The organism is Sphingobium sp. DN12 (genome assembly GCF_051058005.1).
Classification (GTDB): Bacteria; Pseudomonadota; Alphaproteobacteria; order Sphingomonadales; family Sphingomonadaceae; genus Sphingobium; species Sphingobium yanoikuyae.
This window is the reverse complement of sequence record NZ_CP173717.1, coordinates 1,583,895-1,641,565: the sequence shown is the minus strand read 5'-3', so window position 1 is coordinate 1,641,565 and position 57,671 is coordinate 1,583,895. Positions and strand designations below refer to the sequence as shown.

Below are 57,671 nucleotides of genomic sequence, written 5' to 3'. Positions count from 1 at the left end.
GCGACCACCAGCCCACGAACAGCGCCAAAGACAGGCGCGTGCCCAGCCAGTCGGTCACCCGGCCGGCCATCAGATAGGCGAAGGTATAGGCAATCAGGAAAGCCTGGACGACGCGCGCATAGGCGATGTCATCCATATGCAGGTCTTGCTGCACCGTCGTCGCCAGGATCGAGAGCGCCTGCCGGTCGAGATAGTTGATCACGGTCGAGGCGAACAGCATCGCCAGGATCGCCCATCTGATCTTGCGGGCCTTCCCCTCGATCATGCGGCCGCCGCCTCCATGCGCGCGACGATCGCCGACAGGCCGGCGAGTGCGGTGCCGTCACCCGCCGCCTTGTCGGTAACGATCCCCAGACGCTCGCAGACCCGGCCGTAAAGATCGACCAGCAGTTCCGCGCCGACCAGCACGATGCTGTCCACCGCCATACCCCGCGCACGATGGGCGGCGACCGCGTCGCGTATTTCCGCACCGATCATCAATCCGGACAGGAAGAAAGGCGCGGCGTCGCTGGTCAGTTCGCCCATCAGGATGCGACTGCGCAGCGCGAACAATCCATGCTCGATCGCCAAGGTCGGATCATCGACCACCAGCCCGACGCCGACATCGAACGCGGCGATGTCGGTCGGCGCGGCAGGATCATAGGGCTTGGCCAGCGATCGACCCAGCAGGCCATGGGCGAGCAGCAACTCGCGCACTTCCCCCTGCATCGAGGTGACGAAATCCAGCACCGTCCGTCCCTGTGTCCGCGCCCATTTGGCATGGGTGCCCGGCAGGCAGATCAGCCGTTCGGCATCATCATCCGCCACGCCAGCCAGCCAGCCGAACAATTGCACTTCCTCGCCGCGCATCACATCGGGCTGGCCGAAGATGTTGCGGCAGGACAGGCCCGGCACGATCGCGATAGGGCATCCCGCCGCCTCGAACCGCAGCAGAGCCCCGGCCATCGCCTCTGGCCCGGCGGGGCAAGGCAGATAGGCCGCCTCACGCCAGCCGATGGTCGACCCGATCATGCCCGACAACAACACCGGCATCGGACCATGACGGTCGATCCAGTCCCCTGCCGCCGCGCGGAACGCCGTTTCATGATCGGACACATCTTTGGCGCCCTTGCCGCGCACTGTCTCGACCGGGATCAGCCGCCCCTCCTCCACCCGACACAGGTGAAGGCGCATGTTGCTCGAGCCCCAATCGCCCGCGATCAGCATAGTCATCCCGTCCTCAGAACTTGAAGTTGGCACCGATGGCGAAGCGGCGGCCCTGCTCGGCATAGAGGGCGATCGCTTCGGGCGCGCCGGTATAGCGGATCTGCTTCTCGTTGGTCAGGTTGCCGGCCTCGGCATAGATACCGAAGGCGCCGAAATCATAGCGGATCGATGCGTCGATCGTCTCATAGGGCTTGAAGAAGGAGCCTTCGCCACCCGCCGTCACACTGTCGAGATAGCCCGAGCGATAATTATAGGCGACGCGCAGGCCGAACCCGTCCTTTTCATAATAGCCGACCAGATTGGCATTATGCTTGGACAGCCCTTCCAGCGGCAGGGTGGCGCCGGTGCGAGCATTTACGAACGGCGTGCTGCTGTCGATATAGCTGTAGTTCGCCAGAATGCCGAAACCGCTGGCAAAGCCATCCAGGAAGTTGAACGGCAGCTGCAGCATCACTTCCGCGCCCTTGAGCTTGCCGCCCTCGCCATTGACCTTGCGGGTGACCAGGAATTGCTGGGTCTCGCCCGGCACATCCTCGAAGGTCGAGCGGGTGGTCAGGAAGGAGCCGATATCCTTGTAGAAGAGGCCGACCGTCAGCGCCGAACCCTGGCGGAAATACCATTCCAGCGACACGTCATACTGATCCGCGCGGAAGGGCTTGAGGTTCGGATTGCCGCCGGTCCCGGTATAGACGATGCGGTTGAGCAGCAAGCCGGGGCTCAGATCCTGCGAGTCCGGCAGGCCGACGACCTTGGCCGCACCGACACGGGCCACCAGCTTGTCGGTCAGGTCGAATTTCAGCACCGCGCTCGGCAGCCAGTCCTCATAGGAGGGCGATGCGGTGACCGGCTGGAACGTCCCGTCGGCGCGGCGCAGCGCGGACACCGCATCACGGTCGGTGCGGGTGTAACGCAGGCCGATATTGCCGGAGAAGGGAATGCTGCCCAGATCACCCTTCAGATTGAGCTTCACATAGCCCGCCTTGGTGACTTCATCGAGCTTGTAGGAGGCAGTGGGGTCTAGGACGCGCGGCGTGCAACTGCCCAATATCGCCTCGCAGGCAAAGTCCGCGCCGGTGCCGAACGGATTGCCGACCAGATAGGATTGGGCGAAGGGCGCCTTGCCACCCAGCAGATCGGGGAAGCTGCCGACCTCATAGAGCGCCGCATCCCGATCGGTCAGGCGGACCGAGGAGGTGAGCTGTGACAGGAGCGAATTGCGCGCGGTCTTGAGCTTGGCGATACGACCGCCGACCTCGAAGGAGTCCAGCACGCCGCTTTCGATCGCATAGCGCAGGTCGACCCGGCCGGCATATTCCTTCGCATTGGATTCAAAGCGGTTATCGAAGAAGTTGGAATAATTGTAGAGCGACGGATCGAGCAGGTCGACGCCCGACGGAAGGGTCAGTTGCGGCACGCCGCCGCCGGTGAAATCGAACGAGGTCAGATAGGATGCCCGCGTCTGGGTGCGGACATAGGTCTGGTTGTAATTGAGCTGGGCATCCGAATAGCTGCCCTCCGCCTTGATCGTCCACGGCCCCTTCTCATAACGCAGGTTCAGCGCGCTGGAGAGCGAGTCATCCTTGATCGTCAGCCGCTCGTCATTGCCCTGCAGCGGCCGGCGGACCGTGCCCGCGACCAGCACCTCATTGGGCGAGAAGCTGTAGTCGACATAGTCCGCGCCATTGCTGGTCAGCGCGACGGCGAACCAGTTGCGGCGGCGCTTGGCCTTGCCGGCGGCATAGACGGTGTCCAGCGACAACTCCAGTTCGTCGGTGGGTCGCCATTGCAACACGACATTGGCGCCAAGCCGCTTGCGGCGTTCGCGCAGCCGCTGATAGCGAAGGTCGGCGATATAGGTGCCGGCCAGACCGTCGCCATTGGGATCATTGTCGGCCACGCCATCGCCATTGGGGTCGAACGCGCCGGTCAGCGGCAGGAAGCCGGCGAAGCTGTTGAAGCTGTCTTCCTGGATCGGCCGGTCGGATGCAGTCACATTCACCAGCACGCCAAACCGATCATCGAAATTGCGCGAATAAAGCAGCGAACCGCTGACACCCTTGCGGTCGAGCATGTCGGCATAGCTTCCCTCGATCCGGCCGGCGACCATCGTGTTCGGCGCGTCGAGCGGCTTGCGCGTGATGATGTTGACCGTGCCGCCCAGCGACCCGTCAATCTGGTCGGCCGACAGCAGCTTGGTGACTTCCAGGCGGCTGATCAGTTCGGCGGGATAAAGCGACAGCGGATTGAAATCGGCATCGGCCGGTACGCCGGGACCACGACCAAAGGGGCTGACCAGCGACCGGCCATTCACCTCGGTCCGGTTCTGACGCAGGCCACGGATCGACACGCTGGTGCCATCGCCCAGCGAGCGGCGGATCTGCACGCCCGACACGCGCTGGAGCGATTCCGCGATATTCTGATCGGGCAGCTTGCCGACATCCTCGGCCACGATCGAGTCAACGAAGGTGACAGCCTGGCGCTTGGTCTCGATGCCCTTGCTCAGGCTCTGACGAATGCCGGTGACGACGATATCGGCGACCGCGCCGTCGGCCGTCTGGGCGGGCTGCGGCTCTGCGGTTTCCTGGGCGGTTACGATCGTCGGAAACGCGGCCGTGGTGGCCAGTACCAACAGGCTCGCGCATTTTGCTACCTTGCGCATCTTCATCCCCTCCTGTGCGAGCATTGTGCTTCTGAGAGGGAAATTGTTGCACAATTAGCGACGTGTCAATCCCGAAATCTGAAATTTGTTGCTTCTATATCGATTTAATTGCCCAATATTGCGGAATAAAATCGATGGCACGCCATATTTGTATCACATGAAGCAACATTCATTCTCCGATGCGCTGCGCGGCCTCGCGCAGGGCCTCGACCAGCGGCGCCGTCGCCCCCTCGGGAATCCAGCCGGACATGGCGATGCCGGCATGGACCGGATCGCCCATCGACACGGAGACGATATGATGGTCGCGCTCATCCGCCACATGGACGCGCGCATAGCCCAGCGCACGAACCTCGCTCAGCTTGGCGAGCAGGCTGTCGATGCCGTCCGGGAACATCGGAATGTCGCGCCCTTCATACAGTTCGCGCACATCCGCATCCTCCAGTTCCGCGAGCAGCGCGATCCCGATGCCGCTGGTCGTCGCGGGCAACAGGCCGATACGGCCTAGGCCGCGCGACGCCTCGATCCCCGGCGGGGCGTGGAAGAGATAGGAGACGCTGTCATTCCACAGCACGCCCATCGCCACCGTATGACCGTATCGGCGGAGTTGCTCCAGCTCCGGCAGGGCGCGACGGATCAGGCCCGACGCAAACAGGCTCTGCGCCGCCAGCACATGCATGCCCGGCCCGGCGGTATATTTGCGGTTCGCGGTCTGTCGCGCGATGCCCAGATAGGCCAGCGTCTTGAGCAGGCGGTTGATCTTGGTCGGATCGGAATCCAGTTGCCGCGCCAGTTCGCGACAGCCGATCGGCTCGGGCGAGGAAGCGAGCGCCTGAAGCGTGGTGATCCCGTCGATCAGGCTCTGGTTGGGCTGGGCGTTGATTTTCGTGCGCATGGCCGTTTCTAGCGTCCGACCATGGCGTTTAGCCAGCCCAGATCTTTCATTGCCGCCCCCGCGTTACATGGTTCCAGAAGGCCGCGTTCGGCACCACTCCCAGCCCCGGTCCTTCGGGCAGGGCAAAGGCGCCGGCCGTGCAGGACAGACGCCCGTCAAGCAGTTGCGCCGAACGCGGCAGGATCGAATGCTGATATTCATGATAGGGCAGGTCGCGCACCGCTGCGGCGGCATGCAGGCTGGCCGCCGCGAAGATGCCGACGCCGATGGTCGCATGCGGCATCACCCGGACATGATGCGCCTCCGCCAGCCGGGCGATGCGCATGAACTGGGTGATGCCGGTATGGCCCATTTCGGGCTGCACGATCGACACTGCGCGCGCTTCCAGTCTTGGCCGGGCATCGAACACGCTGCGCCATTCCTCGCCCGCCGCGATCGGCGTCGCGACGCGGGCGGCGACATCGGCCAGCCCCGCCACATCCTCGGGCTTGACCGGCGCCTCGGCGAAATAAAGGTCATGCGGTTCCAGCCGACGGATGAGCGCCACTGCCTCGGCCGCCGAATACATCCAGTGAAGATCCACCATCAGCTTGACGTCCGGGCCGATCGCCGCGCGCAAGGCCCGCGCCTCCGCCTCGATCCCGTCGAAGCTGACCACGCCGGCGAACTTGATCGCGTCGAACCCCTGGTCGACGAAGCGCTTCGCCAGCGCGCAGCGCGCCTCCAATGTCGGTTCGGGCAGGCCGGAGACATAGGCCGGAATGGTCTCGCGGCGCTGCCCGCCCAGCACGCGGCAGAGCGGCAGGCCGACGGCGCGGGCATGGATATCCCACAGCGCGATGTCGACCGCCGCCATCGCATCCAGCCAGAAACCGCCCTGATAGCCGCGCACCCGCATCAGGTCGTAAAGATCTTCCCAGATCACCTCGACATCATGGGCCGATCGGCCGACCAGGATCGGCGCGATGACATCGTCGACCAGTTCGTGGATCGCCCCCGGCGCGACAAGTCCATAGGTTTCGCCCCAGCCGACCAGCCCTGATCGGGTGGTGGTGCGCACCACCACCGATCGGTCGACCGTCGGATAGATGGTGCCGTTGCGGCGCCGGACGATATAGCCGGCCGCGTTCACTTCCTCGCCCGGCCCCAGCGCGCCCAGATAGGGCACGTCGCGGGGAATAGTGACGGTGAAGACGTCCAGCCGCTCGATCACATCGTCCATCGCGCCCATATCCTTCAGCCCTGCACCACGCCGATTCCGGTCCAATCGTCGATCCGCGCGAGGATGCGGTCAAGCTCGCGCTGGTCGCCCTCGTCCAGTTCCGGGCCGGGCGCGCGGGTGAAGGCATCGGCGATCAGGCCGCGCCGGCGCAACACTTCCTTGGTCAGGCGCCAGCGGAACACCGCCTGCATCATCAGCAGCGGCAGCATCCGTTCATAATGGGTGCGCACCGCGTCGCCATCGCCGGCCAGATGGGCGGCCATCAGCGCGACATGCGCCTCGGGCAGTTCGGCCGCCGGCATGGTGCCGATCGCGCCGCGCGCCAGTTCGTCGGTGATGTAGCGGCCACCGGCTCCGCCGAACACGCCCAGCAGATGATCGGGCGCGGCGGCGCGGATCGCACTGATCCGCTGGCCGCACGGCATATTTTCTTCCTTGACCCAGTGGATGGCGGGGACGGCGCCGACCACGGCGATGACATCCTCGGCGCTCAGGCCCGCACCCATCGGCCGGGGGGCATTCTGCAGCATCAGCGGCAGGCCGACCTCGCCGAGCGTGCGATAATGGGCGGCCAGCGCGTCATTGTCGCCGGCCAGCGCGCCCGGCGTCATCACCATTGCGCCGGCGGCACCCGCCGCCTTGCCCGCGCGGATCAGCGCCAGGCTTTCTTCAACGTCCGGACTGGACCCGCCGATGATGAAGCCGATGCGGCCATCGATGCGCGTGGCGATCCGTCCGATCAGGCCGATCCGCTCGTCGAGCGAGAGCATGTCATATTCGCTGGCGAGGCCCGGAAAGACTGCACCGTCGACACCGCAATCGACGACGAAATCGACAATCGCATCCATGCCGCTATCGTCGATCGCGCCCGACGCGTCGAACGGCGTGGGCAGAACCGGATATACGCCACTGACCTTCATGGAACCCCTTCCTCTCCTGTTTCCATTTCAGTTATCGCTCATTTAGCAACACGTCAATCTGATATTATCAGAATTATGCCATTGTGAGCGCATCTCTATATGATATGTTGCTTTTATAAATACGAATGGAGAAGATATGCCCCGCCTGTCCGGCAAGATCGCTCTCGTCACCGGCGCCGCCGGCGGCATCGGCGCGGCCATTTGCGCCCGCTTCAAGGTGGAGGGCGCCCATGTCGTCGCGATGGACCGGATCGCCCCCGATGCGGGGGACGAGGCATGGATCTGCGACCTGGCGGACGACGCTGGCATCGCGCAGGGCGCGGCCGATCTGCTGGCAAGGCTCGGGCCTCCAGACATCATCGTCCATGCCGGCGCCGCGACCGAACAGGCGGATATCTTCGCCTCCTCGCCGCAAGCCTTCAATGCAGTCTATGACGTCAATGTCGGCGGCGCGGTCCGCCTGGTCCAGGCCTTCGCTCCCGCCATGCAGGGCGCAGGCCGGGGCAATTTCGTCTTCATTTCCTCGATCAATGCCCGCATGGGCGCGCCCAGTCTGGCGGCCTATGCCGCATCGAAGGGCGGCCTCGAAACCTTCATGAAGGGCTTTGCGCTGGACGTCGCGACCGACGGTCTGCGCGCCAATTGCGTCGCCCCGGCCTCGATCGACACGGCGATGCTGCGCGCCTCCTTCGACCGACAGCCCGATCCGGCCGCCGCGCTGGCGGCCAATATCCTGCGCCACCCGCTCGGCCGGCTCGGCACCGTCGAGGATGTGGCGAACCTGGTGCTGTTCCTCGCGTCCGATGAAGCCGCCTGGATCACCGGTGGCGTATTCCCGGTGGACGGCGGCGCCGGCATCACCCGGCGATAGGCTGGGGGACAGGGAGCAGGCTGGCGATCGCGCGCCAACCCATCCCCTGTCCGGTCGTTACAGCGCCTGCTGTTCCGAATTGAGGTTGCGCTTCGCCGGCAATTTGGCGCCGGCATCGGGCATCGCACCATTGAGGCTCGCCGGCACCTCGACATAAGGCAGGCCCAGCGTCTGGCTGGTCATGCGGCGGATGCGGTTGGTGAGATCCGGGCTGACGTTGAGTTTCTGCCCATAGGAGGGCACCATCGCCGCCACCTTGGGCTTCCAGCTGGTCGCCATCTGCTGCGGGAAGGCACGACGCATGACTTCGAGCATGATCGCCGGCGAGGTCGAGGCGCCAGGCGAAGCGCCGAGCAGCGCGGCGATGCTGGCATCCTTGTCGGTGACGATTTCGGTCCCGAACTGCAGCACCGTGCCCTTCTTGGGATCATATTTGATCACCTGCACGCGCTGGCCGGCGGTGATCAGCTTCCAGTCGCCGCGCTTGGCATTGGGATAATATTTGACCAGTTCGGCCTGGCGCTGGGCATCGGTCAGCGTCGCCTGCTGCGCCAGATAGCGCACCAGATCGAGATTTTCCGCGCCGACCTTCATCATGCCGCTGACATTATTCTTGTAGATGGAGGCGAACAGATCGAGCGGCGAGCCATTTTTCAGGAATTTCGTGCTCTGGAGTGCGAAGGGACCGAACAGGGTGACCGACTTGCCGTCGAGCTTGCGCGCGTCAAGATGCGGCACCGACATGGGCGGCGATCCGGCCTCCGCCTTGCCATAGACCTTCACATTGTGACGGCTGGTCGCGGCCGGCCCCTCGAACGCCAGGAACTGGCCGCCGACCGGGAAGCCGGCATAGTTTTTCGATTCCGGAATGCCCGACATCTGCAGCAGCTTGAGCGAGGCACCGCCCGCGCCGATGAAGACGAACTTCGCCTTCACCACGGCATCGCTGTTCTTCTTGAGGTCATGGACGGTGACGTTCCACGTCTTGTCCGCATTCTGATGCAGGCCGCGCACCTCATGGCCAAGCTGCAGGTTGAAATTGGGATTGCGGGTCAGCGCATTGGTCAACTGGGTGGTGATGACACCGAAATTGACATCGGTGCCGAGCGGCATGAACGTCGCCGCCACCTTCTGCTTCGGGTCGCGCCCCTCCATCACCAGCGGCGCCCAGCGGCGGATCTGTGCCGGATCCTGCGAATATTGCATGCCGTAGAAGAGCGGGTTCTTGACCAGCGCGTCGCGGCGCTTGTGCAGATAGGCGATATTGTCGTCACCCCAGACGAAGCTCATATGCGGCGTCGCGTTGATGAAGTCGGTCGGCTTGGGCAGGCGGCCCTGCTTGACCTCATGCGACCAGAACTGGCGCGAAATCTCGAACTGCTCGGCGATGTCCACGGCCTTTTCGGTCGCGATCGATCCGTCGTCCTTCTCCGGCGTATAGTTCAGCTCGGCAAAGCCCGAATGGCCGGTGCCGGCATTGTTCCAGCCATTGGAGCTTTCCTGCGCGACCTTGTCCATCCGCTCATAGATGTCGATCCGCCAGTCCGGCTCCATTTCCTGGAGATAGGTGGCCAGCGTCACGCCCATGATGCCGCCGCCGATCACCAGCACATCGATCGGCTGGTCATTGGCGGCCGCCTTCCCGGCCGGCGAGGCCATCGGACGGAACAGGAAGGCGGTGGCGGCGATCGCCAGCACCAAGAGGAGGATGGCAAGGGTAAGGAGGATCTTCTTGAACAGGGGCCGGCGGCGCTGTGCCGCCGGACTGGAGGAGGATGTCATGATCGTGGGTTCCAAATCTGCGTGGAAAGGGGCCGGGCGGCCGGATGCGCGTTCGCCAATCTTGTCCGTCAGGTCATGCGCACCACCCCATCATCCTTCAGAAACGGAAGCTCAGCCAACCGGCCAGATAATCGCTGTTGCCATAGCCGGCACGACTGAGCACCGGTCCTGCATCCAGATGCTCGTAGCGCCCGACAAAGGACAGGCGCGGCGTGATCGACCATGTGATCTGCGCACGGATGGATTCGCCGATCTTGTGACCGGGAACCGATTGGGTGCCGGCGAAGATCGACTTGTTGGCGCGATAGACCGCATCATTTTCATCGGCGCGCCAGGCGAACTGATATTCCATCGTCGCCTTCACGCCCTTGAGCGGCGACAGGGTCAGGCTGGGCGCCAGCGTCTTGAGGTTGGTCGGCGTCATGCACAGCTGGTAGCTGTAATAGATATTATTGCCGAAGGGGGCATAGGCAGCCTTCAGCGTGCCGCCCTCGAACGTGCCGCCGCCGCTCGCATAATCGGCGTGGAAGCCGATGCGCGGCCCCATCGGCAGGTCGCCGGGCAGCTTGTAGCTCTGGTTGAAGAAAAGCTGCCAGGCGCTGATGTCGCGACCGTCGAAATCGCCGAACTGGTGGTTGATGGTCCAGTCGAGATTGACCGGGCCAACCTCCCCCCACAGGCGCGCGCCGGCATAGAAGCGTTCGACCCGGCCGGTCACGCCGCCCCACAGCGCCTCGCTGGTGCGCAACCGCCAGAAGAAGGGATCGAGATAGAGTTCCGATCCGCCCAGCGCCTTTTCCGGGATACGGATGCCGGCGGTGAAGCCGGAAAAACGCCGCCCATGCTCGACCTTGTCGTCGCCAGTGCCGCCATTGCCCAGCGCGGTCGGCTTGAAATCGAAGGCATCGATGCGCAGCGATCCCGTCCTTGCCCAGGCCCGCACGCCGTTCAGCGCATAGCGGATCGTGTTGTTGTCGCGCTGCGACGTCAGCAGATTGGGACCGTCGGTAAATTCCTGCCGCCCATAGCGCAGGCCCAGGTCCATGCCCGCAACCCGGCCCTTCAGTTCGGCGAAGGACTGGAGCAGCACCAGATCATTGCGCAGCGATCCCGACGGCGTGCCGATATTGTCACCGGACATGCCGCCATGGGCGATTTCGCCATAGAAGCGCAGATGCGGCCCGACATGCAGGTCGGCGCCACCGACCAGCCGGTTGATGTCCTGCCGCTGGCTGCCGGCGTTCCGCAGGTTGAGGTTGGTCGTGTAATTGACCCGCACCCGCGCCTCGCCGCTGAGCGTCAGATAGATGTCGCCGTCATCGTCGAGCGGCAGATATTTTAGGCGATCGAACAGGTCGTCGCGCTGCGCCGGATCGGCCTTGCCGCGCCAGTCCTCCGCCCAGCGCGACAGGGCATAGCCGCCCGATACCGATCCTTCGCCGACGGCATCGGCAGGATAGAGGCTGGCGGGCTCAGCGGGCATGTCGTCGGCCCATGCGGGACGGGCGAACAGGGTTGCCAGGGTGAGAGCGGAGACGGCGATGGGGCGGCGCGTGGCGGCGCAGGAGAAACGAACCATGGTGGCTGCGCCTCATTCTGCCGGTACGGCGCTGGCGAGCGCCGGCTCGGCCGGGGATGGCGCCCCGCCCTCGCCCCGCATCGCGGCCTGCAACTGCGCCTGGTCCAGCTTCCCTTCCCAGCGCGAGACCACGATCGTCGCCACCGCATTGCCGATGAAGTTGGTGAGGCTGCGGCATTCGCTCATGAAGCGGTCGACGCCCAGGATCAGGGCCATGCCGGCGACAGGCACGGAGGGGACGATGGAGAGGGTCGCCGCCAGCGTGATGAAGCCGGCACCGGTCACGCCCGCCGCGCCCTTGGACGAGAGCATAGCGACGCCCAACAACAGGATCTGGTCGCCGATCGACAGGTCCACACCGGTGGCCTGCGCGATGAACAAAGCGGCCAGCGTCATGTAGATATTGGTGCCGTCGAGGTTGAAGCTGTAGCCGGTCGGCACGACCAGCCCGACGATCGACTTGGGGCAGCCCGCCCGCTCCATCTTATCGATCAGGGCCGGCAGCGCGCTTTCCGATGATGATGTGCCGAGCACCAGCAGCAATTCGGTCTTCAGGTAACGGATCAGGCCGAAGATCGAGAAACCGGCGGCACGGGCAACCAGACCCAGGATCACGACCACGAACAGTGCCGAAGTGAGGTAGAAGGTGCCGACGAGGAAGGCGAGATTGGCGAGCGTGCCGACGCCATATTTGCCGATGGTGAAGGCCATTGCACCGAACGCACCGACGGGCGCTGCCTTCATGACGATCGCGACCAGCTTGAACACCGCGGTCGAGACATCTTCGAGCAGGTCGAGCACGCGCGCGCCGCGATCGCCGATCAGTGCCAGTGCGACCCCGAACAGGATCGCGACGAACAGCACCTGCAGGATATTGCCGCTGACGAAGGCGGACAGGAAACTGTCGGGGATGATTCCGGTCAGGAAGCCGGTCAGCGTGCTGTCATGCGCCTTCTCCGCATATTCGCTGACCTTGCTGGCGTCGAGCGTGGCGGGATCGATGTCGAGGCCAGCGCCCGGCCGCACCACATTGGCGACGATCATACCGACGACCAGCGCCAGGGTGGAGAAGAACAGGAAATAGGCGAAGGCCTTGCCCGCGACCCGGCCGACGCTGGCAATGTCGCGCATGCCGGCAATGCCGGTGACGATCGTCAGGAAAATGACCGGGGCGATGACCATCTTCACCGCCTTGATGAAGGCGTCGCCAACCGGCTTCATCGCCTCGCCCAGATGCGGCGCAAAATGGCCGAGCGCCACGCCGGCGATGATCGCCAGCAGCACCTGCGCATAGAGATGAAGATACCAGGGACGCCGGGCGACCGGCGTGTCGGGGAAATCGAAAATCTGCATGACAGTTATCTTTCTGGCCCTCGCCAAAAGCCTTCCCGCCTTCTTGAATGGGCGGGTCGGGAATTGAAGGGGCCAGTATCGAGCCGTCAGCCATGCACGACAAATTGCAGGAGGAATGAAATTAAATTATTATAATTCAATATTTTGATGATGTAACGGCGGGGGCAAGAGGATGTTGTCAGTGCAGATATCTGCCCATCAATTTCGCATAATGTGCAGAAATTTGCACATGACGCGCCGGCGCGATATGCAGGGGCATGGACGGCGCCCGCTTCCCGACTCGGATCCTGTGGATCGCCCTATTCCTGGGCGTGGCCGGCGGCCTGCTCTGGCTGTCGGGCGAGGTCGCCGAGCGCAATGCCATCGCCCGCTTGAGTGCGGAGACGCGTGGCGCCGCGATACTGCGGCAGGCCTATCTCAAGAGCGAGATCGAGCGGTTCCGACTGTTGCCCATTGCCCTCTCCGACGACAGCGATCTGGTCGCGGGCCTCACTGGATCGCAGACCGCCCTGCGGGCGCTTGACCGCAAGCTGGAGGCGCTCGCCCGTACTACTGGCGCGGCGCAAATCTATGTGCTCGACGCATCCGGGCGCACCGTCGCATCGAGCAATTGGGGCAGCGAACGCAGCTTCGTCGGCCAGGACTATTCCTTCCGTAACTATTTCAAGCTGGCCGCCGCCCATGGATCGGGCGCGCAATTTGCCCTCGGCACGATCAGTGAGCGGCCCGGCATGTATCTGTCGCGGCGATCGCGCGGCGGCGGCTATGTCGTGGTGAAGCTGGAATTTGATGGGATCGAGCAGCAATGGGCGCGGCTCGGCGAAATCACCTTCATCACCAGTCGCGAGGGCATCATCCTCATCACCAGCCGCCCCGACTGGCGCTTCACCACCATCCATTCGCTGTCCGCGCAAGCCAAGCAGCGCTTTCGCGCCGAATTGCAGTCCGGCCGCGGCTCGCTGCTGCCGGTGCCGCTCAGGGGAATGAGCGATGCCGATGGCCGGCAGATCGTCAGCCCCGCCGACGAACCGCGCCGCCGCCTGCTGTGGCAATCGGTCGCGGCCGGCGAACCGGGCTGGCAGCTCAACATGCTGACCCCGCTGCATGGCGTGGAAAGCTTCGTGCGCACGGTAAGGCTGGCGACCCTGCTGCTGCTGCTGCTGCTCGCCGGCGGCATCTGGATATTGCGCGAGCGCGGCCATCGCCGCGCCGAACGCGCCGCCATGGCCGCCGCCCGCACCAGCGAACTGGAGGCGATGGTCACCGCCCGCACCCATGAGTTGCGCCGCGAGATGGAGGAGCGTGCCGCCAGCGAGACACGCGCCGACACGCTGCGCGAAGGGCTGCGCCAGGCCAATCGCCTGGCATCGCTGGGCCAGATCACCGCCGGCATCGCCCATGAAACCGCCCAGCCGGTCGCCGCGATCCGCAGCTATGCTGCCAATGGCCGGCTTTTGATCGAGCGCGGCGATGCCGAGGCGGCGGCCGAGAATATGGCGGCGATCGAACGGCTGACCGACCGGATCGGCAAGGTCACGGCCGAACTGCGCGGTTTCTCGCGCAAGGCGACCGGCGCGATCGATGCCATTCCGCTGGCCGGGCCGATCGAGGGCAGCGTGCTGATCCTCAAATCGCGGCTGGCTCGGGTCGACCTGCACCTGCCCGACCTACCGGACGATCTACGCGTCATGGCCGACACGATCCGGCTGGAACAGGTTCTGGTCAACCTGCTGCAAAATGCGCTGGAAGCGCTGGACGGCGTGGTCGCGCCGACGATCCGCCTGTCCGTCGCGCTCGATGCGGAGACGGTATTGCTGTCGGTGATCGACAATGGGCCGGGCATCGATCCGTCGGTGCAGGGCCAGCTTTTCACCCCCTTCGTGACCAGCCGCCCGTCGGGCCTGGGGCTCGGGCTCGTCATCGCCAGCGACATCATGGCCGACATGGGAGGATCGCTGCGCCTGCTGCCCAGTGAAGCCGGTGCCCATTTTCAGCTGAGGCTGCAACGCGCATGACCGACATGCCCCCGCGTCCGATCGCCCTGGTCGACGATGATGATGATTTGCGCGCCGCCATGGCGCAGACGCTGACGCTGGCGGGCCATGAGGTGCGCGCCTTCGCCCGTGCCGCCGATGCGCTGGCGGCGATCGATGCGGACTTTCCCGGCGTGGTGGTCAGCGACGTGCGGATGCCGCACATGTCGGGCATCGACCTGTTCCGGGCGCTCCATGCCCGCGACGCGGAACTGCCGGTGATCCTGGTCACCGGCCATGGCGATGTGCCGATGGCGGTGGATGCGCTCAAGGCCGGCGCCTGGGACTTCCTGACCAAGCCGTTCAATCCCGACGCGCTGCTGGCATCAGTCGCGCGGGCGAGCGAGAAGAGGCTGCTAGTGATCGAGAACCGCCGCCTGCGCGCGATGGTCGATAGCGCCGTCCCCTCCCCGCTGATCGGCCATTCCCCGGCGATCGAGCGGCTGCGCGACATGGTGGCGACGCTGGCCGACACCAATATAGACATATTGGTCGAGGGCGAGACCGGCACCGGCAAGGAACTGGTCGCGCGCATGATCCATCAGCGCAGCCGCCGCGCCAGCGCCCAGTTCGTCAGCATCGCCTGCGCCGCCGTGCCCGATGCGATCGCCGAGACCAGCCTGCATGGCGAGAGCCTGGCCGGGCGCGCGCCGCTCGAAGGGCGGCTGGCCCGCGCGCATCAGGGCACCTTGTTCCTGGACGATGTCGACCAGTCCGGGCCGGCGCTGCAGGCGCATCTGATCCAGTTTCTGGAGGACCGGCTGGTCCGCCCGGTCGGCGCGCGCGAACCCCAACCAGTGGACCTGCGCGTGATCGGCTGCATGACGCAGCAGGGGCAGACGGCGGCGATCCAGCCGGCGCTGCTCTATCGGCTGGCGGCGGTGCGGCTGCACATTCCGCCGCTGCGCGAACGGCGCGAGGATATTCCGCTGATCTTCGCCCATCTGCTTGATGGCGCCGCCCGTCGCTTCCGCCGCGCGGTGCCGCCGGTCAGCCGCGCGGTGCTGGCCCATCTGCTGGACCATGACTGGCCCGGCAATGTCCATGAACTGGGGCGGCTGGCCGAACGGCTCGCGCTGGGACTGGAACAGGAACCGGTCTCCGATGGCGCGACGCTACCGCTCGACGCGCGCATGGACGCGTTCGAGCGCATGGCGATCATCGAAGCGATCCAGGCGACCGGCGGCGACATGGGCCAGGCGATCGAGCGCCTCGGCCTGCCGCGCAAGACCTTCTATTATCGGGTCCGGCGGCTGGGGATCGACTTGCGGAAGCTGCGCGGGCTGGATGGATAGGGCGCCAGCCACATGACAGAAATGTAATGTTTGATATGTTGTAACATCATGGACATGTTTTTAGAGAGGCGAGGCAGCCTCCAGCGCGACCGAGCAGGGCGTGGAGGTCAGAATAATGTCGCTCCATCCACCTCGGGGGATCCAAGTCCATGCAATTCCAGTTTCTCGCCGGCTGCGCGCTTGCCGTTCTCGGCGTTTCGACAGCCGCCCATGCGCAAACCGCATCGGATGACGCCGCCGACGGCTATCACCAAGCAGCCCGTTCCGACATCATCGTCACCGGCATATTGCCGACCCGTCGCCAGGACATGCTGTCCAGTGTCGCCGTGGTCGAAGGCAAGGATCTGACCCAGGCGATCCGCCCGTCGATCGGCGAGACGCTGGAACATCAGCCGGGCGTATCCGCCACCTCCTTCGGCCCCAGCGCCTCGCGCCCGGTGCTGCGCGGCCTGCAGGGCGAACGCGTCAAGATGCTGACCAACAGCCTGTCGACCGTCGACGTGTCCAACACCTCGGTCGATCATGCGGTCGTCGTCAATCCGCTGCTTGCCGAACGGATCGAGGTGCTGCGTGGGCCGCAGTCGCTGCTCTACGGATCGTCGGCGATCGGCGGCGTCGTCAACGTCATCGACAAGCGTATCCCCACGGCCATCCCGGATGAGCCGGTCCATGTCGATGCGATCGGCACCTATGGCTCGGCCGCGGACGAGCGTTCGGGCGCGGCCTCGGTCGACGTGCCGCTATCGGGCGGCTGGGTCGCCCATGCCGATGGCAGCTATCTCAAGAGCGACGATGTCCGCATCGGCGGCCATGCCCTCACCCCTGCCCTGCGCGATCAGGCGCTGGCATCGAGCCTGCTCCCCGCCGACGACAGCGAGGAAGCGATCGACTTTGCCGGCAATGCCGCGGTCAAGGGCAAGCTGCCCAATTCGGCGGCCAAGACCTGGACCGCCGGCGGTGGCATCGCCTATATCGGCGACACCGGCAATATCGGTATTTCCTACGACCATTATGACAGCCTCTATGGCGTGCCAATCCGCTTCGCGACCCAGCCGGGCGACGAGCAGGAAGCCCCGCGCCTCAGCATGAAGCAGGACAGCGTCAACCTGCGCGCCGAAGTGAATGGCGACGGCAATGTACTGGACAAGGTTTCGCTGCGCCTGGGCTATGCCGACTATACCCATGCCGAACTGGAAGAAGACGGCTCGGTGGGCACCGCCTTCTTCAGCAAGGGCATGGAAGCCAGGCTGGAACTGACCCAGGCGAAGCATGGCGCCTGGCGCGGCGCGACCGGCGTGCAACTGTTCAACCGCGACTTCAACGTGATCGGTGAGGAAGCTTTCCTGCCGAAAAACTCGACCACGCAGGTCGGCGTCTTCACCTTGCAGCAGCTCGATTATGGCGCGCTCAAGTTCGAGCTGGGCGGCCGCTACGAACATACCAGCCTGACCGCCAATCCGCTGGAGGATCAGGAGCAGTTCTTCGCCGGCAAGCGCAGCTTCGACGCCTTCTCCGGCTCGGTCGGCGCCTCCTATGGCCTGACCGACAGCTGGCGCATCGGCCTCAACCTGTCGCACACCGAACGCGCGCCGGCGGCTGAAGAATTGTTCGCCAACGGCCCCCATGCCGGCACCCAGGCCTATGAGGTCGGCAATCCCGACTTCAATCTGGAAAAGGCCAACAGCGTCGAGGCGATCCTGCGCGGCAGCGGCGACAATTACAGCTTCGAGGCGTCGGCCTATCACACCTGGTTCTCGAACTTCATCTATGAGGATCTGACCGGCGAGGAAGAAGATGGCCTGCCCGTCTATGCGTTCAACCAGGCGGACGCCCGCTATTATGGCTTCGAGGTGCAGGGATCGCTGACCCTGGCCAAGCTGGGCGATGGCAAGATCGTCGCTGATGGCCTAGCCGACTATGTCCATGCCAATGTGAAGAGCGTCGGGCCGGCGCCGCGCATTCCCCCGCTCCGTCTGCTCGGTGGCCTGGCCTATCAGGCGACCAAGTTCGACCTGCGCGGGGAAGTCGAGCGCGTCAGCAAGCAGGACCGGGTCGCCGAGTTCGAGACCACGACGCCCGGCTATACCATGGTCAATGCCGAGCTGAATGTTCGCCCGTGGGGCAAGGAACGTCCGCTCAGCTTCGCCCTGTCGGCCAACAACATCTTCGATGTGGTCGCCCGCCGGGCCTCGTCCTTCCTCAAGGACTATGCCCCGCTCACCGGCCGCGACATCCGCGTGACCGCGCGGGTCAGCTTCTGATGTGGAAGAACCGGGGCGGGTCGACCGCCCCGGTTCATCGGGCTCAGTTCTCCCTGAGCACCGGATAGAGATGATGATAGGGGCTGCGATCGGGCAGCCGGGCCGAAAGCCAGTCGAGCCGCGCGTCGCCATCGGCCGCAAATGTAGCATCAGCGGCCAGTTTCGCCTCGAACTCTGCGCGAAGCTGCGGATCGGCGGCCAGCAGCGCTTCCGCGATTGGTGCCCGGACGAAATCCTCCGCCCCAGAAGGCGCCGCCAATATCTCCGGGAAGAAGCCCCAGGCAAGGAAACTGTCCTGGCTTTCCGGCTCCAGCAGCGCTGCCGCCAAAAGGCCCAGCGGCTGATCGGCAGGCACGCGCACCGTGCCGGCGGGCAAGGTTTCGGTGACATTCTCGTGCCGCAACTTCGTGTCGAGCGGGATGCGCGCGTCGCGCACCGGCATCGTTTGCGGTTCCACCAGCCGCGCCCGATCGAGCGTCAGCGTGCGCGGCGCGTCCAGCACCTCAAAACGGATGCCATGCAATGTCAGCCGGTCGATCACCTCGGCCTGCCCGGCCGGTATCCACCACGCCTTGGGCAGACGCACCGTCTCGACCGGTTCCTGGCCGATGATCGGCATCCGCCAATCGACCGGACGGCCCAGCCATTTCTGTTCCCTGCGCCCGCTCGCGGGCGAGACATAGGTGTCGAAGGCAACGCCCTTGAACCGCTCGACCCAGCCGATCGGCTGCACGGCCGGCTTCCACCGGGTCAGCATTTCGGCGGGGCGCGATGCCCGGTCGCTGGCCTTCGCCTGCGCAATCGCTCCAACATCCTGTCCGGCCAGCTTCAGCGCTGCCTCCAGCAGCACATAGGTGCCCAGCACCCGCTGGCGATAGGGCTTCATCATATGGTTTTCGACCAGCACGGTCGGGACACCGATGAAGTCGCCATAGCCGGTCGAATAGCGCGGCCCTTCGGGTGCCTGGCGAATGCCCTTGGTCGGTTCGCGGGTATCAATCGGGCTGGGATAGATGGTGGGGACATGCCCGGCCTTTTCCAGCGCCGCCGTCACGCTCGGTCCGAAACGGCCCTGCAGCCAGTCGGCGGTGGCGTGGTGATAGGCATAGCGGCCCCAGCCGGCATAGGTGAATGTGATGTCATATTGCATGTCGAAGCCGTCGCTGACATGGCAATCGACATAGAGGATCGGGTCCAGCCGGCGCAGCAGGCCGATCATCGCTCGGCTTTCGGGCGCGTCCGCTTTTGCATAGTCGCGGTTCAGGTTGATGTTGCGGCTGTTGCCGACATAGCCCTTCTCCGCCGGACCGCGCAGTGCCGGGAAGTTCCAGCGACTCCTCTTTTCATGCCCGTCGATATTATAGACCGGCACGAACAGCAGATCGACCTTGTCGAGCAGCCCGTCCTTGCCGCGCAGCGCGATGTCGCGCAGCAGCATCAAGCCGGCATCCTTGCCATCGATCTCGCCCGCATGGATGCCTGCCTGCACCAGCACGACCGGCTTGCCCGTGCCGCCCTTACTGGCGCGGACCAGCAGCATGTCGCGCCCTTCGCCGGTGCGGCCGAAGGTTTCGAGGCTGATGAGGGGAGATGCTGCATCCAGTCGCTTCAACCACGCCGTAACCTCGTCATAGCGCGGCGTAGTGGCGAAGCCTGCCTGTTCGGCCGGCGTGATCCAGGGATCATCCTTGCCGACGACCAGCTTCTCGCTGGCGCCGGACCAGGGCAGCGTTGGCGGTAGCACCGAAGCGGGCAGCCCCGGCAGCGGCGCCTCAGTCGGCGGCTGCGCGATGGCGGTGCCCGCGACACACAAAGCGGCGGCGCCCAGAAGGCGCGTCATCGTCTTGCTCATCTCTCTATCCTTCCGGCTCAGAAGCGGGCGCGCACGCCGACGGTGGCGGTGCGCGGCGTGCCCGGCTGCACCCAGACCGAGCTGTAGCTGCTGGCATACCATGTCTCGTCGAACAGGTTGCTGATCGTCCCGAACAGCTCGACACCCTCGATCACATCGACGCTGCCGAACAGGCGGAACAGGGTGTGCGACGGCAGGGTGAAGTCCGTGCCCGTCTCGCCCAGCCGTTCGCCGACATATTGCATGCCCGCGCCCAGTTGCGCCCCGCGCCCGGCCAGTTCGAAATGCTTGGCAACCTGGATGTTGAGATTGTGATCGGGAATGTTGATCAGCCTGTCGCCCGGCAGGATCTGGGTGGCGAAATTGGGATCGTTCACCGCCTCCCGCGCTTCGGCATCGGTATAGGCGTAGCTCAGCAGGATATCGATATCGCCGGGCAGATGGCCGTTCACGTCCAGTTCTATGCCGCGGCTCCGCGCCTTGCCGATCGCGACGGAAAAGCCGGGATTATTATTGTCGCTGGCCAGCACATTATCCTTGGTCAGCTGATAGACGGACAGGGTGCCGGTCAGCGCGCCGCCGAGCGCGGTCAGCTTGACGCCAGCCTCGATCGACTCACTCGTTTCCGGGTCGAAGATATTGTTGAAGAAATCCGCGCCGACATTGGCGCGATAGCCCTGGCCATAAGCGGCATAGAGGGTGATCGGATCGCTGAGGTCATAGACGATGCCGGCCTGCGGGCTGAACCGCTCATATTTGCGGCTGTTGTAACGGTTGGCCTCCGGAAGGGTGCGATTATCGACCTTCAGCGTCAGATTGTCATGACGGCCGCCGATGCGGATCTGGAGCCGTTCGGTCAGTTCGATCTGGTCCTGCACATAGAAGCCAAAGCTGCGCTGGGTATCCAGACGGTTGGTCAGCACCGACGTCGCGGGCAGCGGATATTGGCCATAGACCGGATTGTCGATGTCGATGACATAGCCGGCCTGGTCGCTCGGGTTGGTGCTGAGCGCCGGCGGGCGATAGCGCGTGAAATAATTATCATATTCGAACTGGTCGAAATCGCCGCCGATCAGCACGCGATGGCGCAGCGATCCGGTCTCGAACTTGCCGGCGATCTCGGCGCGGACCACGCTATGTTCCGCATCATAGCGACGCGAGCGGCGCTGGCGCGACAGGGAATGGCCGTCGACATAGAGTTTCTGACGCGACGCGGTCTGCTCCGCGTCGGACGAAAAACCGGTCAGCAGCGTGTCGCGATGGCTGGCCCCAACCAGCAGGCTCCAGTCGTCATTGAACTGATGGTCGAGCCGCAACTGGTGGCCGGTGGCACGGGCGATCGTGTCGCCATCGCCCGGCTCGCCCAGGAAGCGCGACCGCGGCACAGTGTCGAAATCATTGTTCAGGACGACGATGCCGCGATCGAACGGCACTTCCACGCGGGTCCATTCGAAATCATAGGTAAGCCGCGTCCGATCGCCCAGCGCAACGCCGATCGAGGGCAGGAAACCCCAGCGCTTCTGCGACACATAGTCGCGGAACGTGTCGCCCTTCTCATAATAGCCGATCAGCCGTGCGGTGATGCCGTCGGTCAGCGCCAGATTGGCGTCGGCGTCAGCGCGGAACCGGTCATAGCTGCCATATTGCAGCGTGCCCGTGCCGAAGGTCCGGCCGATTTCCGCTTGCTTGGTGACGAGGTTGATCGTGCCGCCCGGCTCACCGCGCCCGATCAGCGCCGCCGCCGGCCCCTTGAGCACCTCGACCCGCTCGATCCCGGCCACGTCGCGCTGGCCGCCAAAGCCGCGCCCTGCATTGAAGCCATTGACCAGGTAGCCGCTCGGCAGATTTTCATCTCCTGCAAAGCCGCGAATGGCGAAACTGTCCCACAGCCCGCCCAGCGTATTCTGGCGCGCGACCGAGGCATTCATGTCCAGCGCGTCGGTCAGGCGCAGGATATTATTCTGCTGCAGCGTCTCCGCGTCGATCTCCGTGATCGCCTGGGGAATTTCCTTCACGGAGAAATCCCCGCGATAGGCCTGGCGCACGCCGTCGACCATGATGGCCCCCTCGCCCTCCGGCACATGATGAACCGCGTCGCCAGTCTGCGCCTGGGCTGGAAGCCAGGCCAGGACAGCGGCCAGCGGCAGCGCGCGGGCGATGTGATGGAAGCGACGGGAACGGACGGGCGCAGCGCAGGCGCGCGGCAGGAACTGGATCGACATATTTTCCCCTGAATGAAATGAGACGAAATCTCATTCGCCGTCGCCCCTAGGATAGGCCCGTCGCACCCGTCAATGGAAATGTTATATTATTTCATTGACAGATTGCTGCATCGCCGAAATGGTCCGGCGCAACAGCCAAGGAGCCTTGCCCCCATGTCCCTGACCGCCACCGGCCAGCCCATAATATTGTCCGACGTCAACCTGTCCTATGGCAGCCATCATGTGCTGCGCGGCCTGACCCTGCATGTCGATGCCGGCGAAATCTATGCGCTGCTCGGCGGCAATGGCGCCGGCAAGTCGACCACCATGTCGACCCTGCTGGGCTTTGCCCGGCCCGACAGCGGCACGGTGCTGGTGGCCGGCCATGACCCGGCGGCACAGCCCGACAAGGCGCGTGAGCAGATTGCCTATGTCCCCGAGAATGTCGCCCTTTACGAGCATCTGACAGCGCGCGAAAATGCCGCCTATCTGCTGGCACTAGCCGGCCGCCACCCGGCCTTGCAGGAGATTGACGGTGCGTTCGAGGCGACCGGCCTGCAGGCATCGGCCTGGGACAAGCGGCTCGGCGGCTTTTCCAAGGGGATGCGGCAGAAGGTGGCGATCGCCATCGCCTTGCTGCGCGAAGTGCCGGTGCTGCTGCTCGACGAGCCCTCTTCCGGCCTTGATCCGCGCGCGACCGCCGACTTCAACCGGCTGGTCCATGATGTCGCACGCAAGGGCGCGGCCGTGCTGATGGTCACCCATGACCTGCTGTCGGCCGCCGACATTGCCGACCGGATCGGCTTCCTCGAATCCGGCCGGATCGTCGACGAAGCATCGGCGCAGGGCACGGACCGCTTCGACGTGCGCGACCTGCATCGCAAGTTCGCGCGGGAGGCCGTTGCCGCATGAGCGCCATCACCCTGATCGCGTGCGACGAATTGCGGCTGATGCGGCGCAACCGCGTCGCCGTCATCGCCTTCGCGCTGCTCGTCCTGCTGACGCTCGCCGCCGCGCTCATCAGTTGGTCGCACCAGAGCGGCATTGCCGAAACCCGCGCCCGGTTCCAGGCCCAGGCCGCCGAGGCGTTCGAGGCGCAGCCCGACCGCCACCCTCATCGCATGGTCCATTTCGGCAATTTCATCTTCCGCCCGCTGCCTCCGCTCGCCGCCTTCGATCCCGGCGTCGATGCCTTCACCGGCAACAGCATCTTCCTGGAAGGGCATCGCCAGAACAGCGCCAATTTTGGCGATGTCCGCCAATCCTCGCTGCTGGTCCGCTTCGGCCAGCTGACCCCGGCCTTCGTGCTGCAGGTGATTGCGCCACTGCTGCTGATCTTCCTTGGCTATGGCGCGGTCGCGCGCGAACGCGAACGCGGCACGCTGCGCCAGATGCTGGTGCAGGGCGTGTCCGCCCGCGCACTGGTCATGGGCAAGCTGCTGGCGCTGGCCGTGGTCGCCGCGCTGGTCGGTCTGCCCGCGCTCATCGCCTTCCTGCTGATCGCGGGTCAGCCGGGCGCGCTGGCCGGGCCGATGGCGGTGATCGCACTTGGCTATGGCGCCTATCTGGCACTGTGGTCGATCATCGTGATCCTTGTCTCCGCGCTGGTAAGGCGCGGCCGCGACGCGCTGCTCGCGCTGCTCGCGCTCTGGGCGGTGCTGGTGATCCTGCTGCCGCGCGTGGCACCCGATATCGCGGCGCAGGCCCATGGCCTGCCCACCCGCCTGGAAACCGACATCGCCATCCAGCAGGATCTGCATCGCCTTGGCGACGCACATAATCCTGACGATCCCTTCTTCAACGCCTTCAAGCAGAAGGTGCTGCGCCGCTATGGCGTCGACAAGGTCGAGGATCTGCCGGCCAATTATAACGGCCTGCTCGCGGTAGAGGGCGAAAAGCTGACATCGCGCCTGTTCGACACCTATGCCGATCGCAGCTTCGCGACCCAGCAGGCGCAGAGCCGGCTGACCGATGGCTTCGGCATCATCAGTCCGGCCATCGCGCTGCGTCGCTTGTCGATGGCGGCGGCGGGCACCGATCTGGCCGGCCATCGCCGCTTCCTCGCCCAGGCCGAAGCCTATCGCTACGCCATGGTCCAGCATCTCAATCAATTGCAGGCCGATGCCGTCAGCTATGCCGATGACAAGGCCAAGGATGCCGGCGCCGATCAGCGCAAGCGCATCTCCGCCGACCATTGGCAGGCGATCCCGCAATTCCGCTTCATCGCGCCGACCGCCGGCGACCTGGTGACGGCCAGCCTGCCCGGCCTGGGCCTGCTGCTCGCCTGGCTGGTACTCGCGCTGCTGGCGCTGCTGCCCGTCGCCCGCCATCTTCAGAAAGCCCGTCCATGATCCTCCTCACCCATGAACTGCGCCTGCTGCTGCGCTCGCGCATGGCGCTGTTGGCGCTGCTGCTCGTCGCCCTGCTCGCCATCGCCTCGGTCGCTGCCGGCATGGCCGAAGTCGCCCGGCAGCGCGCCGTCATCGCCCGCATCCAGCCGAAACAGGCACAGGATATCGCCGCCGTCGCGCAATGGGCCGGCAAGACACAGGATCCCGGCAACGCGGCCTATTACAGCTTCCATGCCACCTGGGATGCGCCCGCACCGCTCGCCTTCGTGGCGCTCGGCTTGCGGGACGTCGCACCTTACATCCTGCGTGTCCGCGCACTGGGGCTGGAAGCACAGCTTTACGATGGCGAGGCGTTCAATCCCGAACTGGCGCTGCCCGGTCGCTTCGATTTCGCCTTCGTGCTGGTCTATCTGACGCCCCTGTTCGTGATTGCCCTGTTCCACGACCTCGTCTCGGGCGAGCGGGAAGCCGGGCGGCTGCGCATGCTCGATGCGCTCGCAGGATCGGGACGGCATCTCTGGGCGCGGCGCGTGCTGCTGCGCGGTGGCCTGCTGTTCCTCGCGCTCGCCCTGCCTGTCACCATCGGCGCAATCCTGTCGCATGTGCAGCTTCTCCCGCTGCTGGCGGTGCTGGGCCTGGTCGCCCTCTATCTCGCCTTCTGGATCGGCGTCACGCTGCTGGTAGGACGGCTGCGCTGGAGTTCTGTCACCAATGCCGCGACGCTCGCCGGCCTGTGGCTGCTGCTCACCCTGCTGCTGCCGACCATCGCCCATGTCGCGATCAATCGCGCCATCCCGGTCGGCCAGGGCGTGGAACTGACGCTCGCCCAGCGCGAGGCGGTCAACCGCGCCTGGGACATTCCGCGCGAACAGACGATGCGGGCCTTCTATGCCGGCCATCCCGAATGGAAGGACAGCCCGCCGCTAGGCCACGCATTCCACTGGAAATGGTATTTCGCCTTCCACCAGGTCGGCGATGAAAGCGTCGCGCCCAAGGCGACTGCCTATCGCCACGGGATCGAGGCGCGCGACGCCGCCGCCCGTTCGGTCGGCTGGCTGCTGCCCTCGGTCGGCGTACAGGCGCTGCTCGCCCGCCTCGCCGACACCGACATGCGGGCGCAACTGGCCTATCAGGACCGCATCCGCGCCTTCCACGCCCGGCTGCGCAATTATTATTATGCCTATCTCTTCACCGACAAGCCGTTCGGGCAGGCCGATTTCGAAGACGCTCCGCGCTTCGACGATATGTGAGAGACTGTGATGGCCGGGGATGAGGGCGAAATTGCTCGCTTCGCTTCATCCTCGGCGGCAACCATCGACTTGCCGAGGGCACATAGAAGCGCCGGTGCTGGTCTGTGCCTGCAACGGTCAACTACTGATGTTGGATATCTCCAGCCATGCTTCAACGCAAATCGTTGAAATCATGGTGGGCGCGACAGGGATTGAACCTGTGACCCCACCCGTGTGAAGGGTGTGCTCTACCGCTGAGCTACGCGCCCCCTGTAAGGAGGAGGCGGCCTTTCGCATCCGATGCCTGACCTGTCAAGCGCCGCCTTGCAGCTTTTTGGAAATTATCTCTGTCCAGCGCGTTCGGCCGCATTATACAGGCCCGACCAACATAGATCAGAAAGTGCATCATCCATGCGTCAGACCGTCGCTCTCGTCCTTGCCTCCATGCTCCTGTCCGCGCTCGCCGCCTGCAACACGGTGCAGGGCGTCGGCCGTGACATCGAATCGGTCGGCACTGCCGGCAAGGAAGTCATTCACTGATAACGGGGACGGGGCGGCATCCCGCCGCCCTGCATCACTGCAGGATGCGCGGAAAGGCCGACTTCTTGCGCAAACGCACACCGTCGCAATCCGGCTCGCCGCATTCGCACGCCTCGATCGCATAGCGCACGCCACACATTACCAGAACATCCTGGTCGAACGAATAGTTGGCAATACCCGCGCGCTCGACCTTTTCTTGTGCTCTGGCCTTGAGAGTCATGAGTAGCTTCCCTCCATTTGGGACGACCGACAATGATTGCTGCGTTGCACAATGTCAATTCATCGACATTGGCTCCTTAACCGACAGTCAGAAATCGTCCCGCAAATCGCACGCTTCGGCGGCGGCCTCGTGTTTCTACATAGACGCTTGCAGCGCTTGATTGCCGCTCCCATATGCGCGGTCATGAATGACCATAACCGCTCGTCCATGCCGGTCTGGCATGGCACCACCATCATGTCGGTCCGCAAGAATGGAAAGGTCGTCGTCGCCGGCGATGGCCAGGTTTCGATGGGCCAGACGGTGATGAAGCCCAATGCCCGCAAGGTGCGCCGCCTGCATGACGGCAGCGTCATCGGCGGCTTTGCCGGCGCCACCGCCGACGCCTTCACCCTGTTCGAGCGGCTCGAAGCCAAGCTGGAACGCCATAATGGCCAATTGATGCGCGCCGCCGTCGAGCTCGCCAAGGACTGGCGCACCGACAAATATCTCCGCAACCTGGAAGCGATGATGATCGTCGCGGACAAGGACGTCACGCTGATCCTGACCGGCAATGGCGACGTGCTGGAGCCGCTGGGCGGCGTGGCCGCGATCGGCTCGGGCGGCAATTATGCCCTCGCCGCCGCCCGCGCGCTGGTGGAATATGAGGAAGATGCCGAAACCCTCGCCCGCAAGGCGATGGGTGTGGCGGCGGATATCTGCGTCTACACCAACGACCAGCTCACCATCGAAACGCTCGACAGCGCAGCCTGAGATTTCAAGAAAAGACCATGAACGACAATCTGACCCCCAAAGCCATCGTCGCCGCGCTCGACGCGCATATCATCGGCCAGCATGATGCCAAGCGCGCCGTCGCCGTCGCGCTGCGCAACCGCTGGCGCCGCCAGCACCTGCCCGCCGACCTGCGCGACGAGGTGACGCCCAAGAATATCCTGATGATCGGGCCGACGGGCTGCGGCAAGACCGAGATCAGCCGCCGCCTGGCGAAGCTGGCCGACGCCCCCTTCGTCAAGGTCGAGGCCACCAAGTTCACCGAGGTCGGCTATGTCGGCCGCGATGTCGAGCAGATCGTTCGCGACCTGGTCGAGGAAGCGGTGCGCCTGGAGAAGGATCGTCGCCGCGAAGCCGTGCGCGAAGCCGCGTCGGAAGCCGCCATGGCCCGCCTGCTCGATGCGCTGACCGGCAAGGATGCCAGCGAAGCCACCCGCCTCTCCTTCCGTCAGAAGATCGAGGGCAACCAGATGAACGAGGTGGAGGTCGAGGTGGAAGTCGCCGACACCCCGTCGATGCCGATGGAAATCCCCGGCATGGGCGGCCAGGTCGGCATGATCAACCTCAGCGACATGATGTCCAAGGCCTTTGGCCAGCAGCAGAAGAAGCGCCGCAAGATGCGCGTCGCCGACGCCTGGGACAAGCTGGTCGAGGAAGAGCAGGACAAGCGCCTCGACCAGGATGACGTCGCTCGCGTCGCCATCACCAGCGCCGAGCAGAATGGCATCGTCTTCCTCGACGAGATCGACAAGATCGCCGTCAGCGATGTGCGCGGCGGGTCGGTCAGCCGTGAAGGCGTGCAGCGCGATCTTCTGCCGCTGATCGAGGGCACGACCGTCTCGACCAAATATGGCCCCTTGAAGACCGACCATATCCTCTTCATCGCGTCGGGCGCCTTCCATGTGGCCAAGCCCAGCGACCTGTTGCCCGAGCTTCAGGGCCGCCTGCCGATCCGGGTGGAGCTGAAGGCGCTGACCGAGGAGGATTTCGTCGCGATCCTGTCCGACACCAAGGCCAGCCTTGTTGCGCAATATCGCGCGCTGCTGGCGACCGAGGAAGTGACGATCGACCTGACGCCGGAGGGCATCCGCGCGGTCGCCAAGATCGCCGCCGAGGTGAATAGCGAGGTCGAGAATATCGGCGCCCGTCGCCTGCAGACCGTCATGGAAAAGCTGCTGGAGGATGTGAGCTTCGAGGCGGAGGATCGCCGCGGCGAGACGCTGGTGATCGATCAGGCCTATGTCGACAAGCAATTGTCAGCCGTCGCCCATGACACCGACCTCAGCAAATATGTGCTGTAACTGAACGCATAGCTTAAATTCGGGCCGGCCATTGCTTTTGGCCGGCCCGGATCATCTTTCCCCCTGCCCGCCATCATGTCAGCCTCCGCCATGCGATTCGCAGGGAGGGATATGATCCGCACTTCGGCCTGGCTCATGGCGAGCCTCAGCATTGCCGCACTGTCCACCACCGTCGAGGCGCAGACCGCCCCCAAACCACCCGTCGCGGCAAAGAAGCCGCATGAGGTGAAGGCGCCCTTCGGCGCGACGCGGCAGGATCCCTATTATTGGCTGCGCGACGACAGCCGCAAGAATCCCGAGATGCTGGCCTATCTGGCGGCCGAAAATGCCTATGCCGACGCGCTGCTGGCGCCGACCAAGCCGTTGCAGGACAAGCTCTACGCCGAAATCACCGGCCGCATCAAACAGGACGACAGCAGCGTCCCCTATCGCAAGAAGGGATACTGGTATTACAGCCGCTTCGAGACCGGCGGCGACTATCCGATCGTCGCCCGGCGCAAGGGCAGCATGGACGCACCCGAGCAGATATTGCTCGACGAGCCGAGGATGGGCGCGGGCAAGGGCTATTTCGCGATCGGTGGCAAGGAAGTCAGCCCCGACGACAAATTGCTCGCCTATGCCGAGGATCTGGTCGGCCGCCGCCAATATGTGATCCGGGTCAAGGGACTCGCCGACGGCAAGCTGCTGAGCGACGAAATCCCCAATGCCGAACCCGATTTCGCCTGGGCCGATGACAGCAAAACGATCTTCTATGTCGAGAAGGATCCCACAACCCTGCTCGGCAAGCGGGTGAAGGCGCATATTCTGGGCACGCCCCTCAGCGCCGATCGGCTGGTCTATGAGGAGAAGGACGATAGCTTCTACATGGGCCTCAAGAAGACGACGTCGGACAAGTTCATCTGCATCGTCCTGCAATCGACCGTCAGCAATGAGGAACGCTGCGCCCCGTCCACCAATCCGGCGACATTCACGCCGCTCGCCCCACGCGAACGCGATTTCCTCTACAGCAGCGACAATGTCGGTGGGCAGTGGACGATCCGCACCAACTGGCAGGCGCCCAATTATCGGCTCATGACGGTATCGGACGCCGATGCTGCCAAGGGCCGCGCCGCCTGGACGGATATCGTGCCGACCAGCACCAGCGTCTTCATCGAGAATTTTCAGCCCTTCGACAGCTTCCTCGCGATCGAGGAACGCTCCGAAGGCAATAAGCGCCTGCGCCTGCTGACCAGGAGCGGCAAGAGCAGCTTCGTCAATGCCGACGAGCCAGCCTATGCCATGGCGCTCGACGTCAATGCCGAAAGCAGCACGCCCTGGGTCCGCTACACCTATGACAGCCTGCGCACGCCCGAAACCACCTATGAGGTGAATGTCGATACCGGCGAACGCAAGATACTGAAGGTCCAGGAGGTTAAGGGCTATGCCCCCTCCAAATATGTGACCGAACGGGTCTGGGCGACCGCCCGCGACGGCACGAAGGTCCCGGTGTCGCTCATCTACGCCAAGGGCTTCCAGAAAAATGGCTCGGCTCCGCTCTACCAATATGCCTATGGCAGCTATGGCTATTCGACCGACCCGGCCTTTTCGCCCCTGCTCCCCAGCCTGCTCGATCGCGGCGGCGTCTATGCCATCGCGCATATTCGCGGCGGCCAGGAGATGGGCCGCCAATGGTATGATGACGGCCATCTCAAGAACAAGATGAACAGCTTCACCGACTTCATCGACGTGACGCGCGCGCTGGTGGATCAGGGTTATGCAAAGAAGGGCCGGGTCGCCGCGATGGGCGGCAGTGCCGGCGGCCTGCTGATGGGCGCGGTCGCGAACATGGCGCCGCAGGATTACAAGGCCATCATCGCACAGGTGCCGTTCGTCGATGTCGTCACGACCATGCTCGACCCGACCATTCCACTGACCACCGGTGAATATGACGAATGGGGCAATCCCGAACAGCAGCCATGGTATGATGTGATGCTCGCCTATTCGCCCTACGATCATGTCGAGGCGAAGGCCTATCCCAGCCTGTTCGTCGGCACCGGCCTATGGGACAGTCAGGTCCAATATTATGAGCCGACCAAATGGGTCGCCAAGCTGCGCGCGACCAAGACCGACAGCAACCCGCTGGTCTTCCGCATCAACATGGAGGCCGGCCATGGCGGCAAATCCGGCCGCTTCCGGCGCTATCGTGATCAGGCCGAATATAGCGCCTTCGCATTGGAGCAATTGAGGGTGGAGTAACGCTTGCTCCCCTCCCTTCCAGGGAGGGGCCTGGGGTGGGTCTGCCGAGTAGCGGCAGTAGAAGGCTCGCTTCGCTCGCTACCCACCCCTTAATCCCCTCCCTGGAAGGGAGGGGAAATAATGTTCAGTAACTGCGGCCCACCAGCACCCGCTCAATCGCAGTGCCGCCGGTGAAGATGCAGGCGCCATCCGCCGCTTCCGCGTCGGTCGGCACGTTACGCAGGGTGAGCTTCTCGCCCTTCAGCCACTGCACAACCTTCTCCAGTTCCGCGCCGGTCGGCTTGGCCCACTGGACCAGCGCCCAGCCGGGGTTCTTGCTGGCCTTGAAATAGGCCTTGAGCGCGTCAAGGTCGGTGATCGACTTGTCGATATTGCCGTCCAGACGCGCCTTGGCATCGGCGAACAGCGATGCCTGGATATCCTCCAGCATCGCGGTCGCACCGGCGACGAAATCGCCCTTGGCGACGATCTGGCTGTCGAGCTTGCCATCCGCGCGATAGAGGCGATCGCGGCGGATGACCGAGACATTGCCACCGGCCACGTCGCGGCCGCCCACTTCGATCACGATCGGCGCGCCCTTCTTGACCCAGCCCCAGCGCTTGGTCGCGGCCTTGGACGGGCGCTTGTCGAGCAGCGCGCGGACGGGTTCGCGGAACACGTCCAGCCCGTTCAACTGATTCACCAGATCGGTGCAATAATCGACGATCGCGGCATCTTCCTCGGTGTCGCGCAGCATCGGCACGACCACGACCTGATAGGGCGCGACGCGCGGCGGCACGCGCAGGCCATCATCGTCGCCATGCACCATGATCAGGCCGCCGATCATCCGGGTCGACATGCCCCAGCTGGTGGTCTGGGCCAGTTCCTGCTGCCCTTCGGCATTCTGGAACTTGATATTCTGCGCCTGGCTGAAGGTCGTGCCCAGGAAGTGCGAGGTGCCGGCCTGCAGCGCCTTGCCGTCCTGCATCATCGCCTCGATCGAATAGGTCGCGACGGCGCCGGGGAAACGCTCATTCTCCGGCTTCTCGCCCGCGACCACCGGCAAGCCGACACATTCCTCGGCGAAGCTGCGATAGACTTCGAGCATCTTCATCGTCTCTTCCATCGCCTCATCGACGGTCGAGTGCGCGGTATGGCCTTCCTGCCACAGGAATTCGCTGGTGCGCAGGAACATGCGGGTGCGCATTTCCCAGCGGACGACGTTCGCCCACTGGTTGATCAGCACCGGCAGGTCGCGCCAGCTCTGCACCCAGCGGCTGAAGGCGGCGCCGATCACGGTTTCCGACGTCGGGCGCACAACCAGCGGCTCTTCCAGCTTCGCTTCGGGATCGGGCACCATCTTGCCGTCCTTCTGGATCAGCCGATGATGGGTGACGACCGCCATTTCCTTGGCGAAGCCGTCGACATGCTCGGCTTCCTTCTCGAAATAGGAGAGCGGGATGAACAGCGGGAAATAGCAATTTTCGTGGCCGGTCTGCTTGATCCGCGCATCAAGCAGGGTCTGGATCCGTTCCCAGATGCCATAGCCCCAGGGACGGATCACCATGCAGCCGCGCACGCCGCTTTCCTCGGCCATGTCGGCTTCGGTGATGACGGCCTGATACCAGGCAGCGAAATCCTGTTCGCGGGTAACGTTAAGGGCGTGTTTCACGGGGTCTGTCGCCTGTCTAAAAGTGGATGGGGCGCCATAGGCCAGACCCGCCATCCCTGTCGACCCCCAAGCATCGCGCCGGGCGGGTTCAGCCGGCGTCGGCGCCCAGTCGCTTAAGCCAGGCCTTGGCCTGCTTGGGTTCGCCCATCGCATCAGCCGCCGGCTTGCCCCGCGCGGCCAGGAAGGCGGGATGGAGATCGAACGGTTCCAGCCCCAGCGTGTCGCGCATCGCGTCGATCTCGTGCGCCAGCTCGTCGAGCTGCGCCAACACCGGCGCGGTCTTCGCGCGGGCGCTGCGATCCTGCTGATGGTCGAACAGGCCCCAGCGTCCGGCAGCGGTCACGCGCAGCGCCGCAATCAGCGCCGCGCGATATTCCTCTTCCAGTTCCGCCCGGCGGATATCCAGGCGCTCCAGTCTATCCGCCTTGGCCATGGTGGATCAGCTCAGCTTATCGATCTTCGCATTGAGCGCAGCCAGCTGCGCCTTCAGGACGGCGATCTCGTCATCCTTGCTTTCTTCGGTCGCCGCCGGCGTCGGGCTGGGCGTGGCGCCGGGCATGCCCGGAACGCCATTGCCGAACGCGCTCGCCGCAGCCTCGAACATCTGCATGTTGCGCTTGGCGATCTCGGCCAGCGGACCGCCACCAAATGCGCCCTTCATGGCTTCCTGGAATTGCTGCTGGTTCTTGCGGAAGGCGTCCATCGACGCTTCGAGATATTGCGGCACCATCGACTGCATGGAATCGCCATACATGGCGATCAGCTGGCGCAGGAAGTTGACCGGCAGCATGTTCTTGCCGCGCTGTTCTTCTTCCATGATGATCTGGGTCAGGACATTATGGGTGATGTCCTCGCCGGTCTTCGCGTCGACGACGACGAACTCGCGCCCCTCGCGGGTCATCTGCGACAAAAGGTCCAGCGTGATATAACTTGAAGTTTCGGTGTTATAGAGCCGCCTGTTAGCGTACTTCTTGATAACCACCGGTTCGGATTCATTAGCAGCCTTCGATTTGGCCATGCCTGTCTCTCCCTCACCTGCTCATCCCGCATTAGCACAGGGCGATGCCGCGCCGCAACATGGCCCGCGTCCTTTACCCCTTTTTCTCAACATTTTATGGCGCGAAACAGAGCATGATCCTGATTTGCGTCGCCGCGCCTTCGTCGGCCTGCGTCGCTATCAGGAGGCGCAGCGTCCGTCCCCACCACCATCATGCCCCATTGCCGCAACGGCGGGCAGTGCCCGGCTGCTGCGGTATCAGGCTGTTTTGACACCGGAAAGCGATCGGGCGCCGGTCGTCTTCATCCCCTCCCTGATCAACCCGCCACAGGTGCTGGACCTGTCGGAAAGCCGCTCCATGCTGCGCCACATGGCCGCAGCGGGCCATGACGCCTATCTGGTCGATTGGGGCGCACCGACGGCCGCCGACCGCAGCCTCGGTCTCGACGGCCATGTCACCGAACGGCTCATCCCGATGCTCGCTGCATTGCGGCGTCCACCGATCCTGGTCGGCTATTGCCTGGGCGGCACGATCGCCATTGCAGCCGCAGCATTGCACCGGGTCGCGGCGCTGGCGACCATCGCCTCGCCCTGGGACTTTGCCGGCTTCCCGCCCGCCGACCTTGCCGAGATCGCCGCCCTGTGGCGCGGCGCAAAGCCGGTATGCGACCGGCTCGGCTATGTGCCGATGGAGGCGCTGCAATCGGGCTTCTGGGCGCTCGATCCGCAGCGCACCGTACAGAAATATGCAGCCTTCGCCGACATGACAGCCGGCTCCGACGAGGAGCGCGCCTTCCTCGCGGTCGAGGACTGGGCCAATGAAGGCGCACCGCTCACCTATGCCGCCGGGCAGCAATTGTTCGAGATGCTCTATGCGGCGAATGCGAGCGGGCAAAACGAATGGCACATCGACGGGACCGTCATAGACCCGGTCTCGCTCCCCTGCCCCAGCTTGTCGATCGCTTCGGCAACGGATCGAATCGTGCCCGCCACGGCCGCCCCGTCCCTTACGGAAAGCCGGATATTGAACCTTGGCCATGTCGGCATGATATTGAGCCAGCGGGCACCCGACATGCTGTGGCATCCGCTGTCCCTTTGGCTTTCCCGCCATGGCGGATGATGTTATGTGCGCCTGCGAAAACAACATTACCACTAGTGAGGATCGAGCCTTTGTCAGACATCGTCATTACCGCCGCCAAGCGTACCGCCGTGGGCAGTTTCATGGGCGCCTTCGGCACGACTCCGGCACATGAACTGGGCCGCCAGGCCATCCTCGCCGCGCTGGCACAGGCCGCCGTCGCGCCCGAAGAAGTGGACGAAGTGATCCTGGGCCAGATCCTCACCGCCGGCCAGGGCCAGAACCCCGCCCGCCAGGCCGCCGTCAACGCCGGCATCCCGGTCGAGCGCACCGCCATCGGCCTCAACCAGTTGTGCGGGTCGGGCCTGCGCGCCGTTGCGCTCGCGGCGCAGGCGATCAAGGCCGGTGATGCCCGCATCATGGTCGCCGGTGGCCAGGAAAGCATGTCGCTCGCCCCCCATGCCCAGATGCTGCGCGCCGGCACCAAGATGGGCCCGGTCAGCTTTGTCGACACGATGATCCATGACGGCCTGACCGACGCGTTCCAGGGCTATCATATGGGCATCACCGCCGAGAACCTGGCCGAGAAATATCAGATCAGCCGCGAGGCGCAGGACGAATTCGCCGTGGCCAGCCAGAACAAGGCGGAAGCCGCGCGCGCATCGGGCCGCTTCGCCGATGAAATCCTGCCCGTGACCATCAAGGGCCGCAAGGGCGACACCATCGTCGACCAGGACGAATATATCCGCGCCGGTGCCACGATCGAAGCGCTGCAGGGCCTGCGCCCCGCCTTCAAGAAGGACGGCACCGTGACCGCGGGCAATGCCAGCGGCATCAATGACGGCGCCGCCGCGCTGGTGGTGATGAGCGCCGACGAAGCCGCCAAGCGCGGCGCCACCATCCTCGGCCGCATCGCCAGCTTCGCCACCTGCGGCGTCGATCCCTCGATCATGGGCATCGGCCCCGCCCCGGCCAGCCGCAAGGCACTGGAAAAGGCCGGCTGGTCTGTCGCCGACCTCGACCTCATCGAAGCGAACGAAGCCTTTGCCGCGCAGGCGCTGGCCGTGGGCCAGGAACTGGGCTGGGATCCGGCCAAGGTCAACGTCAATGGCGGCGCGATCGCGATCGGCCACCCGGTCGGCGCATCGGGCGCGCGCGTGCTGACCACTTTGCTCTATGAAATGGCGAAGCGCGACGCGAAGAAGGGCCTTGCCACCCTGTGCGTCGGCGGCGGCATGGGCGTGTCGATGTGCATCGAGCGCTGAGCGTCATCCATTAGATAGTGAAGGGCCGCCGGTCTTGCGATCGGCGCCCTTTTTGCTGTTAGAGCCCGTACCAGCCCGCTCCCCCGCCCAACCGCCCGATCCAGTGTCATCCTGTCGGGTGGTTGGCGGGGGAGCGGGCCGGAACCGGTTTTTCTAAAATAGACTCTCAGGCCCAGATGCGGTCGAACCGTTTGCCCAGGCCCGTCAGCAGCTCATATTGCGACAGGCCAGATGCCTGCGCTGCCTGCGGCAGATCATAGTCGATCGTCAGCCAGTCGCCCTCCGCAACGTCCGGGCGGGCGCCAACATCGACGGCCAGCAGGTCCATCGACACCCGGCCCAGCACCGGCAGGCGCACGCCATCGACCAGCGCCGCACCGCGCCCCGAAAAGCCGCGCAGATAGCCGTCGGCATAGCCGATATTGAGGATCGCGATCTCCAGATCGCGCTCGGCGCGGTGGGTGGCGTTATAGCCGATCGTGTCGCCGGCGAGCACCGCGCGACGCTGCAATATCTGGGCCTGCGGCTGCACGACCGAGCGGAGATGCGGCGCTGCGTCGGGATGCGGCACGCCGCCATAAAGGGCGATACCCGGCCGCGTCAGGTCGAAACCATAGTCCGCGCCCATGCAGATACCGGCACTGTTGGCGAGGCTGTAGCGTTGCGCGGGCACTGCGGCCCGGACATCCCGGAAGCGGGCCAGTTGGGTCGGGTTTAGATCGCTATCCTCGTCGGCTGACGCGAGATGGCTGAGCAGCGTGACAATCTCCAGCCCCGAAACCAGTTCGCTTAGGTCGGCGCGCCAGTCGAGGCCCAGCCGGTTCATGCCGGTATCGATCATCAGGTCGCAGGCTCCACCGCCTGCCGCCTTCCAGCGCGCCACCTGACCCGGCGTACAGAGCACCGGCCGCGCCTGCGAGGCCAGCGCCTGCGCCATATCCTCATCGCGCACGCCGTGCAGGACGGCGAAGTTCACACCGTCCATCTGCGCTTCGAGCGCTGCCGCCTCGCCCCAGTTGGAGACGAAGAAATCGCGGCAACCCACGCCCTTCAGCCGCTGCACGACGCCGGCCGCGCCTAGCCCATAGCCATCGGCCTTGATCGCCGCGCCACAGGCCGGGGCGCCGCCCTGCCGCGCCAGCCAGCGCCAGTTGGAAAGCAGCGCATCGCCATCGAGGCGCAGGCGGAGCGGAGCAATATAGCCAGTCATTGCCCGCAGCCGATAGCGCGCCGGGGCTCAGGCGTCGAGGGGGCGTCCTTTCGTTTCCGGCAAGGCGACGAGGCAGGTGACCAGCGCCAGCGCCACCACGACGATCGTGTACCACAGCCCGGCATAGGGATCGCCGGTCCGCGCGACGATATATTGGCTGACCAGCGGCAGGAAACCGCCGAAATAGCCGGTGCCGATATGATAGGGAATGGAGAGCGAACTGTAGCGGATGCGCGCCGGGAAATATTCCGACAGAAGCGCCGCGACCGGGCCATAGGTCGCACCCGACAGGGTCCAGAGCAATAGCAACGCAGCGAACAGCATCAGCGCACGCGGCCAGTCGGGGCGGACAACACCGAAATCATAGCCATGCGCCGTCAGCGCGGCATCGATCCCGTCACTGCTGAGGTCCACCACGGCCACGCCGCCGATGCTGACCGCCGGCGCCGCGCCGCTGCGCTTGTCATAGGGGATGCCGCGCTTGGAAAAATGATCGAGCAGCTTGCCGCAGGCGGTCGGCTGAATCTTGGCAAAGGGATCGAAACGGCAATCCGGGCCGCTCACCACCACCGGCGCCCGTGCCGCCGCCTGCGTCAGGGCCGGGTTCGCGGTCGCGCCCATGAACTGGTAGAGCGGCATGACCAGCAGCAGCACCAGCGCATAGCCGATGACGATCGGCTTCTTGCGCCCGACCCGGTCGGACAGCCAGCCAAAGAAGATGAAGCTCGCCATGCCGGCAAAGGCGCTCCCGCCGACCAGCAACTGGGCGATGCCCGGTGCGACATGCAGGCCGCTCTGCAGGAAATAGAGCGCCTGGAACATCACCGTATAGGCGATCACGGTGAAGCCTGCCGCGATGCCGATCATCGCCACCAGCATCCGCTTCCTATTGCCCGGCGCCGTGAAGGCTTCCTTCAGCGGGTTCTTCGCCTGTTGCCCCGCCTTCTTCATCGCAGTGAAGACCGGGCTTTCGCGCAGCATCAGGCGCATCCACAGCGAAATGGCGAGCAGCGCCAGCGAGAAGATGAAGGGAATGCGCCAGCCCCAGGCGTCCCAGACATCCATGCCGACGATCCACTGGGTGCCGACCACGACGATCAGCGACAGGATGAAGCCGCCAATCACCCCGGCCTGGATGAAACTGGTATAGAAGCCGCGCTTTCCGGCCGGGGCATGTTCAGCGACATAGATGGCCGCGCCGCCATATTCGCCGCCCAGCGCCAGCCCCTGCGCGATGCGGAGCAGGATCAGGATGACCGGCGCGGCGACGCCGATGCTGGCGGCCGACGGGGTGAGCCCCACGCCCGCCGTCGCCAGCCCCATCAGGACGATGGTGGCAAGGAACGTATATTTGCGCCCCAGCCGGTCGCCCAGATAGCCGAACAGCATCGCGCCCAGCGGCCGGAAGCCAAATCCGATCGCGAAGCCGGCCAGCGAATAGAGAAGTTCGACGGTCGGATTGTCGGTCGGGAAGAAGGTGCGGCCGATGATCGGCGCCAGCACACCGTAGATGTAGAAATCATACCATTCGAACACCGTGCCGAGTGCCGAAGCGGTGATGACCAACCGGTCCCGCTTCGCATCCATCACATAGTCGCCCCCGACCGCCTGCGTCATCCCGCCCCCTTAATTTCGCATATTTCCCGTATATTTTGACATCTTCGTGCGCCAACGGGAAAGGAAATTTCCAACAGCACGCGCATGGCCGTCATGCGGACGGCATAGCATGCCCCCCCCCTTGTAGGACAGGTTCAGAACAGCCGCGATCCGTTGGGCACCGGCCGGTCGGGCGCGAACAGCATGACGGCGCCAGCTTCGTCGGCGAAGCCCAGTGTCAGCACTTCCGACATGAACTTGCCGATCTGGCGCGGCGGGAAATTGACCACGGCGGCGACCTGGCGGCCGGGCAGCTCTTCCAGTGGGTGATTTTCGGTGATCTGGGCGCTCGATTTCTTCTGGCCGATCGCCGGGCCGAAATCGATCAGCAGCTTGTAGGCGGGCTTGCGCGCCTCGGGATAGGGCTCGGCCGAGACGATCGTACCGACGCGGATATCCACTTTCAGAAAATCGTCGAAGCCGATCGGGTCGGCGGCGGGGGCGCTGGGGTCGTGGGTCAGGTGCATGGGATATTCACACCATAACCGTCATCCCGGCGAAAGCCGGGATCCCGCTTTTCTTTTGCAACGATCGCAAAGAAGCGGGATCCCGGATCAAGTCCGGGATGACAAAGGCTGATATCTTACTCCAGTTCCAGGATCACCGCGTCGACCGGCAGGCTTTCGCCTTGGGCGGCGGACACGCTCTTGACCGTGCCCGCCTTGCCGGCGCGCAGGATATTTTCCATCTTCATCGCCTCGATCACGGCGAGCGGCTGGCCGATTTCGACCTTGTCACCCTGCTTGACGTTCAGCGCGACCAGCAGGCCGGGCATCGGGCAGATCAGGAAACGCGACAGATCCGGCGGGATCTTTTCGATCATGTGCGCGGCATAGGGCGCGGCGTGGGCGGGCAGGATGCGTAGCTTGTGGCTCGCCCCATGCGCCGTCAGCACGAAGCCCGCGCGGACCGGCGCGATCCGCACCGCCAGTTGCTCCTCGCCAAATTCCGCCTCGATCAGCCGATCGCCGGGCGTATATTCCAGCGCCATGTCGATGCTCTCGCCATCGACCGTCACTTCGTCGCCGTCGATCACGACATCATGAACGGCGTCGCCGATCTTCACCTGCCAGCCGGTCGGCGGGCTGAGGCGCTTGCCAAGCTGCCCATCGATGCGGCGGGCGCGGTCGGCCTGCGCCATGGCGGCGAAGGCGCCGATCGCGGACAGGCGCTGGAGCAGTTCCGGCGAGGCCGGCGCACCAGTGAAGCCCTCCGGATATTCCTCCGCGATGAAGCCGGTGGTAATGTTGCCGGAGCGGAAGCGCTCATGCTGCATCAGCGCGGACACGAAGTCGATATTGTGGCCCGGCCCCTCAATCTCGAACTTGTCGAGCGCCTCGATCTGCTTGTCGATCGCCTCCAGACGGGTCGGCGCCCAGGTGATGAGCTTCGCGATCATCGGATCGTAGAAGATCGACACTTCGCCGCCTTCCTGCACGCCGTCATCCACGCGGATCAGCGCGCCGCTCTCATCCGTGCCGGTTTCGGGCGGGTTGTAGCGGATCAGGCGACCGGTCGACGGCAGGAAGCCGCGATAAGGGTCTTCGGCATAGACGCGGTTCTCGATCGACCAGCCGTTGATCTTCACGTCCGCCTGACCGAAGCTCAGCTTCTCGCCATTGGCGACGCGGATCATCTGTTCGACCAGATCGACGCCGGTGATTTCCTCGGTGACGGGATGTTCCACCTGCAAGCGGGTGTTCATTTCCAGGAAGTAGAAGCCGTCGCCGGTCTTGTCTTCACCGCTGACGATCAGTTCGACCGTGCCGGCGCTGAAATAGCCGACCGCGCGGGCGAGCGCGACGCACTGCTCGCCCATCTTCTTGCGCATTTCGGGGCTGACGAAGGGCGAAGGCGCTTCCTCGACCACCTTCTGGTGGCGGCGCTGGATCGAACATTCGCGTTCGTTTAGGTAAACGATATTGCCATGCTGGTCGCCCAGCACCTGAATTTCGATATGGCGCGGGCTTTCGATGAACTTCTCGATGAAGACGCGGTCGTCGCCAAAGCTGTTGAGGCCTTCGCGCTTGGTCGCCTCAAAGCCTTCGCGGACGTCCTGTTCGGAATAAGCAAGGCGCATACCCTTGCCGCCGCCGCCGGCCGAGGCCTTCATCATCACCGGATAGCCGATCTCGTTGGAGATGCGGACGGCATGTTCGGTGTCGTCGATCACGCCGACGAAACCGGGGACGACATTGACGCCCGCTTCCATCGCCAGCTTCTTGGACTCGATCTTGTCGCCCATCGCGGCGATGGCATTGGCCGGAGGGCCGACGAAGATGATGCCCTCCGCGTCCAGCGCCTTGCGGAAGCTTTCACGCTCGGACAGGAAGCCATAGCCCGGATGGACCGCATCGGCGCCGGTCGCCTTGCAGGCCTCGATGATCTTGTCGGCGAGCAGATAGGATTGGGCGGCGGGCGGCGGGCCGATATGGACGGCTTCATCGGCCATCAGCACATGCGGCGCGCGGGCGTCGGCATCGGAATAGACCGCGACGGTCTTGATGCCCATCTTCTTGGCCGTGCGCATGACACGACACGCAATTTCGCCACGGTTCGCGATCAGGATCTTGGTGATTGCCATTATGAGTCCTTGCCCCAGTCCTTATTCAGTTCCTCTCACCCCGTTCGGGCTGAGCCTGTCGAAGCCCCGTTCCTTCTCACCTCTCTTCTCGAAGAGAAGTAAGGCCCTTCGACAAGCTCAGGGCGAACGGGAGTTGAGATTTGTCGCTACTGCCGCCGTTTGACTGCCCAACTGGCGACCCATGCAAGAGCCAGAAGAAAGATCAGCAATGCGACAAAGATATTGATATGAATGACATCGCCGAAACCGAAGGTCAGACGCCACGCGAACAATCCAAGGCGCGCAAAAGCGGCAATACCAAGGGCAATCCACGCAAGCGTCAGAACCTGTTTCACTCAGCGCCCCCCACTCTATCGTCATGCCGGACTTGATCCGGCATCCCGCTTTCTTTCCGCACGACGGCAAAGAAGAAGCGGGACCCCGGCTCAAGGCCGGGGTGACGAAACTGAACTGATGCACGGTCACTCATCCACTCCCGACAACCGCGCCTTGAAGAAAACCACCGACAAGCCAGCGAACAGGATAAAGGCAATTGCCATCACAATGCCGATCGGCGTCGGATCGCAGACTTCGGCTGTGTCCGGCGACATTCCGCACACTCGAATGGCGGCCATCACGATCACGATCGACGCGATGGCCCAGTAAGCGATACTGAGCGCCACGAAGAGCATGATCTTGCGGCCGCCGGGTTTCGTCACTCCGCCGCCTCCAGTTCGACCTTCACTTCGGCCTGCATCGGCACGACGCCCAGCTTCGCGAACAGCGCCGCGTCGGCATTGTCTCCCGCATTGGCGGTGGTCAGCAGCTTGTCGCCGGTGAAAATGCTGTTCGCGCCGGCCATGAAGCAGAGCGCCTGGCAGCTGTCCGACATGCTCTCTCGGCCCGCAGACAGGCGCACCATGCTTTCCGGCATCACGATCCGCGCGACCGCGACCGTGCGGACGAACTCGATCTCGTCAATCTTGGCGAGCGGGGTGTCGGCCAGCATATTGCCCAGCACCGTGCCCTTGACCGGAACCAGCGCGTTGATCGGCACGCTCTGCGGATGGACCGGCAGGACAGCCAGCGCATGGAGGAAGCCGACGCGATCCTCGCGCGCCTCGCCCATGCCGACGATGCCGCCCGAGCAGACGTTGATGCCCGAATTGCGGACATTTTCCAGCGTCACCAGACGATCGTCAAAGGTCCGCGTCGTGATGACCTTCTCATAATGTTCGGGCGAGGTGTCGATATTATGGTTGTAATAATCGAGACCGGCTTCCGCGAGCATATCGGCCTGGCTTTCGCTCAGCATGCCCAGCGTCATGCAGGTTTCCATGCCCATCTGGCGCACGCCCTTCACCATCTCGACGATGGCGGGCATGTCGCGATCCTTGGGGTTGCGCCAGGCCGCGCCCATGCAGAAGCGCGAGGAGCCGGCATCCTTCGCCTGCGCCGCCGCCTGCATCACCGCCTGCACGCTCATCAGCTTCTCGGCCTTCAGCCCGCTTTCCGCCGAGGCCGACTGGTTGCAGTAACCGCAATCCTCCGGGCAGCCGCCGGTCTTGATCGACAACAGGGTCGACAACTGCACCTCGTTGCGCGGGAAGTTCGCGCGGTGGATCGACTGGGCCTCGAACATCAGGTCGTTGAACGGCAGGTCGAACAGCGCGGCGATTTCCTCGCGCGTCCAGTCGTTGCGGGCGGTCAGGGTGCAGGGGGTATTCATTTACGCAGCTTCCTCTAGCCCCGCCGGGGGCATGTTGTGGCCGAGCAGGCGCAGCACATCGGCGGCGCACTCCACGACATTGGAACCCGGCCCATAAATGCCCTGAACCCCTGCGTCACGAAGATAGTCATAATCCTGCGGCGGGATGACCCCGCCGGCGATCACCTTGATGTCGCTACGGCCGTGGTCGCGCAGCCGGTTGATGAGTTCCGGGATCAGCGTCTTGTGCCCGGCAGCCAGCGACGATGCGCCGACCACATCGACGCCGCTGTCGAGCGCCAGCACCACCGTTTCCTCCGGCGTCTGGAACAGCGGGCCGGACACGACATCGAAACCCATGTCGCCAAAGGCCGACGCAATGATGTTGGCGCCCCGGTCGTGCCCGTCCTGCCCCATCTTGGCGACGAGGAGTTTGGGCTTGCGGCCGAGGCGCCGTTCGACGGCCTGCACCCCGTCGAGAACCTGTTTCCAGCGACTGTCATCCTTGTAGGGCGCGCCATAGACGCCCTTCACCGGCGTCGGCTGGGTGCCGTAACGGTTGAAGCTGTCTTCCATGGCGGCGGAGATTTCGCCCAGCGTGGCGCGGGCACGGGCGCACTCGACGGCATGGGCGAGGAGATTGGTCTCGATCGACTGCGGCGCGGCGGCGGCATCGCGGAGCGATTGCAGCGCGGCCTGGCATGCATCCTCGTCACGCTCCGCCTTCACCCGGTTGATGCGGGCGATCTGCGCCTCGCGGACCTTCGTATTGTCGACCTCCAGCGTTTCGAGCAGATCCTCGTTGGCGAGGCGATATTTGTTGACGCCGACGATGACGTCCTCGCCCCGGTCGACGCGGGCCTGACGGGCGGCCGCCGCGGTTTCGATCATCGCCTTGGGCCAACCCGCGCCCACGGCCTTGGCCATGCCGCCTTCGGCTTCCACGCGGTCGATGATTTCCTGCGCGGCGTCGACCAGCTGCTGGGTCAGCGCCTCGATATAATAGCTGCCGCCCAGCGGATCGACGACATTGCACATGCCCGTCTCTTCCTGGATGACGATCTGCGTGTTGCGCGCGATGCGCGCGGAAAAGTCCGTCGGCAGCGCAATCGCCTCGTCCAGCGCGTTGGTGTGGAGCGACTGGGTGCCGCCCAGCATCGCCGCCATCGCCTCGATCGTGGTGCGCATGACGTTGTTGTAGGGGTCCTGCTCGGTCAGCGAGACGCCCGACGTCTGGCAATGGGTGCGCAGCATCTTGCTGCGCTCATCCTGCGCGCCCAGCTTGGTCATGACGCGATGCCACAGCACGCGGGCGGCGCGCAGCTTGGCGATCTCCATGAAGAAGTTCATGCCGATCGCGAAGAAGAAGCTCAGCCGCCCGGCGAACTTGTCGATGTCGAGGCCCGACGCTACGCCATAGCGCACATATTCCGCGCCATCGGCGATGGTGAAGGCCAGTTCCTGCACCTGCGTCGCGCCGGCCTCCTGCATATGATAGCCGGAAATGGAGATGCTGTTGAACTTGGGCATCTCGCGCGACGTATAGCCGAAAATGTCGCTGATGATCCGCATCGAGGGTTCGGGCGGGTAGATATAGGTGTTGCGGACCATGAACTCCTTGAGGATGTCGTTCTGGATGGTCCCGTCGAGCAGCTTGCGCTCGACCCCCTGTTCCTCGCCCGCGACGATGAAGAAGGCCAGGATCGGGATGACCGCGCCGTTCATGGTCATCGACACGCTCATCTTGTCGAGCGGAATGCCGTCGAACAGGATCTTCATGTCCTCGATCGTGTCGATCGCCACGCCGGCCTTGCCCACGTCGCCGACGACGCGCGGATGGTCGCTGTCATAGCCGCGATGGGTGGCCAGGTCGAAGGCGACGGAGAGGCCCTTCTGCCCGGCGGCGAGGTTGCGGCGATAGAAGGCGTTGGATTCCTCGGCGGTCGAGAAGCCCGCATATTGGCGGATGGTCCAGGGGCGGCCCGCATACATGGACGCCCGCACGCCGCGGGTGAAGGGGGCGAAGCCCGGCAGGCCCGGATCGACGGTCACATCCTCGGCCGTATAGAGCGGCTTCACCACGATACCCTCCGGGGTATCCCAGTTCAGATCCTTGCCCTTCACTTCCTTGGCGGCAGCGGCGGCCCACTGGTCCAATGTCGGCTTCTCGGTCATGCGTGTCCTATCCTACCCATTCGTCACCCCGGCCTTGAGCCGGGGTCCCGCTATCTTCATCCCGCTTGCTGAAAAGAAGCGGGATGCCGGATCAAGTCCGGCATGACGTAATTCAATGCGCACCGTCCTTCGGCGTCTCCATGATCTCGGTCAGCACCCCGTTCATATCCTTGGGGTGGACGAAGAAGATGGGCGTGCCATGGGCGCCGATGCGCGGCTCACCCAGCACCTTCTTGCCCAGCCCCTCGAACCAGGCCTTGGCTTCCATGATGTCGGGCACTTCATAGCACATATGATGCTGCCCGCCGGCCGGGTTCTTGGCGATGAAGCCATGGATCGGGCTGTTCTCGCCCAGCGGCTCGATCAGCTCGATCTGCGTGCCCGCTGTGCCGCCCTCGCCCGGCGTGTCGACAAAGCACACCTTCACCCCCTGCGCGGGCAGGTCGAACGGTTCATGCGTCAGCGTCGCGCCCATGATGTCGCGATAATAAGCGAGCGAAGCCTCCAGCGAAGGCGTCGCGATGCCGATATGGTTCAAGCGGCCGAGTTTCATCACATCCTCATATCGTCACCCCAGCGAAGGCTGGGGTCTTGGGCCTTCAAGGTCCGATAGCGGCACGAGATCCCAGCCTGCGCTGGGATGACGACCCTGCGGGCCGTCACAGCGGAATATTGTCGTGCTTCTTCCAGGGGTTCTCCAGCGCCTTGTTGCGCAGTTTGCGCAGGCCCAGCGCGATCCGCTTGCGGGTCGAGTGGGGCTGGATCACCTCATCGATGAAGCCCTTGCTCGCCGCCACGAAGGGGTTGGCGAAGCGGTCTTCATATTCCTTGGTCTTCTCGGCAATCTCTTCGGGCGTCTTGCCGCGGAAGATGATCTCGACCGCGCCCTTGGCGCCCATCACCGCGATCTCGGCGGTCGGCCAGGCATAGTTGAGGTCGCCGCGCAGATGCTTGGAACTCATCACGTCATAGGCGCCGCCATAGGCCTTGCGCGTGATGACGGTGATCTTCGGCACGGTCGCCTCGGCATAGGCGAACAGCAGCTTGGCACCATGCTTGATGATGCCGCTATGTTCCTGCGCGGTCCCCGGCAGGAAGCCCGGCACGTCGACGAAGGTGACAATCGGGATTTCGAACGCATCGCAGAAGCGCACGAAGCGGCCGGCCTTCTTGGACGAGTTGATGTCGAGCACGCCGGCCAGCACCATCGGCTGATTGGCGATGATGCCCACCGTCTTGCCCTCGATCCGGCCAAAACCGCACAGGATATTGCCCGCATGGGCCGGCTGCACTTCAAAGAAGTCGCCTTCGTCCACCACCTTGCGGATCAGCTCGTGCATGTCATAGGGCTGGTTCGCATTGGCCGGGATCAGCGTGTCGAGGCTGCCCTCCAGCCGGTCCCACGGGTCGGCGCTCGGCCGCTCGGGCACCGGTTCCTTGTTGGACGCGGGCAGGAAGTCGACGAAATCGCGCACCGCCAGCAGCGCCTCGATGTCGTTCTCGAACGCCACGTCCGCCACGCCCGACTTGGTCGTGTGGGTGATCGCGCCGCCCAGTTCCTCCTGCGTCACTACCTCGTTGGTGACGGTCTTGACCACGTCAGGCCCCGTCACGAACATGAAGCTGCTGTCCTTCACCATGAAGATGAAGTCGGTCATCGCCGGCGAATAGACCGCGCCGCCTGCGCACGGCCCCATGATGACGCTGATCTGCGGCACCACGCCCGACGCCAGCACGTTGCGCTGGAAAATCTCCGCATAGCCGGCGAGCGAGGCGACGCCCTCCTGGATGCGCGCGCCGCCGCTGTCGTTGAGGCCGATCACCGGCGCGCCGACCTTCATCGCGATGTCCATGATCTTGCAGATCTTCATCGCGTGCCGTTCCGACACCGCGCCGCCATAGACGGTGAAATCCTGGCTGAAGACATAGACGAGGCGGCCGTTGATCGTGCCCGATCCGGTGACCACGCCGTCGCCCGGAATATGCTGTTCGTCCATGCCGAAATCGATGCAGTTATGCTCGACATACATGTCCAGCTCTTCAAAGCTGTCCTCGTCCAGCAGCACTTCGATCCGCTCCCGCGCGGTCAGCTTGCCCTTGCCATGCTGCGCGTCGATGCGGCGCTGGCCGCCGCCCATGCGGGCGCCCTCGCGCTTGGCTTCCAGCTGTTCGATGATGGCGAGCTTCGACATGAAAGGCTTCTCTCCAAATTCGTGGCGTCCATAGCTTGGCCGACGCCGCCTTACCCTTCCCCTACCCAGCCGCACGCAAAGTTCGCAAATGTAAATTTGCCAATTTGCAAATCGCGACTTCGCAAATTAGGGTAAGGATTATGGCACGCGGCAATCGTATATTCGCAGGTCCACGCCTGCGCCAGCTGCGCCTGGACCATCGGATGGACCAGGCGACGATGGCGCAGGCACTGGGCATATCCGTATCCTATCTGAGCCAGATGGAAAATGACGATCGCCCGCTGACCGCCAAGGTCAAGGCCGCGCTCGCCAATGCCTTTCCCACCGACTGGGCCAGTTTCGACAGCCGCGAGGATGAGCAGTTGCTCGGCGCCTTCGCCTTTGCCCTGTCCCATCCCGAACTGCCCGGCCCGGCGCTGGAGCCGGAACGGATCGAGAAGCTGCACCTGCAATTTCCCGAGTTCGCGGCCCGCTATGTCGATCTCTACAACGCCCATATGCGCGCCAATGAGCGGATCAACATGATCGAGGAGGCGATCGCCAACGATCATGAGGTGCAGGCCCGCCTGCCCTGGGAAGCGGCGCGCGACTGGTTTCATGAGGCGGGCAATTATGTCCATAGCCTCGACTGCCTGGCCGAGGAGATGGCCGAGAGCTTTGCCCAGGGCCAGGTGCTGGACGAAGGGATGCTGGTCGAGGCGCTCGCCCGCCGCCACGGCATCGAGACGCTGATCGCCGAGACGCCAGACAGCGCACTGCGCGCCTATCGCGCCGCCGACCGGCAATTGTTCATCAATGCCGCCCTGCCGACCGAAAGCCGCAAGTTCATGCTGGCGCACCAGTTGATGATGCTGGAGGGACAGGCGGTGATCGCCGATGTGGTGCGCAAGGCCGGCCTGCCCGTGACCGGCGCCGACCGGCTGCTCGCCATCGGCCTTGGCAATTATGCCGCCGGCGCGCTGCTGATGCCCTACGCCCCCTTCCGCGAGGCGGCGCGGACGATGCGCCATGATATCGACCGACTGGCCCGCACCTTCGGCGTCAGCTTCGAACAGGCCTGCCACCGCCTGTCCACGCTGCAGCGGCCGGGCCTGCGCGGCATCCCCTTCTTCTTCTGCCGGGTCGATATGGCCGGCAACATCACCAAGCGCCACAGCGCCACTCGCCTGCAATTCGCCCGCTTCGGCGGCGCCTGCCCGCTGTGGAACGTGCATGAGGCGGTGGCCGTGCCCGACCGCATCAATGTGCAGCTTGGCGAGACTCCCGACGGCGTGCGCTATGTCTCGATGGCCAAGGGGCTGGTGAAGCCGTCCGGCAGCTACAAGCGCACCCCGCGCCGCTTTGCCGTGGTGCTGGGCTGCGAAGTCGCCCATGCGGCCAATTTCGTCTACGCCGACGGCCTGCATCTGCAGGAGGAAGGCGCCGCGACGCCGATCGGCATCACCTGCCGCCTCTGCTCGCGCCAGAGCTGCGACCAGCGCGCCTTCCCACCCGCCGACCGCCCGATCCATGTCGACCCCGACAATCGCCAGATCGTGCCCTACTGGATCGGCTGACACGAAGTAATAATGGCAAGAAAATCCGAAATAAAATTCTACGTTACTTTTACATTTCAATACTCATCTTCAACCATGAAGGTCGTGCAGCATATTGAAATATAATTCACTTATATGTCGTGTCACTTTTAACAAAATTGTCATAGCGAAATCCCAGTTGCAGGGCGGGACTGTCACGGACAGCTCGGTGCCAGAACAGATAATCGGCACCCTTGTCGCACATGGTAAAAAGGGATTTCGGGTCAATGAAACAGCTATTGATGTGCAGCGCCGCGCTGGTCGTGGCCGCTGCGCCGACGATCGCGCTTGCGCAATCGACCGGCTCGCAGGATTTCGAGGACAGCATCATCGTCACCGGCGCGCAGGGCGACCAGAGCGTCGGCGGCGTCAAAATCCCCGAAACGCCCAAGGCCAAGGTCACGCTCGACCAGGAGATCATCGCCCGCCAGCGCCCCGGCCAGGCGATCAACGAAACGCTGAACCTGGTGCCCGGCGTCAGCTTCTCCAACCAGGACCCCTGGGGATCGCTGGGCGGCAGCTTCACCGTGCGCGGCTTCAGTTCCGATCGCGTTTCGCAGACGATCGACGGCATTCCGCTCAATGACTCGGGCAATTACGCGCTCTACACCAACCAGCAGCTCGATCCGGAAATTATCGAAGCGGCGACCGTCAGCCTGGGCTCGACCGATGTCGACAGCCCGACCGCCTCGGCCGCCGGCGGCACGATCAACATCCGCTCGCTGATGCCATCGGACGAGATGGGCGCGATGATCAGCGCCAGCTATGGCAATATCGTCGCCCGCGGCAATGACGATGATCGCGCCTATCACCGCATCTTCGGCATGTTCCAGACCGGCGTCTTCACGCCCTTTGGCACCAAGGCCTGGTTCTCCGCCTCGCGCGCGACCAACAAGTCGACCTACACCAATTATGGCGGCGTCGATAAACAGCAATATAATGCAAAGATCTACCAGCCGATCGGCAGCAATGGCGACTTCATCGCGCTGGCGGGCCATTACAATCAGAACCGCAACACCTTCAACGGTTCAACCTATACCACCGCGACCTTCCCCGGCACGACCGACGGCCGCTTCTACGACACCGCGACCTGCACCGTCGACACGCCGCAGACCGGCGTCACCGACTATGCCAATAGCTGCGGCTCGGCGTTCGAGCGGCGCTACAATCCGTCCAACACCGGCAATGTCCGCCTCAACTCGCGCTTCACCCTTGCGAGTGGCCTCACGCTGACGGTCGATCCCAGCTTCCAATATACCAAGGCCAATGGCGGCGGCACATCCTATGCTTATGAAGGGGCCAGCGCCGACGGCAATACGGGCGGCTATTATCTCAAGGACAGCCGCAACACCGCCACCAGCAGCTCGACCCAATATTATTATGTCGGCGGCGTGGACCTGAATGGCGATGGCGACACGCAGGATTTCGTCCGCGTCCTCTCACCCAGCCAGACCGTGACCAAGCGCTATGGCGTGATTGCCAACCTGTCCTACGATATCGACCCCGACAACCGTCTGCGTCTGTCCTACACCTATGACCGCGCCCGCCATCGCCAGACCGGCGAGGCCGGCTATCTGGAGGCCAATGGCGATCCGGTCGACGTCTTCCCGGTCAACAATCCGATCCTCGATGCCGACGGCAATGTCGTACAGAAGCGCAACCGGCTATCCTATGCCACGCTGAACCAGATTTCGGGCGAATATCGCGGTTCCTATCTCGACGATCAGGTCATCCTGCTGCTGGGCGCGCGCATGCCCTTCTTCAGCCGCGATCTCAATCAATATTGCGTCACCACCGACGCGTCGGGCAACGTCAACTGCCCGACGACCCAGGCCGGCATCGATGCCCAACTGGCCGCCAACAGCGCCTATGCCGCGCCGCAGTCGCGCAAGTTCGACTATAACAAGCTGCTGCCCAACCTTGGCGTCACCTACAAGTTCACCAGCAAGGCCAGCGTCTTCACCAGCTATGCCAAGAACCTGTCCGTGCCCGGCACCGACGCCCTCTATGGCGCGCTCTATTTCGACGAAGGCTCCAGCTCGGGCAATCCCAAGCCGGAAACGTCAGACGCCTTCGACCTTGGCGTGCGCTATCAGTCCGGCATCGTCCAGGCGCAGCTGTCGGGCTGGTACACCCGCTACAACAACCGCCTGGCGACCGCCTATGACGCCGATTGCGATTGCAGCGTGACCCGCAACCTCGGCCGCGTCGACAAATATGGCGTGGATGGCAGCGTCGCGGTGCGGCCGGTCAAGGATCTGATGCTCTACGTCTTCGGCTCCTACCTCAAGTCGGAGATCAAGGACGACGTCCAGACCGGCGCCAGCACCTATGCCGCAACCGCCGGCAAGCGCGAGGCCGGCGCGCCGGTCTACACGCTGGGCAGCCGCATCCAGGGCACGCTCGGCCCGGTCGACCTCGGCCTCCAGATCAAGCGGACCGGCGAACGCTATGTCAACGACATCAACACGGTGAAGCTGCCCGGCTATACGCTGGTCGATCTCGACGCCCGCTTCTCGCTGGAGCAATGGGGCCTCAAGAAAACCTTCTTCCAGCTCAACGTCACCAACCTGTTCGACAAGGTCTATATCGGCTATTCGGGCACCGGCCTGACCAGCACCGCCACCACCGCCTATCTCGGATCGCCCCGCGCGATCAGCGGGTCGATGGTCGTGGCCTTCTGACCGGACGAAGGGGCGCCGGCATCGGCGGGCGCCTCTTCAACCCACCACGGGCATCGCCCCGTCCAGATAGTCGAGAAACGCGCGCACCCGCGCAGCGGTGCGGTCTTCTGCGGCGTAGAGGGCGTGAATATCCTCGCCGTCGCCGGGGTTATAGTCGGCCAGCACTTCGACCAGTCGCCCCGCCCTGATGTCGCTGGCGACATGGAAATGGCCGTGCCGGGCGATGCCGCCGCCGGCGATCGCCATCTGGCGTACCACTTCGCCCGAATTGCCGTAGAAGCTGCCCTGCACCGGCCGCTGGACCAGCTTTCCGCCGATGCGGAACGGCCAGCCGTCGATCGAGCGGCGGAAGCTGAAACGCAGGCAGTCATGATCGTCCAGATCGTCCGGCGTTTGCGGCGTGCCGCGCCGGGCAAGATAGGCCGGGCTTGCCACCAGCACCATCGCGCTATGGCCCAGCTTCTTCGCCCGCAGGCTTGTGTCGCGCAGCGGGCCGATGCGGATGGCGATATCGGCCCGCTCCTCGACCAGATCGACGATCGTGTCGGACAGGGTCAGGTCCACCGTCACCGCCGGATAAAGTTCTCGGAAGCCGGGCAGGATCGGGATCAGGCATTCGATGCCGAAGGAGGGCGAGGCGTTGATCCGTAGCAGCCCGCGCGGCGTCGTGCGATCCTCGCCCAGCCCCGCCTCCAGCGCCATCATGTCGCCCAGCAGCACCGCCATCCGGTCGCGATAGGTGACGCCTTCCGGCGTGAGCGCCAGCGCCCGCGTCGTCCGCCGCAGCAGGGTGACGCCCAGCCGCTGTTCCAGCCGCGCGATCGACCGGCTGACCGCCGATGGCGTCAGCCGCAGCGCCTTCGCCGCCGCCGCCAGACTGCCTTCACCCGCCACCATGAGGAAGGTTTCGATGTCGCCGAACCTATTATCCATGATTTCAAATCACTTCTGAAATGCGAAAGTGCAATCTAATCATCAATGCAAAATGCTCTATCTTGCTGTCAACTTCGCTGTCACTTTTCAGAGGAATGCACCATGGATCTTCAGCTTTCGGGCAAGACCGCCCTCGTCACCGGATCGACTGCCGGCATCGGCTTCGCCATCGCCAAGCGCCTGGCTGAGGAAGGGGTAGAGGTCGTCATCACCGGCCGCAACCAGGCCAAGCTGGACGCTGCCGCCGCCGAATTGTCGCAGGCCGGCACCATCCGCCCGGTGCTGGCCGATCCCGCGACCGCCGCGGGTGCCGACGCGCTGATCGCCGCCGTCCCGGACATCGACATCCTGGTCAATAATCTCGGCATCTACGAGGCCAAGGACTTCACCGACATCACGGACGCGGACTGGCATCATCTGTTCGAGGTCAATGTCGTGAGCGGCGCCCGCCTTGCCCGCCATTATTTCCCGAAGATGCTGGCCAAGAACTGGGGCCGCATCCTGTTCATCGCCAGCGAAAGCGGCCTGCTGCCGCCGGCCGAGATGATCCATTATGGCATGACCAAGTCGGCCCAGCTCGCCATTTCGCGGGGCCTTGCCGAACATACGCGCGGCACCGGCGTCACCGTCAATTCGGTGCTGCCCGGCCCGACCCGCTCGGAAGGCATTGTCGAATTCATCCGCTCCGTGGTCGAGAATAAGGACGCGTCCGAAGCCGAGCGCGAGGCCGAATTCTTCACCAAGCTGCGCCCGCTCTCGCTGATCAAGCGGCTGATCGAAGCCGATGAAGTCGGCGCGATGACCGCCTATCTCGCCAGCCCGCTGGCGGCCGCCACCAATGGCGCCGCGGTCAAGGTCGAAGGCGGCATGGTGCCGACGATCTACTAAAAACTCCATGTCCGTTCGTTTCGAGCTTGTCGAGAAACGGAAGCACGGCGCTTGCCGCTTCTCGACTTCGCTCGAAGCGAACGGGAGTTAGCATCCTGCTTGTGGCAACTGGCCCTGTCGCTCGTTTCCTCCTCTGCCTATGAGGATCGAAATGAGCGATACGGACTGCCTGCCCACCATCGACCAGGCGCTGGAACAGGATGGCTATGCCCGCCTGGCCGGCGCCGACCTGCTGCGCCAGCTGGATATCGGCGCGGCCGACTGGGCACCCTTTGCCCGCAGCTGGGACGATCTTGGCCCCGATCTCTTCATGGCCGATGGCGGCCGATATCGCCGCCGCCGCCACGCCACCTTTCGCTGCGCCGCCGGACAGTTCAGCCGCCAGCCGCACCAACCCCATTATCAGAGCCGCGACTATAACCCGCTGAACGGCGACGTGCAGCGCTGGTTCGATCCGGTCGAGGATGCCACGATCGCGCTGCCGGTAACACAGGCGCTGCTGGCCTTCTGTGCCGGCCATTTCGATCCGGCGTCATCGGGCGACTGGCATGTCGAGATGCACCAGTTCCGCATCGAGGCGAAGCCGGGGGAGCTCGGCCGCCCCACGCCCGAGGGCATGCACCGCGACGGCGTCGATCGGGTCTTCGTAATGCTGGTCGAGCGCCGCAATGTGCGCGAGGGCGTCACCCGCATCGGCGCCGCCGACGGCACGCCGATGGGCGAATTCACCCTGGCCCAGCCGGGCGACGCGATGCTGATCGACGATCATCGCATCTTCCACGGCGTGACCGAAATCCACGCCGTCGATCCCGCCCAGCCCGCCTGGCGCGACGCGCTGGTGGTTACCTTTCAATCCTCCCCGGCACGGGGAGGTGGCATCGCGTAGCGATGACGGAGGGGGCTGGCCGACGGCACGCCCCCTCCACCCCTGGCTTCGCCAGCGGTCCCCCTCCCCGCAAGCGGGGAGGATTATTTCAGCAGCACCAGCTCTTCGGCCATGCTGGGGTGCAGCGCGACCGTATCATCGAAATCCTGCTTGGTGAGGCCTGCCTTCACCGCGACGGCGGCTGCCTGCAGGATTTCCGGCGCATCCGGGCCGATCATGTGCAGGCCCACCACCTTGTTGGTGGTCGCATCCACGACCATCTTGTAGAGCGCCCGCTCGTCGCGTCCGGCCAGCACATTCTTCATCGGCCGGAAGTCGGAGGTATAGACCTTCACCGTGCCATATTTGTTCTTGGCCTGCGCTTCGGTCAGGCCGACGCCCGCCAGCGGCGGATGGCTGAACACGGCCGACGGCACGCAGCTATAGTCGACGGTGCGCGGATTATTGCCGAACACGGTGTCGGCAAAGGCATGGCCCTCGCGGATCGCCACCGGGGTCAGTTGCAGCCGGTCGGTGACGTCGCCCACGGCGTAGATGCTCTCGCAGCTGGTGCGGCTATATTCGTCGACCTTGATCGCGCCCTTGTCGTCGATCTCGACGCCGGCATTCTCCAGCCCCAGCCCGTCAGTGTGCGGACGGCGGCCGGTGGCGAACAGCACGATATCGGCCGCGACCGGATCGCCATTCTTGAAGTGGACGCATAAGGTGCCATCCTCCTTCTTCTCGATCTTCTCCATCTGCGCGTTGAAGCGGAAATTAATCCCCTTCATCGTCGAAATCTGGAGCAGGCGGTCGCGGATCTGCTCGTCATAGCCGCGCAGCAGCGTGCCACCGCGGTTGACCATCGTCACATGGCTGCCGAACTGGTGAAAGATGCCGGCAAATTCATTGGCGATATAGCCGCCCCCAACGATCACGATGCGCTTGGGGCATTCGTCCAGATGGAACACCTCGTTGGAGGTGATGCCATGTTCGGCGCCCTCCACCTCGGGGATCAGCGGCCAGGCGCCGGTCGCGACTAGGATGACCTTGGCCGTTACCTCGCGTCCGCTGGCGAGCTTCACGCTATGCGGCCCGGTCACCGTCACCCGTTCGGCGATCAGCTCGACCTTATGGCTGTTGAGGGTGTTGGTGTAGAGCCCTTCGAGCCGGTCGACATCGGCCAGCACATTGTCGCGCAGCGTCGCCCATTCAAAGCCGCAGTCCGGCACATTCCAGCCGAAGCGGCGGGCATCCTTCAGATCCTCGGCGAAATGGGCGCCATAGATGAGCAGCTTCTTGGGCACGCAGCCGCGGATGACGCAGGTGCCGCCGACGCGAAATTCCTCGGCCACCGCGACCTTTGCGCCATGCGCGGCGGCGACGCGCGACGCGCGCACCCCGCCCGATCCTGCGCCGATGACGAAAAGGTCGAAATCATAATCGCTCATGCCAGTCTCCGCTCGGCGCACTATCTTGGCGGCGGATATGGCGGCTGGACGGCGCAGTTACAAATGGGAATTTCCTCCCCGCATGCGGGGAGGGGGACCATGCGCAACATGGTGGAGGGGGTGCGCCGCCAGCCCGGCGGAGAAGGATAGCCCCCTCCACCGGCCTGCGGCCGGTCCCCCTCCCCGTGCCGGGGAGGATTATTCGCCCAGTGCGATCTCGATCAGCGCCATGGTCGAGGGGTCGAAGCCGGTCGGACCATTGGCCTCGATCGACTTGGCGATCTCCTTGCCCAGTTCGACGCCAAACTGATCATAGGGGTTGATCCCCATCAGCACGGCATTGGCGAAGGTGCGATGCTCGTAGAAGGCGATCAGCGCGCCCAGCGCCTCCGGGTTCACATCGTCCATCAGGATGGTGGTCGACGGGCGGTTGCCGGCATAGGCGCGCGCCGGGTCTTCATTGTCCTTGCCGCGCATCAATGCCGCCCCCTGGGCGAAGCAGTTGACCAGCAGCGCGCGATGATGCGCCGGGTCGAGCGCATTGCCCGGCTCGATCGAGGCGATGAACTCGACCGGAGTCAGGATCGTGCCCTGGTGCAGCAGCTGGAACACCGCATGCTGCGCGTCGGTGCCGACGCCACCCCAGGTGATCGGCGCGGTCGGCCCATCGACTGGCGATCCGTCCAGCTTCACCGACTTGCCGTTGCTCTCCATCTCCAGCTGCTGGAGATAGGAGGGCAGCAGCGCCAGTCGTTCGTCATAGGCGAACAAAGCGCGGGTCTCGCAACCCAGCACGCGGGCATAATATTGATCGACGAAGGCGGCGATCAGCGGGATATTCTCGCGCGGATCGGTCAGCTGGAAATGGCGGTCCATCGCCGCCGCGCCCTCCAGCAGGCTTTCGAACGCATCCCAGCCCAGCGCCAGTGCGGCCGGGAAGCCGATCGACGACCAGAGCGAATAGCGGCCGCCCACGCTTTCGGGGAAGGGCAGGATGCGGGTCTCGTCGACGCCCCATTCCATCGCCTTTTCCGGCGCGGCGGTCAGCGCGATGATCTTGCCATAAGGGTCTTCAACACCGGCCTCGACCATCCAGTTGATCGCGCTCGCCGCGTTCAGCATGGTTTCGCTGGTGGTGAAGGTCTTGGACGCGATCGCGATCAGCGTGGCATCGGGATCGAAGGCATCCATCGCCTTTTCAAGCGCGGTGCCGTCGACATTGGAGACGATCGCGACATCATAGCGCATCCCGTCGCCGCCCAGCGCGTCGACGATCAGGTCGGGCCCAAGCGCCGACCCGCCGATGCCGATATGCAGGATATGCCGGATCGGGCCGAGCGCCTCTGCCTCGATCGCGTCGATCAGCGCGCGGGTGCGATTGTGCAGCGCCTTGGCCAGCGCCACGCTGTCGGCATTGCCGACGCCGCGCTGCGCGGTGTGCTCGGCGGCGCGGCCTTCGGTATTGTTGACCGCCTCGCCAGCGAACAGCGCCTCGCGACGGCCGGCGAAATCCTGTTCCTGCGCCAGCTTCAGGAAGCCGTCGACCAGATCGTCGGTCAGATGCGTCTTGGACCAGTCGAAGCGCAGCGTTCCGTGGCTCAGCACCAGCTTGGACAGGCGGTCGGGATCACTCTCGAAGATGGTCTTGAGTTCAGCTTGAGGCAGGGCGGCAAGGGCCGCCAGTGCGGGACTGGACATGCGGGAGATCCTCTTGGTCGTTGGTCGATATCGACGCTGCACCGGTCGATTCTTCCTCTCCTTATCCAAAAGCGGCACGCATTGCATCGTCCACGCGCTTGACGCGGCGCGGGCGACCCCGCAAAAGCCGCGACAGGCCGCAGTGACACGTCGCAGCGCGGCACGATCTTGAAGGAACATTAGGCAGACATGAGCGCAAAATCGGAAACGCGGGACTTCATCTGGTTCCTCGCCAAGCTGGCGGTGTTCGTCTTCGTCCTGCGCAGCTTCATCGTCTCCCCCTTCAACATCCCCTCGGAATCGATGCAGCCGC

46 protein-coding genes and 1 tRNA gene (2 of these 47 cut by a window edge) are annotated in these 57,671 nt (G+C 64.4%); 18 read left to right on the top strand and 29 right to left on the bottom strand.

Annotation, left to right across the window (positions count from 1 at the left end):
- The 6 genes from ACI6S0_RS07825 to ACI6S0_RS07800 all read right to left on the bottom strand — a co-directional run.
- Positions 1-265, bottom strand: the beginning of a protein-coding gene (locus ACI6S0_RS07825) for an MFS transporter (protein ID WP_434405417.1). 971 nt of this gene lie to the left of the window's left edge; only the first 265 of its 1,236 coding nucleotides appear in the window; it begins with the start codon at positions 263-265; the stop codon falls past the left edge of the window.
- A complete protein-coding gene (locus tag ACI6S0_RS07820) occupies positions 262-1,212 on the bottom strand; it encodes a 2-dehydro-3-deoxygalactonokinase (RefSeq protein WP_434405416.1) in 951 nt (316 codons plus the stop codon). Before ACI6S0_RS07820 ends, ACI6S0_RS07825 begins: the two co-directional genes overlap by 4 nt.
- A 7-nt stretch (positions 1,213-1,219) precedes the next feature.
- The gene (locus tag ACI6S0_RS07815) at positions 1,220-3,865 is read right to left on the bottom strand and encodes a TonB-dependent receptor (RefSeq protein WP_434405415.1); all 2,646 of its coding nucleotides are present in this window, start codon (positions 3,863-3,865) and stop codon (positions 1,220-1,222) included.
- A 169-nt stretch (positions 3,866-4,034) separates the two neighbouring features.
- On the bottom strand, positions 4,035-4,757 hold the full coding sequence (locus ACI6S0_RS07810; RefSeq protein ID WP_004207194.1) for an IclR family transcriptional regulator: 723 nt from the start codon (positions 4,755-4,757) through the stop codon (positions 4,035-4,037).
- A 46-nt stretch (positions 4,758-4,803) separates the two neighbouring features.
- On the bottom strand, positions 4,804-5,979 hold the full coding sequence (locus tag ACI6S0_RS07805) for a mandelate racemase/muconate lactonizing enzyme family protein (RefSeq protein WP_434405414.1): 1,176 nt from the start codon (positions 5,977-5,979) through the stop codon (positions 4,804-4,806).
- Positions 5,980-5,993: 14 nt separating this feature from the next.
- Complete coding sequence (locus ACI6S0_RS07800) at positions 5,994-6,899, bottom strand: dihydrodipicolinate synthase family protein (protein ID WP_333702307.1); 906 nt, start codon at positions 6,897-6,899, stop codon at positions 5,994-5,996.
- A 136-nt stretch (positions 6,900-7,035) separates the two neighbouring features.
- On the opposite strand from ACI6S0_RS07800, the gene ACI6S0_RS07795 reads away from it, so the two are divergent.
- Positions 7,036-7,770 carry an SDR family NAD(P)-dependent oxidoreductase gene (locus ACI6S0_RS07795; protein WP_434405413.1) on the top strand — a complete coding sequence of 245 codons (735 nt, stop codon included), beginning with the start codon at positions 7,036-7,038 and terminating at the stop codon, positions 7,768-7,770.
- A 57-nt stretch (positions 7,771-7,827) separates the two neighbouring features.
- On the opposite strand, the gene mqo is transcribed toward ACI6S0_RS07795, so the two are convergent.
- The 3 genes from mqo to ACI6S0_RS07780 all read right to left on the bottom strand — a co-directional run bounded on the left by mqo (position 7,828) and on the right by ACI6S0_RS07780 (position 12,484).
- Complete coding sequence (gene mqo, locus ACI6S0_RS07790) at positions 7,828-9,552, bottom strand: malate dehydrogenase (quinone) (RefSeq protein WP_434405412.1); 1,725 nt, start codon at positions 9,550-9,552, stop codon at positions 7,828-7,830.
- A 97-nt stretch (positions 9,553-9,649) separates the two neighbouring features.
- A complete protein-coding gene (locus ACI6S0_RS07785) occupies positions 9,650-11,131 on the bottom strand; it encodes an alginate export family protein (protein WP_434405411.1) in 1,482 nt (493 codons plus the stop codon).
- 12 nt (positions 11,132-11,143) lie between these two features.
- The gene (locus tag ACI6S0_RS07780; protein WP_434405410.1) at positions 11,144-12,484 is read right to left on the bottom strand and encodes a dicarboxylate/amino acid:cation symporter; all 1,341 of its coding nucleotides are present in this window, start codon (positions 12,482-12,484) and stop codon (positions 11,144-11,146) included.
- A 257-nt stretch (positions 12,485-12,741) separates the two neighbouring features.
- Here ACI6S0_RS07780 and ACI6S0_RS07775 point away from each other — a divergent pair, with 257 nt between their 5' ends.
- From ACI6S0_RS07775 to ACI6S0_RS07765, 3 genes are all read left to right on the top strand, one after another.
- Positions 12,742-14,499, top strand: coding sequence for a sensor histidine kinase (locus ACI6S0_RS07775; RefSeq protein ID WP_434405409.1), 1,758 nt, complete (start codon positions 12,742-12,744; stop codon positions 14,497-14,499).
- Positions 14,496-15,812 (top strand): sigma-54-dependent transcriptional regulator, encoded by a 1,317-nt coding sequence (locus ACI6S0_RS07770; protein ID WP_434405408.1) that lies wholly within the window; start codon positions 14,496-14,498, stop codon positions 15,810-15,812. The genes ACI6S0_RS07775 and ACI6S0_RS07770 overlap by 4 nt, the downstream gene beginning before the upstream one ends.
- Positions 15,813-15,961: 149 nt before the next feature.
- Positions 15,962-18,073: a TonB-dependent receptor gene (locus ACI6S0_RS07765; protein ID WP_434405407.1), complete on the top strand. Its 2,112-nt coding sequence runs from the start codon at positions 15,962-15,964 to the stop codon at positions 18,071-18,073.
- Positions 18,074-18,116: 43 nt separating this feature from the next.
- Here ACI6S0_RS07765 and ACI6S0_RS07760 read toward each other — a convergent pair whose 3' ends face one another.
- Both ACI6S0_RS07760 and ACI6S0_RS07755 read right to left on the bottom strand, forming a co-directional pair.
- Entirely contained in the window at positions 18,117-19,925 is a 1,809-nt protein-coding gene (locus tag ACI6S0_RS07760) for a M14 family metallopeptidase (RefSeq protein ID WP_434405406.1), read from the bottom strand.
- A gap of 17 nt (positions 19,926-19,942) precedes the next feature.
- Positions 19,943-22,147 carry a TonB-dependent siderophore receptor gene (locus ACI6S0_RS07755; protein WP_434405405.1) on the bottom strand — a complete coding sequence of 735 codons (2,205 nt, stop codon included), beginning with the start codon at positions 22,145-22,147 and terminating at the stop codon, positions 19,943-19,945.
- 153 nt (positions 22,148-22,300) lie between these two features.
- Between ACI6S0_RS07755 and ACI6S0_RS07750 the strand changes: the two genes are divergently transcribed.
- Genes ACI6S0_RS07750 through ACI6S0_RS07740 form a run of 3 tightly spaced genes read left to right on the top strand, consistent with a single transcriptional unit; the run spans position 22,301 to position 25,727 of the window.
- A complete protein-coding gene (locus tag ACI6S0_RS07750; protein ID WP_434405404.1) occupies positions 22,301-23,038 on the top strand; it encodes an ABC transporter ATP-binding protein in 738 nt (245 codons plus the stop codon).
- Positions 23,035-24,477, top strand: coding sequence for an ABC transporter permease (locus tag ACI6S0_RS07745; protein ID WP_434405403.1), 1,443 nt, complete (start codon positions 23,035-23,037; stop codon positions 24,475-24,477). Before ACI6S0_RS07750 ends, ACI6S0_RS07745 begins: the two co-directional genes overlap by 4 nt.
- Positions 24,474-25,727, top strand: a complete 1,254-nt coding sequence (locus ACI6S0_RS07740) for a DUF3526 domain-containing protein (RefSeq protein WP_434405402.1) — start codon at positions 24,474-24,476, stop codon at positions 25,725-25,727. Before ACI6S0_RS07745 ends, ACI6S0_RS07740 begins: the two co-directional genes overlap by 4 nt.
- A 173-nt stretch (positions 25,728-25,900) precedes the next feature.
- Here the strand turns inward: ACI6S0_RS07740 and ACI6S0_RS07735 are convergent.
- A tRNA-Val gene (locus ACI6S0_RS07735) sits at positions 25,901-25,975 on the bottom strand.
- A gap of 142 nt (positions 25,976-26,117) precedes the next feature.
- On the opposite strand from ACI6S0_RS07735, the gene ACI6S0_RS07730 reads away from it, so the two are divergent.
- The gene (locus ACI6S0_RS07730; protein WP_004207212.1) at positions 26,118-26,246 is read left to right on the top strand and encodes an entericidin A/B family lipoprotein; all 129 of its coding nucleotides are present in this window, start codon (positions 26,118-26,120) and stop codon (positions 26,244-26,246) included.
- A 34-nt stretch (positions 26,247-26,280) separates the two neighbouring features.
- Here ACI6S0_RS07730 and ACI6S0_RS07725 read toward each other — a convergent pair whose 3' ends face one another.
- Complete coding sequence (locus ACI6S0_RS07725; RefSeq protein ID WP_004207213.1) at positions 26,281-26,466, bottom strand: hypothetical protein; 186 nt, start codon at positions 26,464-26,466, stop codon at positions 26,281-26,283.
- A gap of 183 nt (positions 26,467-26,649) precedes the next feature.
- On the opposite strand from ACI6S0_RS07725, the gene hslV reads away from it, so the two are divergent.
- The 3 genes from hslV (at position 26,650) to ACI6S0_RS07710 (ending at position 30,770) form a co-directional block, all read left to right on the top strand.
- Positions 26,650-27,216 carry an ATP-dependent protease subunit HslV gene (gene hslV / locus ACI6S0_RS07720; RefSeq protein WP_004207214.1) on the top strand — a complete coding sequence of 189 codons (567 nt, stop codon included), beginning with the start codon at positions 26,650-26,652 and terminating at the stop codon, positions 27,214-27,216.
- A 17-nt stretch (positions 27,217-27,233) separates the two neighbouring features.
- A complete protein-coding gene (hslU, locus tag ACI6S0_RS07715) occupies positions 27,234-28,535 on the top strand; it encodes an ATP-dependent protease ATPase subunit HslU (RefSeq protein WP_010338799.1) in 1,302 nt (433 codons plus the stop codon).
- A 111-nt stretch (positions 28,536-28,646) separates the two neighbouring features.
- The gene (locus ACI6S0_RS07710) at positions 28,647-30,770 is read left to right on the top strand and encodes a S9 family peptidase (protein ID WP_434405401.1); all 2,124 of its coding nucleotides are present in this window, start codon (positions 28,647-28,649) and stop codon (positions 30,768-30,770) included.
- Between the two features lie 124 nt (positions 30,771-30,894).
- Here ACI6S0_RS07710 and proS read toward each other — a convergent pair whose 3' ends face one another.
- The 3 genes from proS to phaR form a co-directional block, all read right to left on the bottom strand.
- Complete coding sequence (proS, locus tag ACI6S0_RS07705) at positions 30,895-32,421, bottom strand: proline--tRNA ligase (RefSeq protein WP_434405400.1); 1,527 nt, start codon at positions 32,419-32,421, stop codon at positions 30,895-30,897.
- 88 nt (positions 32,422-32,509) lie between these two features.
- On the bottom strand, positions 32,510-32,854 hold the full coding sequence (locus tag ACI6S0_RS07700) for a hypothetical protein (RefSeq protein ID WP_434405399.1): 345 nt from the start codon (positions 32,852-32,854) through the stop codon (positions 32,510-32,512).
- 6 nt (positions 32,855-32,860) lie between these two features.
- Positions 32,861-33,439: a polyhydroxyalkanoate synthesis repressor PhaR gene (gene phaR / locus ACI6S0_RS07695; protein WP_017502180.1), complete on the bottom strand. Its 579-nt coding sequence runs from the start codon at positions 33,437-33,439 to the stop codon at positions 32,861-32,863.
- 124 nt (positions 33,440-33,563) lie between these two features.
- On the opposite strand from phaR, the gene ACI6S0_RS07690 reads away from it, so the two are divergent.
- Both ACI6S0_RS07690 and ACI6S0_RS07685 read left to right on the top strand, forming a co-directional pair.
- A complete protein-coding gene (locus ACI6S0_RS07690; protein ID WP_434405398.1) occupies positions 33,564-34,538 on the top strand; it encodes an alpha/beta fold hydrolase in 975 nt (324 codons plus the stop codon).
- Positions 34,539-34,588: 50 nt separating this feature from the next.
- Positions 34,589-35,761, top strand: coding sequence for an acetyl-CoA C-acetyltransferase (locus ACI6S0_RS07685; protein ID WP_434405397.1), 1,173 nt, complete (start codon positions 34,589-34,591; stop codon positions 35,759-35,761).
- A gap of 166 nt (positions 35,762-35,927) precedes the next feature.
- On the opposite strand, the gene alr is transcribed toward ACI6S0_RS07685, so the two are convergent.
- The 10 genes from alr to ACI6S0_RS07635 all read right to left on the bottom strand — a co-directional run bounded on the left by alr (position 35,928) and on the right by ACI6S0_RS07635 (position 47,265).
- On the bottom strand, positions 35,928-36,971 hold the full coding sequence (alr, locus tag ACI6S0_RS07680; protein WP_434405396.1) for an alanine racemase: 1,044 nt from the start codon (positions 36,969-36,971) through the stop codon (positions 35,928-35,930).
- 27 nt (positions 36,972-36,998) lie between these two features.
- The gene (locus ACI6S0_RS07675; RefSeq protein ID WP_434405395.1) at positions 36,999-38,588 is read right to left on the bottom strand and encodes an MFS transporter; all 1,590 of its coding nucleotides are present in this window, start codon (positions 38,586-38,588) and stop codon (positions 36,999-37,001) included.
- Positions 38,589-38,722: 134 nt separating this feature from the next.
- Positions 38,723-39,094 carry a tRNA-binding protein gene (locus ACI6S0_RS07670; RefSeq protein ID WP_434405394.1) on the bottom strand — a complete coding sequence of 124 codons (372 nt, stop codon included), beginning with the start codon at positions 39,092-39,094 and terminating at the stop codon, positions 38,723-38,725.
- Between the two features lie 116 nt (positions 39,095-39,210).
- Complete coding sequence (locus tag ACI6S0_RS07665; protein WP_434405393.1) at positions 39,211-41,211, bottom strand: biotin carboxylase N-terminal domain-containing protein; 2,001 nt, start codon at positions 41,209-41,211, stop codon at positions 39,211-39,213.
- A 146-nt stretch (positions 41,212-41,357) separates the two neighbouring features.
- On the bottom strand, positions 41,358-41,546 hold the full coding sequence (locus tag ACI6S0_RS07660) for a hypothetical protein (protein ID WP_434405392.1): 189 nt from the start codon (positions 41,544-41,546) through the stop codon (positions 41,358-41,360).
- 126 nt (positions 41,547-41,672) lie between these two features.
- Positions 41,673-41,909 (bottom strand): hypothetical protein, encoded by a 237-nt coding sequence (locus ACI6S0_RS07655; RefSeq protein WP_434405391.1) that lies wholly within the window; start codon positions 41,907-41,909, stop codon positions 41,673-41,675.
- Positions 41,906-42,919 (bottom strand): biotin synthase BioB, encoded by a 1,014-nt coding sequence (gene bioB / locus ACI6S0_RS07650; protein ID WP_159366224.1) that lies wholly within the window; start codon positions 42,917-42,919, stop codon positions 41,906-41,908. The genes ACI6S0_RS07655 and bioB overlap by 4 nt, the downstream gene beginning before the upstream one ends.
- Complete coding sequence (gene scpA, locus ACI6S0_RS07645) at positions 42,920-45,073, bottom strand: methylmalonyl-CoA mutase (RefSeq protein WP_099231546.1); 2,154 nt, start codon at positions 45,071-45,073, stop codon at positions 42,920-42,922.
- A gap of 112 nt (positions 45,074-45,185) precedes the next feature.
- A complete protein-coding gene (gene mce, locus ACI6S0_RS07640; RefSeq protein WP_004207229.1) occupies positions 45,186-45,626 on the bottom strand; it encodes a methylmalonyl-CoA epimerase in 441 nt (146 codons plus the stop codon).
- A 106-nt stretch (positions 45,627-45,732) separates the two neighbouring features.
- On the bottom strand, positions 45,733-47,265 hold the full coding sequence (locus ACI6S0_RS07635) for an acyl-CoA carboxylase subunit beta (RefSeq protein ID WP_434405390.1): 1,533 nt from the start codon (positions 47,263-47,265) through the stop codon (positions 45,733-45,735).
- A gap of 140 nt (positions 47,266-47,405) precedes the next feature.
- Here ACI6S0_RS07635 and ACI6S0_RS07630 point away from each other — a divergent pair, with 140 nt between their 5' ends.
- Together ACI6S0_RS07630 and ACI6S0_RS07625 are read left to right on the top strand one after the other, a co-directional pair.
- A complete protein-coding gene (locus ACI6S0_RS07630; protein WP_010338815.1) occupies positions 47,406-48,821 on the top strand; it encodes a helix-turn-helix domain-containing protein in 1,416 nt (471 codons plus the stop codon).
- A gap of 245 nt (positions 48,822-49,066) precedes the next feature.
- The gene (locus tag ACI6S0_RS07625; protein WP_434405389.1) at positions 49,067-51,523 is read left to right on the top strand and encodes a TonB-dependent receptor; all 2,457 of its coding nucleotides are present in this window, start codon (positions 49,067-49,069) and stop codon (positions 51,521-51,523) included.
- A 36-nt stretch (positions 51,524-51,559) separates the two neighbouring features.
- Here the strand turns inward: ACI6S0_RS07625 and ACI6S0_RS07620 are convergent, their stop codons facing one another.
- Complete coding sequence (locus ACI6S0_RS07620) at positions 51,560-52,456, bottom strand: LysR family transcriptional regulator (RefSeq protein ID WP_434405388.1); 897 nt, start codon at positions 52,454-52,456, stop codon at positions 51,560-51,562.
- A gap of 102 nt (positions 52,457-52,558) precedes the next feature.
- Between ACI6S0_RS07620 and ACI6S0_RS07615 the strand changes: the two genes are divergently transcribed.
- Positions 52,559-53,344 carry an SDR family NAD(P)-dependent oxidoreductase gene (locus tag ACI6S0_RS07615; protein ID WP_169860974.1) on the top strand — a complete coding sequence of 262 codons (786 nt, stop codon included), beginning with the start codon at positions 52,559-52,561 and terminating at the stop codon, positions 53,342-53,344.
- A 151-nt stretch (positions 53,345-53,495) separates the two neighbouring features.
- Positions 53,496-54,230: a 2OG-Fe dioxygenase family protein gene (locus ACI6S0_RS07610; RefSeq protein WP_434405387.1), complete on the top strand. Its 735-nt coding sequence runs from the start codon at positions 53,496-53,498 to the stop codon at positions 54,228-54,230.
- 83 nt (positions 54,231-54,313) lie between these two features.
- Here the strand turns inward: ACI6S0_RS07610 and gor are convergent, their stop codons facing one another.
- Both gor and pgi read right to left on the bottom strand, forming a co-directional pair.
- The gene (gene gor, locus ACI6S0_RS07605) at positions 54,314-55,660 is read right to left on the bottom strand and encodes a glutathione-disulfide reductase (protein ID WP_010337904.1); all 1,347 of its coding nucleotides are present in this window, start codon (positions 55,658-55,660) and stop codon (positions 54,314-54,316) included.
- Positions 55,661-55,858: 198 nt separating this feature from the next.
- On the bottom strand, positions 55,859-57,358 hold the full coding sequence (pgi, locus tag ACI6S0_RS07600; protein ID WP_434405386.1) for a glucose-6-phosphate isomerase: 1,500 nt from the start codon (positions 57,356-57,358) through the stop codon (positions 55,859-55,861).
- Between the two features lie 189 nt (positions 57,359-57,547).
- On the opposite strand from pgi, the gene lepB reads away from it, so the two are divergent.
- Positions 57,548-57,671, top strand: the start of a protein-coding gene (gene lepB / locus ACI6S0_RS07595; protein WP_010337902.1) for a signal peptidase I. The gene runs 701 nt beyond the window's last position; the window shows 124 of its 825 coding nt (coding positions 1-124); the start codon lies at positions 57,548-57,550; its stop codon lies beyond the right edge, outside the window.

Coding starts and splice junctions, on each gene's coding strand:
- ACI6S0_RS07820 (WP_434405416.1), bottom strand. CDS start 1,212: ATGACTATGCTGATCGCGGGCGATTGGGGCTCGAGCAACATGCGCCTT.
- ACI6S0_RS07815 (WP_434405415.1), bottom strand. CDS start 3,865: ATGCGCAAGGTAGCAAAATGCGCGAGCCTGTTGGTACTGGCCACCACG.
- ACI6S0_RS07810 (WP_004207194.1), bottom strand. CDS start 4,757: ATGCGCACGAAAATCAACGCCCAGCCCAACCAGAGCCTGATCGACGGG.
- ACI6S0_RS07805 (WP_434405414.1), bottom strand. CDS start 5,979: ATGGACGATGTGATCGAGCGGCTGGACGTCTTCACCGTCACTATTCCC.
- ACI6S0_RS07800 (WP_333702307.1), bottom strand. CDS start 6,899: ATGAAGGTCAGTGGCGTATATCCGGTTCTGCCCACGCCGTTCGACGCG.
- ACI6S0_RS07795 (WP_434405413.1), top strand. CDS start 7,036: ATGCCCCGCCTGTCCGGCAAGATCGCTCTCGTCACCGGCGCCGCCGGC.
- mqo (WP_434405412.1), bottom strand. CDS start 9,552: ATGACATCCTCCTCCAGTCCGGCGGCACAGCGCCGCCGGCCCCTGTTC.
- ACI6S0_RS07785 (WP_434405411.1), bottom strand. CDS start 11,131: ATGGTTCGTTTCTCCTGCGCCGCCACGCGCCGCCCCATCGCCGTCTCC.
- ACI6S0_RS07780 (WP_434405410.1), bottom strand. CDS start 12,484: ATGCAGATTTTCGATTTCCCCGACACGCCGGTCGCCCGGCGTCCCTGG.
- ACI6S0_RS07775 (WP_434405409.1), top strand. CDS start 12,742: ATGGACGGCGCCCGCTTCCCGACTCGGATCCTGTGGATCGCCCTATTC.
- ACI6S0_RS07770 (WP_434405408.1), top strand. CDS start 14,496: ATGACCGACATGCCCCCGCGTCCGATCGCCCTGGTCGACGATGATGAT.
- ACI6S0_RS07765 (WP_434405407.1), top strand. CDS start 15,962: ATGCAATTCCAGTTTCTCGCCGGCTGCGCGCTTGCCGTTCTCGGCGTT.
- ACI6S0_RS07760 (WP_434405406.1), bottom strand. CDS start 19,925: ATGAGCAAGACGATGACGCGCCTTCTGGGCGCCGCCGCTTTGTGTGTC.
- ACI6S0_RS07755 (WP_434405405.1), bottom strand. CDS start 22,147: ATGTCGATCCAGTTCCTGCCGCGCGCCTGCGCTGCGCCCGTCCGTTCC.
- ACI6S0_RS07750 (WP_434405404.1), top strand. CDS start 22,301: ATGTCCCTGACCGCCACCGGCCAGCCCATAATATTGTCCGACGTCAAC.
- ACI6S0_RS07745 (WP_434405403.1), top strand. CDS start 23,035: ATGAGCGCCATCACCCTGATCGCGTGCGACGAATTGCGGCTGATGCGG.
- ACI6S0_RS07740 (WP_434405402.1), top strand. CDS start 24,474: ATGATCCTCCTCACCCATGAACTGCGCCTGCTGCTGCGCTCGCGCATG.
- ACI6S0_RS07730 (WP_004207212.1), top strand. CDS start 26,118: ATGCGTCAGACCGTCGCTCTCGTCCTTGCCTCCATGCTCCTGTCCGCG.
- ACI6S0_RS07725 (WP_004207213.1), bottom strand. CDS start 26,466: ATGACTCTCAAGGCCAGAGCACAAGAAAAGGTCGAGCGCGCGGGTATT.
- hslV (WP_004207214.1), top strand. CDS start 26,650: ATGAATGACCATAACCGCTCGTCCATGCCGGTCTGGCATGGCACCACC.
- hslU (WP_010338799.1), top strand. CDS start 27,234: ATGAACGACAATCTGACCCCCAAAGCCATCGTCGCCGCGCTCGACGCG.
- ACI6S0_RS07710 (WP_434405401.1), top strand. CDS start 28,647: ATGATCCGCACTTCGGCCTGGCTCATGGCGAGCCTCAGCATTGCCGCA.
- ACI6S0_RS07700 (WP_434405399.1), bottom strand. CDS start 32,854: ATGGCCAAGGCGGATAGACTGGAGCGCCTGGATATCCGCCGGGCGGAA.
- phaR (WP_017502180.1), bottom strand. CDS start 33,439: ATGGCCAAATCGAAGGCTGCTAATGAATCCGAACCGGTGGTTATCAAG.
- alr (WP_434405396.1), bottom strand. CDS start 36,971: ATGACTGGCTATATTGCTCCGCTCCGCCTGCGCCTCGATGGCGATGCG.
- ACI6S0_RS07675 (WP_434405395.1), bottom strand. CDS start 38,588: ATGACGCAGGCGGTCGGGGGCGACTATGTGATGGATGCGAAGCGGGAC.
- ACI6S0_RS07670 (WP_434405394.1), bottom strand. CDS start 39,094: ATGCACCTGACCCACGACCCCAGCGCCCCCGCCGCCGACCCGATCGGC.
- ACI6S0_RS07665 (WP_434405393.1), bottom strand. CDS start 41,211: ATGGCAATCACCAAGATCCTGATCGCGAACCGTGGCGAAATTGCGTGT.
- bioB (WP_159366224.1), bottom strand. CDS start 42,919: ATGAATACCCCCTGCACCCTGACCGCCCGCAACGACTGGACGCGCGAG.
- scpA (WP_099231546.1), bottom strand. CDS start 45,073: ATGACCGAGAAGCCGACATTGGACCAGTGGGCCGCCGCTGCCGCCAAG.
- mce (WP_004207229.1), bottom strand. CDS start 45,626: ATGAAACTCGGCCGCTTGAACCATATCGGCATCGCGACGCCTTCGCTG.
- ACI6S0_RS07635 (WP_434405390.1), bottom strand. CDS start 47,265: ATGTCGAAGCTCGCCATCATCGAACAGCTGGAAGCCAAGCGCGAGGGC.
- ACI6S0_RS07630 (WP_010338815.1), top strand. CDS start 47,406: ATGGCACGCGGCAATCGTATATTCGCAGGTCCACGCCTGCGCCAGCTG.
- ACI6S0_RS07625 (WP_434405389.1), top strand. CDS start 49,067: ATGAAACAGCTATTGATGTGCAGCGCCGCGCTGGTCGTGGCCGCTGCG.
- ACI6S0_RS07620 (WP_434405388.1), bottom strand. CDS start 52,456: ATGGATAATAGGTTCGGCGACATCGAAACCTTCCTCATGGTGGCGGGT.
- ACI6S0_RS07615 (WP_169860974.1), top strand. CDS start 52,559: ATGGATCTTCAGCTTTCGGGCAAGACCGCCCTCGTCACCGGATCGACT.
- ACI6S0_RS07610 (WP_434405387.1), top strand. CDS start 53,496: ATGAGCGATACGGACTGCCTGCCCACCATCGACCAGGCGCTGGAACAG.
- gor (WP_010337904.1), bottom strand. CDS start 55,660: ATGAGCGATTATGATTTCGACCTTTTCGTCATCGGCGCAGGATCGGGC.
- pgi (WP_434405386.1), bottom strand. CDS start 57,358: ATGTCCAGTCCCGCACTGGCGGCCCTTGCCGCCCTGCCTCAAGCTGAA.